The sequence below is a fragment of the Zwartia panacis genome, assembly GCF_030410395.1.
Lineage (GTDB): Bacteria > Pseudomonadota > Gammaproteobacteria > Burkholderiales > Burkholderiaceae_B > Zwartia > Zwartia panacis.
In genome coordinates this window covers 57,276-114,946 of record NZ_JAUHHF010000010.1, presented here as the reverse complement: position 1 = coordinate 114,946, position 57,671 = coordinate 57,276, and the positions used below count along the sequence as shown (strand labels likewise).

General features: G+C 48.6%; 52 protein-coding genes (2 of these 52 cut by a window edge). 27 read left to right on the top strand and 25 right to left on the bottom strand.

Annotated features, from left to right (window positions below; genetic code table 11):
- On the bottom strand, positions 1-771 hold the 5' portion of the coding sequence (locus tag QWY30_RS12905; protein ID WP_290241643.1) for a bestrophin-like domain. It extends 24 nt beyond the left edge of the window; 771 of the gene's 795 nt are visible here — the first part of the coding sequence; the start codon lies at positions 769-771; its stop codon lies beyond the left edge, outside the window.
- Between the two features lie 132 nt (positions 772-903).
- Here QWY30_RS12905 and QWY30_RS12900 point away from each other — a divergent pair, with 132 nt between their 5' ends.
- From QWY30_RS12900 to QWY30_RS12880, 5 genes are all read left to right on the top strand, one after another.
- Positions 904-1,308 (top strand): hypothetical protein, encoded by a 405-nt coding sequence (locus QWY30_RS12900; protein ID WP_290241641.1) that lies wholly within the window; start codon positions 904-906, stop codon positions 1,306-1,308.
- A 113-nt stretch (positions 1,309-1,421) separates the two neighbouring features.
- The gene (locus QWY30_RS12895) at positions 1,422-2,009 is read left to right on the top strand and encodes an LpxL/LpxP family acyltransferase (RefSeq protein WP_353958809.1); all 588 of its coding nucleotides are present in this window, start codon (positions 1,422-1,424) and stop codon (positions 2,007-2,009) included.
- A gap of 27 nt (positions 2,010-2,036) precedes the next feature.
- Positions 2,037-2,639: a MarC family protein gene (locus QWY30_RS12890; protein WP_290241638.1), complete on the top strand. Its 603-nt coding sequence runs from the start codon at positions 2,037-2,039 to the stop codon at positions 2,637-2,639.
- A gap of 198 nt (positions 2,640-2,837) precedes the next feature.
- A complete protein-coding gene (locus QWY30_RS12885) occupies positions 2,838-3,317 on the top strand; it encodes a hypothetical protein (protein WP_290241637.1) in 480 nt (159 codons plus the stop codon).
- Between the two features lie 36 nt (positions 3,318-3,353).
- Positions 3,354-4,424 carry a linear amide C-N hydrolase gene (locus QWY30_RS12880; protein ID WP_353958808.1) on the top strand — a complete coding sequence of 357 codons (1,071 nt, stop codon included), beginning with the start codon at positions 3,354-3,356 and terminating at the stop codon, positions 4,422-4,424.
- A gap of 16 nt (positions 4,425-4,440) precedes the next feature.
- Here QWY30_RS12880 and QWY30_RS12875 read toward each other — a convergent pair whose 3' ends face one another.
- A complete protein-coding gene (locus QWY30_RS12875; RefSeq protein ID WP_290241635.1) occupies positions 4,441-5,580 on the bottom strand; it encodes a hypothetical protein in 1,140 nt (379 codons plus the stop codon).
- Between the two features lie 91 nt (positions 5,581-5,671).
- On the opposite strand from QWY30_RS12875, the gene pap reads away from it, so the two are divergent.
- Both pap and QWY30_RS12865 read left to right on the top strand, forming a co-directional pair.
- Positions 5,672-7,147: a polyphosphate:AMP phosphotransferase gene (pap, locus tag QWY30_RS12870; RefSeq protein WP_353958807.1), complete on the top strand. Its 1,476-nt coding sequence runs from the start codon at positions 5,672-5,674 to the stop codon at positions 7,145-7,147.
- A 39-nt stretch (positions 7,148-7,186) separates the two neighbouring features.
- Complete coding sequence (locus QWY30_RS12865; protein ID WP_290241634.1) at positions 7,187-7,567, top strand: YkvA family protein; 381 nt, start codon at positions 7,187-7,189, stop codon at positions 7,565-7,567.
- Here QWY30_RS12865 and QWY30_RS12860 read toward each other — a convergent pair.
- On the bottom strand, positions 7,557-8,336 hold the full coding sequence (locus tag QWY30_RS12860; protein ID WP_290241633.1) for a hypothetical protein: 780 nt from the start codon (positions 8,334-8,336) through the stop codon (positions 7,557-7,559). The genes QWY30_RS12865 and QWY30_RS12860 overlap by 11 nt on opposite strands.
- A 177-nt stretch (positions 8,337-8,513) precedes the next feature.
- On the opposite strand from QWY30_RS12860, the gene QWY30_RS12855 reads away from it, so the two are divergent.
- The gene (locus tag QWY30_RS12855; protein WP_290241632.1) at positions 8,514-9,482 is read left to right on the top strand and encodes a Bug family tripartite tricarboxylate transporter substrate binding protein; all 969 of its coding nucleotides are present in this window, start codon (positions 8,514-8,516) and stop codon (positions 9,480-9,482) included.
- A 72-nt stretch (positions 9,483-9,554) separates the two neighbouring features.
- Here QWY30_RS12855 and QWY30_RS12850 read toward each other — a convergent pair whose 3' ends face one another.
- Positions 9,555-12,353, bottom strand: a complete 2,799-nt coding sequence (locus QWY30_RS12850) for an EAL domain-containing protein (protein ID WP_290241629.1) — start codon at positions 12,351-12,353, stop codon at positions 9,555-9,557.
- A 74-nt stretch (positions 12,354-12,427) separates the two neighbouring features.
- On the opposite strand from QWY30_RS12850, the gene QWY30_RS12845 reads away from it, so the two are divergent.
- The 4 genes from QWY30_RS12845 to wecB all read left to right on the top strand — a co-directional run bounded on the left by QWY30_RS12845 (position 12,428) and on the right by wecB (position 19,742).
- Positions 12,428-13,021 carry a response regulator gene (locus QWY30_RS12845; RefSeq protein WP_290241628.1) on the top strand — a complete coding sequence of 198 codons (594 nt, stop codon included), beginning with the start codon at positions 12,428-12,430 and terminating at the stop codon, positions 13,019-13,021.
- Positions 13,022-13,062: 41 nt separating this feature from the next.
- Positions 13,063-15,504, top strand: coding sequence for an MASE3 domain-containing protein (locus QWY30_RS12840; protein WP_290241627.1), 2,442 nt, complete (start codon positions 13,063-13,065; stop codon positions 15,502-15,504).
- A 71-nt stretch (positions 15,505-15,575) separates the two neighbouring features.
- On the top strand, positions 15,576-18,575 hold the full coding sequence (locus tag QWY30_RS12835; RefSeq protein WP_290241626.1) for an EAL domain-containing protein: 3,000 nt from the start codon (positions 15,576-15,578) through the stop codon (positions 18,573-18,575).
- A 3-nt stretch (positions 18,576-18,578) separates the two neighbouring features.
- Entirely contained in the window at positions 18,579-19,742 is a 1,164-nt protein-coding gene (gene wecB, locus QWY30_RS12830) for a non-hydrolyzing UDP-N-acetylglucosamine 2-epimerase (RefSeq protein ID WP_290241625.1), read from the top strand.
- On the opposite strand, the gene QWY30_RS12825 is transcribed toward wecB, so the two are convergent.
- From QWY30_RS12825 to QWY30_RS12815, 3 genes are all read right to left on the bottom strand, one after another.
- Positions 19,722-20,546: a DUF4434 domain-containing protein gene (locus QWY30_RS12825; protein WP_290241624.1), complete on the bottom strand. Its 825-nt coding sequence runs from the start codon at positions 20,544-20,546 to the stop codon at positions 19,722-19,724. The genes wecB and QWY30_RS12825 overlap by 21 nt on opposite strands.
- Before the next feature lie 68 nt (positions 20,547-20,614).
- Positions 20,615-23,464 (bottom strand): NfrA family protein, encoded by a 2,850-nt coding sequence (locus QWY30_RS12820; protein WP_290241623.1) that lies wholly within the window; start codon positions 23,462-23,464, stop codon positions 20,615-20,617.
- Between the two features lie 49 nt (positions 23,465-23,513).
- On the bottom strand, positions 23,514-25,748 hold the full coding sequence (locus QWY30_RS12815) for a glycosyl transferase family protein (RefSeq protein WP_290241622.1): 2,235 nt from the start codon (positions 25,746-25,748) through the stop codon (positions 23,514-23,516).
- A gap of 230 nt (positions 25,749-25,978) precedes the next feature.
- Between QWY30_RS12815 and QWY30_RS12810 the strand changes: the two genes are divergently transcribed.
- Complete coding sequence (locus QWY30_RS12810; RefSeq protein WP_290241621.1) at positions 25,979-26,911, top strand: BPSS1187 family protein; 933 nt, start codon at positions 25,979-25,981, stop codon at positions 26,909-26,911.
- Positions 26,912-26,913: 2 nt separating this feature from the next.
- Here the strand turns inward: QWY30_RS12810 and QWY30_RS12805 are convergent, their stop codons facing one another.
- Positions 26,914-27,447: a nucleoside deaminase gene (locus tag QWY30_RS12805; RefSeq protein ID WP_290241620.1), complete on the bottom strand. Its 534-nt coding sequence runs from the start codon at positions 27,445-27,447 to the stop codon at positions 26,914-26,916.
- A 48-nt stretch (positions 27,448-27,495) separates the two neighbouring features.
- Between QWY30_RS12805 and QWY30_RS12800 the strand changes: the two genes are divergently transcribed.
- The 6 genes from QWY30_RS12800 to QWY30_RS12775 all read left to right on the top strand — a co-directional run bounded on the left by QWY30_RS12800 (position 27,496) and on the right by QWY30_RS12775 (position 32,880).
- Complete coding sequence (locus QWY30_RS12800) at positions 27,496-27,984, top strand: DUF2165 family protein (RefSeq protein ID WP_290241619.1); 489 nt, start codon at positions 27,496-27,498, stop codon at positions 27,982-27,984.
- 6 nt (positions 27,985-27,990) lie between these two features.
- A complete protein-coding gene (locus tag QWY30_RS12795; protein ID WP_290241618.1) occupies positions 27,991-28,806 on the top strand; it encodes an ABC transporter ATP-binding protein in 816 nt (271 codons plus the stop codon).
- Positions 28,803-29,585 (top strand): ABC transporter permease, encoded by a 783-nt coding sequence (locus QWY30_RS12790; RefSeq protein WP_290241617.1) that lies wholly within the window; start codon positions 28,803-28,805, stop codon positions 29,583-29,585. Before QWY30_RS12795 ends, QWY30_RS12790 begins: the two co-directional genes overlap by 4 nt.
- A 21-nt stretch (positions 29,586-29,606) precedes the next feature.
- Positions 29,607-30,620 (top strand): ABC transporter substrate-binding protein, encoded by a 1,014-nt coding sequence (locus tag QWY30_RS12785; RefSeq protein ID WP_290241616.1) that lies wholly within the window; start codon positions 29,607-29,609, stop codon positions 30,618-30,620.
- Between the two features lie 23 nt (positions 30,621-30,643).
- Positions 30,644-31,510 (top strand): pirin family protein, encoded by an 867-nt coding sequence (locus QWY30_RS12780; protein WP_290241615.1) that lies wholly within the window; start codon positions 30,644-30,646, stop codon positions 31,508-31,510.
- Positions 31,511-31,923: 413 nt separating this feature from the next.
- Positions 31,924-32,880 carry a CapA family protein gene (locus tag QWY30_RS12775; RefSeq protein WP_290241614.1) on the top strand — a complete coding sequence of 319 codons (957 nt, stop codon included), beginning with the start codon at positions 31,924-31,926 and terminating at the stop codon, positions 32,878-32,880.
- On the opposite strand, the gene QWY30_RS12770 is transcribed toward QWY30_RS12775, so the two are convergent.
- From QWY30_RS12770 to QWY30_RS12760, 3 genes are read right to left on the bottom strand one after another with little or no spacing between them, the layout of a single operon-like run.
- Positions 32,867-34,963 (bottom strand): acetate--CoA ligase family protein, encoded by a 2,097-nt coding sequence (locus tag QWY30_RS12770; protein WP_290241613.1) that lies wholly within the window; start codon positions 34,961-34,963, stop codon positions 32,867-32,869. The two genes, QWY30_RS12775 and QWY30_RS12770, sit on opposite strands and share 14 nt — an antisense overlap.
- An 11-nt stretch (positions 34,964-34,974) precedes the next feature.
- Positions 34,975-35,766, bottom strand: a complete 792-nt coding sequence (locus tag QWY30_RS12765) for an enoyl-CoA hydratase/isomerase family protein (RefSeq protein WP_290241612.1) — start codon at positions 35,764-35,766, stop codon at positions 34,975-34,977.
- A 17-nt stretch (positions 35,767-35,783) separates the two neighbouring features.
- Positions 35,784-36,773 (bottom strand): tripartite tricarboxylate transporter substrate binding protein, encoded by a 990-nt coding sequence (locus tag QWY30_RS12760; protein ID WP_290241611.1) that lies wholly within the window; start codon positions 36,771-36,773, stop codon positions 35,784-35,786.
- A gap of 114 nt (positions 36,774-36,887) precedes the next feature.
- Between QWY30_RS12760 and QWY30_RS12755 the strand changes: the two genes are divergently transcribed.
- The 4 genes from QWY30_RS12755 to QWY30_RS12740 all read left to right on the top strand — a co-directional run bounded on the left by QWY30_RS12755 (position 36,888) and on the right by QWY30_RS12740 (position 40,330).
- Positions 36,888-37,661: an IclR family transcriptional regulator gene (locus QWY30_RS12755; RefSeq protein ID WP_290241610.1), complete on the top strand. Its 774-nt coding sequence runs from the start codon at positions 36,888-36,890 to the stop codon at positions 37,659-37,661.
- An 89-nt stretch (positions 37,662-37,750) separates the two neighbouring features.
- Positions 37,751-38,509, top strand: a complete 759-nt coding sequence (modA, locus tag QWY30_RS12750; RefSeq protein WP_290241609.1) for a molybdate ABC transporter substrate-binding protein — start codon at positions 37,751-37,753, stop codon at positions 38,507-38,509.
- Positions 38,510-38,513: 4 nt separating this feature from the next.
- Positions 38,514-39,179 (top strand): molybdate ABC transporter permease subunit, encoded by a 666-nt coding sequence (gene modB, locus QWY30_RS12745; protein ID WP_290241608.1) that lies wholly within the window; start codon positions 38,514-38,516, stop codon positions 39,177-39,179.
- On the top strand, positions 39,176-40,330 hold the full coding sequence (locus QWY30_RS12740; RefSeq protein WP_290241607.1) for an ABC transporter ATP-binding protein: 1,155 nt from the start codon (positions 39,176-39,178) through the stop codon (positions 40,328-40,330). The genes modB and QWY30_RS12740 overlap by 4 nt, the downstream gene beginning before the upstream one ends.
- 23 nt (positions 40,331-40,353) lie before the next feature.
- Here QWY30_RS12740 and QWY30_RS12735 read toward each other — a convergent pair whose 3' ends face one another.
- The 8 genes from QWY30_RS12735 to QWY30_RS12700 all read right to left on the bottom strand — a co-directional run bounded on the left by QWY30_RS12735 (position 40,354) and on the right by QWY30_RS12700 (position 48,418).
- Positions 40,354-41,742 carry a 3-oxoacid CoA-transferase gene (locus QWY30_RS12735; RefSeq protein WP_290241606.1) on the bottom strand — a complete coding sequence of 463 codons (1,389 nt, stop codon included), beginning with the start codon at positions 41,740-41,742 and terminating at the stop codon, positions 40,354-40,356.
- 45 nt (positions 41,743-41,787) lie between these two features.
- The gene (locus QWY30_RS12730; protein WP_290241605.1) at positions 41,788-42,744 is read right to left on the bottom strand and encodes a Bug family tripartite tricarboxylate transporter substrate binding protein; all 957 of its coding nucleotides are present in this window, start codon (positions 42,742-42,744) and stop codon (positions 41,788-41,790) included.
- A gap of 50 nt (positions 42,745-42,794) precedes the next feature.
- Complete coding sequence (locus tag QWY30_RS12725) at positions 42,795-43,694, bottom strand: MBL fold metallo-hydrolase (RefSeq protein ID WP_290241604.1); 900 nt, start codon at positions 43,692-43,694, stop codon at positions 42,795-42,797.
- A gap of 31 nt (positions 43,695-43,725) precedes the next feature.
- Positions 43,726-44,451 carry a DUF4286 family protein gene (locus tag QWY30_RS12720; protein ID WP_290241603.1) on the bottom strand — a complete coding sequence of 242 codons (726 nt, stop codon included), beginning with the start codon at positions 44,449-44,451 and terminating at the stop codon, positions 43,726-43,728.
- A 15-nt stretch (positions 44,452-44,466) separates the two neighbouring features.
- A complete protein-coding gene (locus QWY30_RS12715; protein ID WP_290241602.1) occupies positions 44,467-44,868 on the bottom strand; it encodes a Zn-ribbon domain-containing OB-fold protein in 402 nt (133 codons plus the stop codon).
- 4 nt (positions 44,869-44,872) lie between these two features.
- Positions 44,873-46,030: a thiolase family protein gene (locus QWY30_RS12710; protein WP_290241601.1), complete on the bottom strand. Its 1,158-nt coding sequence runs from the start codon at positions 46,028-46,030 to the stop codon at positions 44,873-44,875.
- Between the two features lie 136 nt (positions 46,031-46,166).
- Positions 46,167-47,435 carry a hypothetical protein gene (locus tag QWY30_RS12705; protein WP_290241600.1) on the bottom strand — a complete coding sequence of 423 codons (1,269 nt, stop codon included), beginning with the start codon at positions 47,433-47,435 and terminating at the stop codon, positions 46,167-46,169.
- Between the two features lie 11 nt (positions 47,436-47,446).
- Complete coding sequence (locus QWY30_RS12700; protein WP_290241599.1) at positions 47,447-48,418, bottom strand: Bug family tripartite tricarboxylate transporter substrate binding protein; 972 nt, start codon at positions 48,416-48,418, stop codon at positions 47,447-47,449.
- Between the two features lie 195 nt (positions 48,419-48,613).
- On the opposite strand from QWY30_RS12700, the gene QWY30_RS12695 reads away from it, so the two are divergent.
- Both QWY30_RS12695 and QWY30_RS12690 read left to right on the top strand, forming a co-directional pair.
- Positions 48,614-49,498: a LysR substrate-binding domain-containing protein gene (locus QWY30_RS12695; protein WP_290241598.1), complete on the top strand. Its 885-nt coding sequence runs from the start codon at positions 48,614-48,616 to the stop codon at positions 49,496-49,498.
- Between the two features lie 106 nt (positions 49,499-49,604).
- On the top strand, positions 49,605-51,329 hold the full coding sequence (locus QWY30_RS12690) for a thiamine pyrophosphate-dependent enzyme (protein ID WP_290241597.1): 1,725 nt from the start codon (positions 49,605-49,607) through the stop codon (positions 51,327-51,329).
- Between the two features lie 44 nt (positions 51,330-51,373).
- On the opposite strand, the gene QWY30_RS12685 is transcribed toward QWY30_RS12690, so the two are convergent.
- Positions 51,374-51,748 carry a RidA family protein gene (locus tag QWY30_RS12685; protein WP_290241596.1) on the bottom strand — a complete coding sequence of 125 codons (375 nt, stop codon included), beginning with the start codon at positions 51,746-51,748 and terminating at the stop codon, positions 51,374-51,376.
- A gap of 15 nt (positions 51,749-51,763) precedes the next feature.
- Positions 51,764-52,663 carry a LysR family transcriptional regulator gene (locus QWY30_RS12680; RefSeq protein ID WP_290241595.1) on the bottom strand — a complete coding sequence of 300 codons (900 nt, stop codon included), beginning with the start codon at positions 52,661-52,663 and terminating at the stop codon, positions 51,764-51,766.
- A gap of 116 nt (positions 52,664-52,779) precedes the next feature.
- On the opposite strand from QWY30_RS12680, the gene QWY30_RS12675 reads away from it, so the two are divergent.
- Positions 52,780-53,199, top strand: a complete 420-nt coding sequence (locus tag QWY30_RS12675; RefSeq protein WP_290241594.1) for a DoxX family protein — start codon at positions 52,780-52,782, stop codon at positions 53,197-53,199.
- A 30-nt stretch (positions 53,200-53,229) separates the two neighbouring features.
- Complete coding sequence (locus QWY30_RS12670; protein WP_290241593.1) at positions 53,230-54,015, top strand: DODA-type extradiol aromatic ring-opening family dioxygenase; 786 nt, start codon at positions 53,230-53,232, stop codon at positions 54,013-54,015.
- A gap of 25 nt (positions 54,016-54,040) precedes the next feature.
- Here the strand turns inward: QWY30_RS12670 and QWY30_RS12665 are convergent, their stop codons facing one another.
- From QWY30_RS12665 to QWY30_RS12650, 4 genes are all read right to left on the bottom strand, one after another.
- On the bottom strand, positions 54,041-55,012 hold the full coding sequence (locus tag QWY30_RS12665) for a tripartite tricarboxylate transporter substrate binding protein (RefSeq protein ID WP_290241592.1): 972 nt from the start codon (positions 55,010-55,012) through the stop codon (positions 54,041-54,043).
- A gap of 91 nt (positions 55,013-55,103) precedes the next feature.
- The gene (locus QWY30_RS12660; protein ID WP_290241591.1) at positions 55,104-56,075 is read right to left on the bottom strand and encodes a Bug family tripartite tricarboxylate transporter substrate binding protein; all 972 of its coding nucleotides are present in this window, start codon (positions 56,073-56,075) and stop codon (positions 55,104-55,106) included.
- 29 nt (positions 56,076-56,104) lie between these two features.
- A complete protein-coding gene (locus QWY30_RS12655) occupies positions 56,105-57,016 on the bottom strand; it encodes an amidohydrolase family protein (protein ID WP_290241590.1) in 912 nt (303 codons plus the stop codon).
- A gap of 17 nt (positions 57,017-57,033) precedes the next feature.
- Positions 57,034-57,671, bottom strand: partial view of an SDR family NAD(P)-dependent oxidoreductase gene (locus QWY30_RS12650; protein ID WP_290241589.1) — the 3' portion only. 160 nt of this gene lie beyond the right edge of the window; 638 of the gene's 798 nt are visible here — the last part of the coding sequence; its start codon lies off the right edge, out of view — the gene reads right to left on this strand; the stop codon is at positions 57,034-57,036.

Below are 57,671 nucleotides of genomic sequence, written 5' to 3'. Positions count from 1 at the left end.
GATCACATCAACCAGAGGTTGATTAGAAATACCATTACTGCCCCCGTAAGGTCGATCCAGAATAATATTGAGCGCCATGATGATGCACAACGTTACGATCTGAAGAGAGCAGTTAATCACCCGGATTTTGCCTGGCGTATAAAATGACAGCGCAGACAAAATAATCGTAAACAATAATCCAAGATGCATGACCATCCAAAATAATGGGGGTAGCAAGGACTGGCTATTTGAAATACGCGTCTCTCTGGATTCGGTCATTTGCGAAGAGGATTTCACGATATCTAAATACGCCGCAATCTCCGACTGAGCTTTACGATCAACGGCCAAAATGCAGCTGTCGAATTGAGTCAACAATTTTGATGTAACAGTACTACCATTCTGATATTGAAGCTGAGGCCACTCATCGTTCACGATTGATTGGGTGTAGCTCAGCAGATCCTTTCTGCAGGATTTGATCTTTTCCTCGCCAGAAGCGATCAGTAATTTATCCAGATTTCTAATTTGTGCAGCCTCGACACTCACCTGACTTTGATAAGAGTCGACGGTTTGATTTGTCAGCGCTAAAACGAAGGCTAATACGATGCCTGTCAGCGCCGCCGCGGACGCGATGCCTCCAGCAGCCATATTTTCATCGCGATCCTCCAATTTCCAATGCGGTGCATATTTTTGAAAAAGTCGATGAAACACCCATAATAAGAACAACGCTGGTATGGGGTATAGAAGAACGAATAGCCATTGCGGGAGCAAATCGATCAATGATAGAATTTTCACGAGATATTTCTCTTTAGCCTATATCAGGGTTTTGTCGAGCATTCTAACTCCAACAAACATAGCAGACATCTTGGTTATTAATCTTTCACTGATTCATATCCAATCTCGAGCTAAACCTTTCATGACACAAAAATGACTTCAAATCAAAACAACGTACCCACTAAGCCCGTTGGTTTTTTTAGTGTTGGCAAGGGTGATCTGAATATCAAGTTCTTTTTTACAATGCTGCGTAACTATATTGCCTCTGCCACATTAATGGGCGTGGGCGATATTTACATTCAGACAGAAGGTCTACATATTTTCGACAAAATTGTTGTCTATGAGTGGGTGAATAAACTTCTGGGTGGAAGCATCATGTTCACCGGCTTCATGCTGTGCATGATTAATGTCTACCAGAGTTATTTGGTTTTGAAGGAGATGAACTTTAATCGTGTCATTTCTTTCTTCGTAGTAGGCTATTTATCCATTGCTGGATTAATCGTGATCATTGGCGTAGAAAGACGATTGTTGCAAGCGCTTCAACTCGTACTGAAGTAACTTGATCTTCATGGTACTTGCCTGCAACTAAACTATGCGACCTTTGGGGGCCAGTTCATTCATCAATGCTAAATAAGCTGGGTCCTGCGTGCGTGACCGTCTAGTTCAGGCTTTTGGCCTGCTTGCCGTTGACCTTACTTCAAATCTTACTCGGCCCGCATGTAGGAAATTTCGAATCTCTTGGGGCTATTTACACTAGCAGGTTTCCTGCTACTGTATTGTTTCGTCCACCCAGGATGAAATGGTTACAAGACTGGATTATTAAAACGAGAGCCAGAAAAAATCTCACGATGGCGCCCGCCAATCACGTCGGTGTGAGAAGCTTACTCAAAGCACTCAAACGCGGACAGACAATCGGCATCTTGCCAGATCAAGTTCCAGTTCATGGTGAAGGCGTCTGGGTACCCTTTTTTGGTAAATCCGCCTACACCACTACTCTTGTGCAAAGATTGCAGAGCATCACAGGCGCACCCATCTATGTGGTGGCCGCTCAACGCAACGGTATCGGCAGAGGCTATACCGTCAGATATCAGGCGATGCGCAAACCCTTGTCAGATGATATTGAAATTGCTGCCGCTCAACTGAATCAGGCAATGGAAGACATGATCAAGCGAATGCCTACCCAATATCTTTGGGGCTACAACCGGTATCGGACTCCCCGCATTAAGCCTGGTACAAGTGACACTCAATCCAAAGGCTAGTCAGATAATGTCTGCTAGTATGGAGTCATGGAATATACGTTTACCTCTGCGTTGATACTCTTGTTACTGATCACTGACCCGATCGGAAACATTCCTATCTTTATTAATAGTTTGCGTAACGTTCCTGCGCACAGACGCGTTCGCATTATTTTGCGTGAAGTTTTTATCGCTTTCTGCTTGCTGTTCACATTCATGTTTTTAGGCAAGCAGTTTCTGGAGCTTGTTAACCTCAGCGATCTTTCATTACAAATTGCGGGCGCAGTCGTATTATTTTTAATCGCATTGCGCATGATATTTCCCTCCGCGCATAGCGAGACAGTTGCAGGATCTCCTGATGATGAACCCTTCATTGTTCCGCTGGCCATCCCCGCGCTAGCAGGTCCTTCAGCGATGGCAACAGTCATGCTTTTAGTCAGTCAGGCTCCGGATCGCAGACTCGATTGGATCATGGCACTGGTTGTGACCATGATTGTGTGTGCCATTGTTTTAGTTCTCGCTGATCGCATTCAACGTATACTCGGTGATCGGGTGGTGATGGCTGTTGAAAAATTAATGGGCTTGATCCTAGTGGCCATTGCTGTGGAAATGTTCTTGCGTGGAATCAAGACCTTTGTCACGCAAATCAGTTGATGTTCTTCGCTACAGTTTTAAATAACTGACACATTCCAGAATCACGGCTATTAATTTGCGTCAACGATGAGCCGAATGAAATTCCGCTCATCAATAACGACAAATAACGACATCTCGCCATTCAAATACATGTCATAAATTTTGTGACCTAGAATCTATGGTGTCACTGTTGACACATCGATTACTGAGAAACTCGTCATGAAAAAAAATACGTTTTATGCAGCTATTGCATGTTTAGCAATTGCGCTCGCTTCAACCGCTCAAGCCAAACAAACGTTCAGCATTGTCCAAAGCAAACCTGAAATCCAGCATATCGATATCGGTACCCCCGGTATGTCGATTGGTGACTTGCTTGCTTTTGAGGCGCCTTTCACAACAAAAGATGGAAAAAAGGGCAGAATGTACGGCATGATCACTCTCGTTTCACTTCCTACCGGCGCCCATGATCCATTCCTTGACAGAATCAGTACGATCGTTTTAGATTTCGGCGGCAGCGACTCCTTGGTCATCAATGGCAAGTCCGTATACGGTGAATATCACGGTGAAATGAAAGAAAATGCACCTCAAGTTCGCGCAATCACTGGCGGTACAGGCAAATTTATTGGTGCGAGAGGCCAGATTTCAACATCACGTCACGCCGCGGGGACTTATGAACATGTCATTGAGTTGCTTGATTAATCACTGACTATCCACCACTCACTGTTCGAGAAAATTATGGCCAAAGGCATGCACATCAAAATCTGGTTTGTTCTCATTTCATTCCTGGGCGCCTCGATCGCGCAAGCTTGCACCTCAATCGTCTTGAACAGTACTGATCGTGGTCGCGTGTATGCGCGTACCATGGAATTTGGTATCCCGTTGAAGTCGGCGGTCCTCATCACGCCAAGAGGTTATGCGTTTCAAGGAGTCGGTATTGATGGAGTGCCTGGATCCGGTAAGAACTGGACATCCAAATATGCAGTGATCGGAGCCAATGCTTTTAGTTTGCCTATATTTGTAGATGGCATGAACGAAGCGGGTCTTGCTGGAGGATTACTCAATGCCCCTAATACGGCGCAATATCAAAATCCTACTCAAGCGGAATCCGCTAACAGCATCGCCTCTCAGCAACTTCTTATCTATGCCCTCACTAACTTCGCCAGCATTGCCGAAGTCAAAGAGGCGCTTCCAAAAATGTTTGTCAACAGCTCCCCACTTAAAGAATGGGGTGGTGTAGCAAAGTCACGTATGACGCTGCATGACACATCAGGTGCAAGTCTGGTCGTTGAATATCTTGATGGCAAACTTGTCATGACAGACAATGTCATCGGGACCATGACAAATGATCCGGCGTTTTCATGGCACTTACAGAATATTGGTAATTATGCGAATTTGAGTGGCACTGATAAAAAGCCGATGACGTTCAATGGTCAAAAATTTATGGCTGCAAGTTCAGGCAACGGTCTGCATGGCCTGCCTGGTAGCTTTTTAAGTCCCGATCGTTTTATACGCGCATCGACTCTGGTCATGAACACACCGCCCGCGACAACAGATATCCAAGAGCGCAGAGCGTGGCACATCATGAATAACTTTGACATCCCCTTTGGCGCGATCCATCTTGATAGCTCAAGCGGCTATGGTGGTGGCGTAAATTCCTACGAGTACACGGAATGGACTGTTGTCGCGAATCTTAAAACAAAAACCTACAATATCCGTTCATTTGAAAATCCTGGGGTACTGACAATTGGTTTTACAGAGGCCGATATGAATAGTAAAAATCCAAGATCCATTCCACTGCTGAAATAATAAGAGCTGAAAAAATCTATCGTAAAAATAAATAAGGTAAAGATTTTTCAGCGGTAAACATACAGCGGGCATCATGTCCACAGGCAGGGACCATGATGGCCGCATGATTGCTTTGATAAGTTTCATTCACGAATCGTACATAAGCGAAACCGCGCGCCAAGCGTGTGGGCCCTTGAGCCATTGCTGCACAAGAACTGTCAAAGCCATACAGAGGCAAGATGTCTAGCTCGCCTAGCAGGAATGTGACCGGACGCGTGGCGAGATTCTTTTTTAAGACATCATTGGGCATAGAGGCCACAGCTCCAACCTTATTTTCAATACCGTATGGCCAGCTATTGAAGCTCGCACAACCTTTCGCGTCATTAAAGGTAGCAAATGGCGGCGGAGGCGGGCTAGGTGCCACAGGAACATAACCTGGCGCCAACGCGCTGATCGTTGCAGGAGTCGCAGACCTTGTTGGTCGCAACACATCAGTATAAGTATAGGAAGAAGGGTTGCTGACGATATAAGTCAACTGAATGTTTTTTTCATTTTTTAATTTCTCATGAATGTCATTAGCCATCTGATAGCGACTGACATATTGTCCGCCTGCAGAATGTCCGGCAATCACGATCGAGCGCAAGTTTGGAAAATTCTTTCGATCAGACAAGAGCGTCAGTATCGAGTCCATAAAATCAAAAGAATGAACTTTTTTCTCTGATGGGGTCGCTTGTTCCCCACCACTTCGCCAACTTTCCGGACCTAGGCATATCCAACCCACTTCATTGACGTCGAGTTTGTCACGACAATTTCTCCCCTCATTTGAAGCAAACCGAGGTGATAGTATTAATGTCTCTTTTAATGCATCAGATAAGAACCCTCCCGCAAGCGCATGCCGAAAATATCCGTCTGCATTGCGCCCCTGACCATGAATCACGATCACGGCGCGCTGTATGGCCTCCTGAGGCTCAGTTAAAGCATGCGTGCGGTACACCAGACCTCGTTGAGGGCCCTCTCCCATTGACACCCATTCGGTGCATCGCTTGTCGGCAGATAGACAAAGCTCAGCAGACTGGGCCTGTAAACCAATAAGAAACATGGTTAGCACAGCAAAAAATGAGCGAAAAAATATGGTCATGGCTGTATCAATATTATTTTGACAAGACTGATCGTACACGTGCATCTCACAAGTTTCTATCTTTTAGTACGAATATTGACTGAGATTGAATAGAATAAGATGGAGACGAGACTGTTTTCAAGGAAGCGATATGAGCAGCATGTTTGATGAAGCGGAAAAAGATCCTCAGCTATCCGATGAAGAATTTTCTCGCCTTGAGGAGCCCCTTCGTATTCATTTGCTGAACGAACAATATCGGCATCTGAAAATCAAAGACAGAGCGCTCATGATCGTTGTGGCCGGAATCGATGGTGCCGGAAAAGGTGAGACCGTCAATCTGCTCAATGAGTGGCTCGATCCAAGACACGTGAGAACGCTTGCTTTTGATGATCCGACCAAAGAAGAAAAATCATACCCCTTGGTGCGAAGATTTTGGCTGGGACTTCCTCCCAAGGGATCCGTGGGCATCATGTTTGGAGCTGGATACAAAGCCCTTTTAGATGAGGCTGCGAAAAAGGATTTAAATCCAGACAAGCTTGAGTCCCTCATTGTCGCCGTCAGAAAGTTTGAGGATACGCTTGTCGCTAACGACGTACAAATTATCAAACTTTGGTTTCATTTGTCACGTGATGCTCAACGGGCTCGCACCGCCCTACTTCTCGCGAACCCCTCCACAGCCTGGCAAGTGGGGAAGAAGGATGACAAAGTCTATAAACACTTTGATCGTGTCAGACAAGCAGCACAGCGTGTGATTGAAGCGACGGATGCCTCTCATGCTCCATGGACAATCATTCCGAGTGCGAACAAAAATATGCGTATATTCAGAACGGCTGAGGCTGTTCTGAATGCATTCACACAGCGTGCCATCAAGGTTCCACCCGCACACGATCCAGCCGCACCTCTCAAACGCACAAAATCCAGCCACCGTCTTGACAAGCTTGACTATGGCGCGAGTGTAAGCAAAGAGAATTACGAGCAGGAACTCATGCAGTGGCAGAACAGACTGGCCACCGCAGTCAGATCAAAAAAATTCAAGAAGAAATCTCTAGTGCTTGTATTCGAGGGACAAGATGCTGCTGGTAAGGGCGGGGCAATTAGACGCGTCACCCACGCGTTGGATGCACGACAATATCGGACAGTTTCTGTCGCCGCACCCAGACCCTTTGAAATGGATCGACCTTATCTCTGGCGCTTTTGGCGAAACGTTCCCGGACGCGGCCGAATCGCAATCTTTGATCGTTCCTGGTATGGACGTGTTTTGGTCGAACGCGTCGAGGGCTATGCCAAACGAGCAGCATGGCAGCGTGCGTATCAAGAAATTAATGAATTTGAGAAACAGCTCACGCATCGTGGTGCGATCGTACTGAAATTTTGGCTCGCCGTGACGCCTGATGAGCAATTAAAGCGATTTAGAGCACGAGAGCATTCGCCATACAAAAACTTTAAAATCACCCCTGAAGACTGGCGCAACAGACGCAAATGGCCCGCCTATGCAAAGGCTGCCGAAGAGATGTTCATGCAGACAGATATGCCCGAATCACCGTGGCATATCTTATCCGCGAACGACAAACGCCATGCACGGCTTGAGGTCATCAAATTGATCACGAAGGCTGTAGAGCAATCTTAGGCGCGAGATTGTTATCTGAAATTGAAGGCTATTTTAAAAATGAAAATTTTTAAAAAACTCAAAGCACTAGCCGTCTCGCTCAATCAAGATGTGCTGATGCTTTGGTTCGCCATCAAAAATCCGAATACACCTCTTGCACCAAAACTCATCAGTGGATTAGCGGTTGCATATGCCTTGAGTCCGATCGACCTGATTCCAGACTTTATTCCTGTCCTGGGTTATGTCGATGAGCTTATTATTTTGCCCGCCCTGATCTGGCTTGCGATCCGCTTCATACCCGAAGCGATCATCAAACAGTCGCGTGAAGATGCACAAAGATGGCGTATGCAAAGCAGTCAAAAACTTCTAGGCTACCTTGGTGCAGCCATCATCGTTTTAGTCTGGGTACTAATCGTAGTTTGGATCTCGATCAAAATCTGAATGTCGCGGCAATCGCTGCGCCAAACATATTCAAGTCGACTGTATTTTGATTCGGCTTGAATTGGTAGTAGACATTTTTAGCGACCAGAGAAACATCACCCCAATCGAAAGCGCGGCCAACACCCAGATAGGCCTGACTCGTAAAGCTTGATGACTGACCGGCTCCAACATCCACATAAAAGGGAACAAAGTACTTTGAGTTCTCAAAGTTATAACGACCCTTTACGCCAGCGATACCGGCAGCGAGCTGTAGATGACTGCTTTCGGATAAAGAAGGTCCCCCCTGAGCGAAGGAGATCGTCGTATTCGCGTTTTGCCACATGACTCTTGCGCCAATCAATCCATCGAGCTGAAGGGAGGGAGTGCTGTGGAGGTTATAGGTTGGTGCGAGCGTCAACATCGTCATCGTCAGATTGGTATTGGCATTCAAATCCGCACGACCTACGACACGAGAGGCTGTTTTACCCAAATCGCCGTACATACCGTCAAGATAAATACCAAAACGACCACTACGTGCCTCGGCCACCAACATTGCCGCCATGTTCAAATCTGATAAAACATTGCCAGGCGTCAGTTTGACTTGACCCAAGCTATTTCCATTGTGAGAAACGGAGCCTGTGATACCCATGCCCCAAACATAAGGCGTCACGCTGAATCGCCATGGATCAGTAGCTGCCACTGTTGACGCCACATTCGAAGGAGCAGGCTGTGCATAGGTAGTCGAAGTTATGAATAAGGCGCAGATTAAGGCTGCAAAGCGACACTTCATCTTGGGCTCCAGTGGGCAAATAGCATGACGTTGAAAATAGCAAGCTAAACAGCCGATAATCATACTAGATTTGACCAATATCGCGATCCGTCAGACATTTTTACTAGTACCATCGCAACCACAAAGCTTCTTTCGTTTAAGATCAAGCCAGACAAAAATTACCCAAGGAGACCCTGTATGAAGTCCATTATTCAAGCAAGTATTTTGAGCCTGTTCGCGCTCTCTGTCGCGCCGGTCGCGCAAGCCGCATGGCCCGACAAACCGATCAAACTCATCGTCCCAGCCGCTCCCGGCGGAACAACCGACATCACGGCCCGGCTACTCAGCGAAAAAATTGGTGCTGAACTCGGCACGACGGTGGTTGTGGAAAATCGCGCAGGTGCTGCCGGCATTATTGGTTCCCAGGCTCTCATTCAAGCACCTCCGGATGGTTACACCATTGGCTTTGGCAATATTGGACCAAATGGCATCAATTACAGCCTGTACAAAAAGCTGCCCTATAAACACACAGACTTCAGTCCTATCACCTTGGTGATTTCGGTACCAAACGTACTGGTTGTCAACAGCAAGTCACCTTACAAAACCGTGAAGGAACTCGTAGACGCCATCAAGAGCGACCCTAAAGGCAATTTCACCTTTGCCTCGTCGGGCACTGGACAGTCGCCCCATATGTCTGCAGAAATGTTTGCGCAGCGCACGGGGACGAACCTGACACACGTTCCATTCAAGGGCATGGGTCCTGCGGTTGCAGCCTTATTGGGTGGGCAGGTGACGTTTGCGATTGATAACTTGCCCAGCTCGATCGGCTTTATCCGCTCAGGTCAGTTTCGTGCGCTTGCAGTAACAGGCGCAGAGCGCTCACCACAACTGCCTGACGTCCCAACTATGGCCGAGGCAGGAATCAAAGACATGGTCGTCACTGCTTGGTTTGGTTTTGTTGCTCCTGCTGGCACACCACCGGACATTATCAACAAGATTCAACAAGCCACCAAAAAAGTATTGGAAACTCCAGAAATCCAAAAACGCTTTGCGGAAATGGGCGGAGTCCCTGGGGGCAATACTCCAGCGGAGTTTGGCGCTTTCATGGATAAAGAACGCGAAAGCTGGAGAAAAATCGTTGAGGCCGCCAAGCTTCAAATGGAATAATTTGTAGTCTTGTCACCATTATCATGCCCTGCATTGATCTCAATCAGGGCATTTTATTTTTCTACGATGACCTTAAACACTGATTTTCCCGAGTTGTCCCATCATTTTTTTGAATACATCTTCAGGGATCGGACCACTGAATAAGTACCCTTGGTAACTGTGACAACCGATGCCTGCTAAAACGTGTCTCTGCTCCTCTGTTTCGACACCTTCCGCGATCACACTCAAACCCATGCTTTCAGCCAGCGCGACAACCATCTTGGCAATCGCGTAGTCGTTCGGATCAATCAAAATATCCCTGACGAAACTCCGATCAATCTTAAGTTGATCCAATGGCAATAGTTTTAAATAAGCCAGCGCCGAATATCCTGTCCCAAAGTCATCGAGCGCGAATGAGACACCTAACGCTTTGAGGGTATTCATCTTGTCTTGCAAATCCGCCGCATTTGAAATCAGAATACTCTCTGTTAACTCCAGTTTCAGTTTGTCGGCACGCGCGCCTGTTCTTGCAAGCGTGAGTTTGACTTGCTCGACAAAATCGTCCTGATGGAACTGACGAACACTCACATTGACCGCAATGACCAAGTGAGACATTACAGGATCGTTTTCCCACCGTGCGATTTGCGCACACGCAGCCTCCAGCACCCATTGTCCGAGAGGAATGATGAGTCCGGTTTCCTCAGCGATCGGGATAAATACTGAAGGCGGAATGGCTCCGCTTTTAGGATCATTCCAACGCACCAAGGCTTCTGCCCCAATGACACTATTCACATCTGAAATCTGAGGTTGATAATGCAACTCAAGTTGATTGGATTCAATCGCCATGACCAGACTCTCCTCCATGGAGACTCTGGCATTGAGTGAGACTTGCATACCAGGTTCAAAAATTCTCAGAGTATTTCGTCCTGCAATCTTGGCATGATCCATGGCCAGATCTGCTCGTCTGAGTGGCTCTCGCGCATTTTCATGATCTACGCCAATGAATGTGATTCCGATACTCGCTGTTCGATGATGCTCCGAACCACTCAGTAAATATGGCTTGCGAAGAATGATTTGTATTTTTTGACACTCGGCGAGTACTTTGAGTTGTGCGCTATCTTTTTGCACACCGATATCATTCATGAGAATTGCAAACTCATCTCCACCGATACGTGCGAGCGTATCACCCGGGCGTGTGCATTCCTGCAGTCTTTTCGCCATCTCCTTTAAAAGCAAATCTCCCTCGTCGTGGCCCAGTGTATCGTTGATGGTTTTAAATCCATCGATATCAATCAAAACAAGCGCCCCAAGGTTCTTGTTGATCTGACTCGCTGTAATCGATCGCTGAAGTCTTTCAATAAACATGCGCCGGTTAGGCAAGCCGGTTAACGTATCAAAGAATGACAAATTGTGTATCAGCTCCAACGACATATTGCGCTCGGTGAGGTCTCGCGTTGTTGTCAGAATACAGGGGGCACCCTCCAGGACAATCAATTGGGCCAATACAACACCCGCCCATACTCGACCATCCTTGCTAATAAATTCGGCCTCCATTTCAGCGCACTCGCCACGCTCCTTGATCGCACGCACCAGTTTTTGACGCTCGTGCGGCCATTTCCACAAGTTGAGTTCCTCTGCGGTTCTGCCAACGATTTCTTGACGACTCCATCCTGATTTCAGGATGAAACCATCATTCACTTCTATGAAACGATGGTCATCGAGTCGCGTGATACTGAGTGCGTCAGGACTTGTCCTGAATGCGATCCTGAATCGCTCCTCGCTCTGCTGGAGGGTCTGGATTGCGCGCTCACGTGCATCCAGCATTTCATTTAATCTTGATGCGATTTGATGAATTTCTCTTGGTCCCGCTGGCTTGACTCTGGCTTGGATATCACCGGCTGTGACGCGTGCAAGTGTCTCTGAGACAGCCTCCACTGGACGTGTAATCAGTCTTGTGACTCGCAAAGTCACATATGTCAGGATGAGCAGCATCAAAAACAAGAAAAGTATTCTTCTCCATGCGAAATGGATGGTTGGATCCAAAAGTGTTTCAATATCTATTGATACAAAGAGACTCCAATCGGAGTTCTTGATGGGACCCAGACTGACGAAGCGCTCGCCTCCCTCATTGTCTGTCATTCTGAACGCGCCCTCTTTGATTGCCAAAGCCTTCGCCAAAGCTTCTTTGGTAATGGTCTTACCAATTTTGCCTGTCTGATTTTCAGAAATCGCAACGATTGTGCCTGCGTGATTCACGATGCTGCTGACCGTACCTTTGGGTGTGTTCAGGGCTGAAGCAAAGGGCTGAAATCTTTGCAAATCAATGATCAATCCAACAACACCTTTCAGCTCTCCGTTTTCATCCAAAATGGGATGAGCAAATGTTGAAATCCATTTCCCCGAGGTGCCCACTTGCTGTGGTTGTCCTAAGGTAAATTCCTTTGTCAGCCCGACCTGAGTGAAAAATTGCTGATGATCACCTGCCTCGTTTGCGATTTTTCGGAGTTCCATCGAGCTGCAAACAATCTTTCCGGCCTGATCCAAAATCACCAAATTTGCCGATGTGGGCTGCAAATCTCTTAGCTCTCCTAGTAACGTATCGCAGCGCCCTGCTTCTGAACTCCGCACGGCGGGGTGATTCGCTAGTTTTGCTAATAAAACCCGCGATTGTTCGATAAATTTATTGGTTTCAGCGATAGAAAATATCCGGATGACCTTGGCAGATTGAGTAATTTCCTCCATCTCGGCCTGATACTGTCTATAAGTCATATAAGTCAGGGCAACAGTGAGAAACACCAAATACACCGCGACCAGACACAGGAGAGCCGACCGAATGCGATAGCCCGCTGTGTTTTGCTTGAAGAGCCTGCGTGGTAATGTAAGAACAGACATTGAGCCAACTATTTGCTTTTAGCTGAAGATACAATAATAGCTCAAACCGATAAATTCGATTAAATCGATTATATATGTCCGAAAAACTAAAAAACAAAGACTACTTCACACCGAATGAAGTGGCGCAATGGATGATGGTTTCCCCAGTCACTGTTCGCGGTTGGGCGCAACGAGATCTATTGCAAGCCGAGGTCACCCCGGGAGGACACCGCCGCTTCCGGCGTGAAGAGGTCGAGCGCTTTGCAAGACAATGGAATCCGAACGGTAACAAAGGGCCATTGAGAGTACTCATCGTCGATGACGATCAGGGAGTGGTTGGTTTTCTGAAGGAACTGCTCGAGGGCCATCACCCGCCAATCACCGTTGAAACAGCCAATGATGGTTTTGACGCAGGTCGCAAAATCTACTCTTTCCAACCTGACGTTGTCCTGCTCGATCTCAAAATGCCTGGATTGAGCGGTACTGATGTCTGCAAAAAAATCAAAGATCATCCCGGGCACGCCAATATCAGAGTGATCGGGATGAGTGGATATCTGTCGCCAGAAAGCGAAGCAGAGCTCATCGCCGCCGGCGCAGAATGCTGTATGACCAAGCCAATCGATGTTGAGCGCTTGTTAGCGCAAATCGACTCGCGTACTTCTTCCGTAAATGTGAAAAGCGATGATTGACCGGGAGATATGAAAAAGCCTGGGTATCAAGGATGTCGAAAATGGATCACACTGGCTTAGATCGTGAGGAATCTTCAGCAAAAAATAGACCCTTGCGTTTTGTCAGCGGGCTCGCGGGTTTACTTTCAGTTTTAGCGATCTTAGCGATCATTTTGCCTCTTGATGATTGGCTGATACCGCGCACACACTATTTGCCGCTCCACACACTCATGGAGCTCGCTTCTATCTTTGCAGCCTTTCTGGTTTTCGCCACGATATGGCACACCCCATCAACAGAAGTACCAGGATCGCTGGTTTTGTTGGCCATCGCATTACTTGCAGCGGGCTGGCTTGATATTGGTCATACTTTATCGCTGACGGGGATGCCAGATTTTGTGACTCCGTCTTCTCCTGTCAAAAGTATGTGGTTCTGGCTCACGGCCAGATTGATGGTCGCGCTCAACCTGCTTGCCTATAGTTTTTTTCCAGATACTCAGCCTTACTCCACAAAAAAGAAATATCTCATTCTGTCTATATACAGTCTGATTAATATTATTATTTTTGCTGTGATCATATTTTATGAAGCACTCTTACCTAATACTTATGTGACAGGTAGTGGTGTAACACCTTTTAAAGTGTGGTTTGAGTATTTCATTGTGCTCATCCTCGCAATCTCGGCATGGCGGATTTATGTACTGGCAAAGCGTACAGATGACGAAACCACCGCACTATTATTCGGCGCGGCGTTTACCGCATTATTAAGTGAATTGATCCTGGCTGATTACGAAATCAGCAATGCAGGAGAAAATGTTGTTGCCCATCTATTCAAAATCATCGCTTATTTGCTTATTTACCGGGCACTCTTCGTAGGCTCCATCAGAAGACCGTATCAAAAACTAGCTGCGCAAACAAATGCCCTACTGTCGGCAAATGCAATTTTACGTACTCAGGCACTTGCTCTTGAATCAACGACAACGCCTGTCATGGTGACGGACCCACAAGGTTATCTCTCCTGGCGCAACCCGGCTTCAGCTGCACTGTGGTCCAGACTATCGTCAGAAAGTAAAGCTCAACTCAACATATTCGAGGCTCCACTGACACCCGATCCGCTTCAAGCGGCAGAAGTGAAACAAACATTGATGTCTGGACGGGCATGGAGCGGGCTTGTTCACATTCATGATTCGCATGGAAACCCGTTCATCATGGACCGGACCATCACTCCTCTGCGCAACGAGGCAGGACAAGTAGAAGGATATGTGTCTGTTTCTGAAAACAGAACGGAGAGTTTGCTTGCGCTTAACGCACAACGCACTCTTGAAAGACAGCTCCAGCATTCTCAAAAAATTCAAGCCTTGGGACAGTTAACAAGTGGTATCGCGCATGACTTTAATAATATTCTTTCATCGATTCTGGGCTATACCAACCTGGCCATTAGCCGCTTTGTCCCGGATAAGCAAAGCAAGTTGGCCTCTTATCTAAAAGAGGTCGTTCAGGCGAGTGAGCGCGCGCGGCAACTCATAGACAAAATGCTCGCATTTGCTCGAACTGAACGTCAAAACAGCACACACACAGCTCGTCCATCGGCCGTCATTGAAGAAGTGATTTCAATGCTGAGGCCCTCTTTTCCCTCCAGCATCCAAATACTGACAAATATCGAATGCGACCCCACTGTAAATATTGATGCGGGCGAACTCAATCAAGTGCTGGTCAATCTCGTGATCAACGCAAAAGATGCGATCTCAGACCAAGGGAAAATTTCAGTCCGACTACATGAAGTCAATTTAAATGTGAAAACTTGCGCAGCAGATCAAAGCGATATTCCAGCCGGCAAGTATGTTGCTCTGGATGTGATAGATACTGGACATGGAATTTCTCCTGAACATCTGCCACATCTTTTTGAACCATTTTTTACAACTAAAGAAGTCGGGAAAGGGACTGGGCTGGGCTTGGCAATGGTCCACGGAATGATCCGCCGCGCAAAAGGCTTCATTTTGGTTGAATCAAAACCCCAACAAGGCAGTTGCTTTCAACTCCTATTTCCTGGCGCATCTCCTTCGTCCATGTCACAAGTTGATTCGGTTGAAAGTTTGAAAGCACCCAATGGTGCAGGTCAGAAAATTTGGGTCGTTGACGATGAATCAGCGATTGTCGGTTACCTACATGAATTACTGACCTATTCTGGTTATGAGGTCAGAGGATTTACTGATCCCAACCAGGTTTTAAAAGCATTTCATACCGACTCGAATGATCTTGACCTGCTCATTTCCGATCAAACGATGCCAGGAATCAACGGCGACGAGCTTGCCAAAAAATTACGAGTTCTGCGTCCCAATCTACCGATTATTTTATGTAGTGGCAATGGACTTCCTTTAGATGTGCCTGCGCTCAAAACTGCTGGCATCCATCATGTTCTGGATAAACCTATGGATTCGGCCGCATTGTTAACTGCAATTGCATCTGAACTGGATAAAAAGCTGATTTCTCAGACATCATTGGACAGATAAAAACCGCAGGCGTAACATCAAACAAAGGAACTTACTTGACACTTTAACGGCATCTCAAAAAACTGATAAGAATGGCTCATCAAACAAACAGTGCCGATTTCAAAGGTTTCTCCATAGGCTTGACCGCTCTGCTGATGGGCTTGGCTATTGTGTGGATGTTGCCGGCCCCAGATGCGGCAAAAGGCCTTTCCAGCTATGTCCCGCTCCATTCGGTCATGGAGATCATCGCGATCGCTGTCGCTGCAATGGTATTTGGAATTTCCTGGGCAACGCATCCATTCAGGGCGAATGGTCGTGCGCTTGTGTTGGGAATAGGTTTTTTAGGTGTCGCCCTCCTCGATCTCTCCCATACGCTCTCGTACGCCGGGATGCCGGATCTAATTACGCCTAGCGGACCAGAGAAAGCCATCAACTTTTGGCTGGCTGCCAGACTGTTGGCTGGGCTGGCATTTATCTGGATCGCATTCTGGCCCTCGCACCTGGCAAACTGGGTAGGGGAAACATCGCGGTACTGGGCGCTCGCGATCATCCTACTGTTAGTCGCAATCGTGCACTACATAGTGATCGTCCATCCATCATCCATTCCTCGTACCTACATTGAGGGGCAAGGATTAACACCTTTCAAAGTAGGTGTTGAATATGTACTGATTGCGCTTTACATCACTGCTGGTTTTGGCTTTATAAAAAGGTGGCATAAAAAAAGGGAGATAAGTGACTCCTTGCTCGCCATGGCGTCATTCACGATGGCGATGAGTGAGTTTTTCTTCACTCTCTATGCCAATGTGACTGACATCTATAACGTCGCAGGACATATTTACAAAATTATCGCTTTCGCTTTCTTGTACCGCGCGTTATTTATTGAAACCATCAAACATCCCTACCAGTCACTCCAACAATCAGAAGAAAAAATAAGTTTCGATAATAAATTGAAAACCATGCTCCTGGAACTTCAGGAGCGAGAAGATCTCGAAAAAGAAAATGATTACTTGCAACGATCGTTGGCATATGCCAAATCCATGACGGATAGTTCAATTGCTTTTTTGTATACCGTTGAAAATGAGAAAAATTCTGTTCGTCTCCTTGCGTTCTCTGACAACACTAGAAACCTCGCTGAAATAGATGCAGAAAAGGACTTGCTTCCTTTGGAGGATGCTGGAGCATGGGCGGATGGCGTTCGTCAGGCCAAACCGATACTACTCAATGAAATTACTGACTCACAAACATGTATTGGTTTAAAACAGACGCAGGGTGTTGTAGAACGAATATTGACGGTCCCCGTTCTCGAGGGTAATCAGGTCAAAATCATCCTCGGTGTTGCCAACAAGGCAGAGCACTTTGTCGAGCAGGATAGCAAAGCCTTGCAGGTGATCGCTACCACGCTTTGGAGCATGCTTAAACAAGGACGAAAAGACGCAGTCATTAATCAATTGACAGAGGCGCTTGAACAAAGCCCCCACTCAATCGTCATGACCGACACCTCCGCGCGCATCCAGTATGTGAACAAGGCTTTCAGTGAGGCAAGCGGATATAACGCCGAGGAAGCAATCGGACAAAACCCCAAGATCCTGCAGTCTGGCGAAACCTCGCCTGTCCTATATGAAGCCTTGTGGAAACGTTTGACTGCAGGCGAATCTTGGCAAGGTGAATTTATTAACAAAAAGAAAAACGGACAAACTTTTATCGAGCTTGTATCAGTCTATCCAATCAAGGATCGCTTTGGTAAGTTGACCAATTATGTCGCGCACAAAATTGATGTCACACAGCATAAAGCAGCTGAAAAAAGAATCCGGGATCTTTCTGAATTTGATGCACTGACGGGACTACTGAATCGAAAATCTTTCCAAGAGAGACTTAATACGGCACTTGATCAAACTGCAGAAAAGAATGGATTGTTGTCACTATTATGGTTCAATCTGGATAATTTCAAAACGATCAATGAGTCACTTGGACACTCCGCCGGGGATGAGTTGCTCGTTGAAATGGCCAATCGTATCGTGCATGGGCTTGGAACGGATGCAACCATCGCTCGCCATGGTGGTGACACGTTTGTCGCAATCCTCCCCATCGAAAAACAATCCCTTGTTGCACTTAAAGCAAGAGAAGTTCTCAATCAGATCCAGGCTCCTTTTTTCATCGATGGGCAGCCTTTATCTTTAAGTGCCTCAGTCGGTATCGCACTGTATCCGGAGGATGCAAAAACATCGGATCATCTTGCTTCCGCAGCTGAAATCGCCATGTATCGGGCCAAACAAGACGGTCGTAACAGTTTGAGATTTTTCTCGCCAGACATGCAAGAGCATACCCAACGCTCGCTAGATCTGGCGGTCTCGTTAAAAGGCGCACAAAATCGCGGCGAGCTATTTTTAGTCTATCAACCTCAGCGTAGACTCTCTGATAGCCAAACGATTGGCGCCGAAGTCCTGCTGCGCTGGCGTCACCCCAAGTGGGGAGACGTCTCCCCTGCGGAGTTCATTCCGATTGCCGAGCAAACGGGATTAATTGTGGATATTGGACTCTGGGTGCTTGAGCAAGCGGCTCGACAGCTACATCAATGGGATTTGTTAGGATTACCTAAAATCTTTATCGCAGTGAATGTTTCAACAATTCAATTTGCACGGCCCGGATTTGTTGAGGAACTTATGAAGGTCATGTCTCGCGTTGGTGTACCGACCAACCGGATAGAAATTGAAATTACCGAAGCAGTCGCGCTCAAGAATGCGGAGCAAGCAGGAACCATTATTCAACGCCTGCATGCTGCGGGATTCGCTGTCGCCCTGGATGATTTCGGGACAGGTTATTCCTCATTAAGCTATTTGAAACGTTACGCAATTGACCGACTTAAAATTGATCAGTCCTTTGTAAAAGATCTCGTCACCAATCAGAATGATCAGGCGATCGTCAACGCCATCATTCATATGGCGCATAGTTTACAAATGACGACTATCGCAGAAGGCGTCGAAACCGAGGAACAAGCAAATCGGTTAAAGGAGCTTGGTTGCGATGAGATTCAAGGCTATTGGTTTAGCAGACCTCTAGTCAGTCAGGATTTCGCAGTTCATTTGCGTGGATAAAAAATGTTGAACCCAAAGAAAAATATTATTGTCGTGTTTGGCACACGCCCTGAAGCCATCAAAATGGCTCCTGTTGTCCATGCGTTGCAGTCTCGTCCAGAAATCGACACGATCGTTTGTGTGACCGCTCAGCACAGGCAAATGCTTGATCAAGTACTCACGCTTTTCAACATTGCGCCAGATATCGATCTTGATCTGATGCAAGCCAATCAGGACCTCGCAGACATTACGAGTCGCGCCCTGGTGGGGTTGAGAGATAGTTTTCGACAAACCAAACCCGATGCAATTTTGGTGCATGGCGATACGACCACTGCCTTGGCTGCTGCGATGACGGGTTTCTATCTTGGCATACCAGTCGGTCATGTCGAAGCAGGGCTCAGAACGCACAATATTCACTCCCCTTTTCCTGAAGAATTTAATCGTCAGGTCATCAGTAAAATTGCCTATTGGCACTTTGCACCGACGCTCAACAGTCAGGCGAACTTGCTTGCGGAAGGGGTGAATGCAGCCTCGATTCATGTCACGGGTAATACTGTCATCGATGCTCTGCACTGGACCCTTAAAAGAATAGCCAGTATCAAAGACGGTGACCGACAAGAGCAAAATTTGCTAACTCATTATTTACCATTTGACTGGCGCAATCACCGTTTTATCCTCATGACAGGTCATCGCCGAGAAAACTTCGGTACTGGATTTATTCAAATTTGTGATGCGGTACGTGTTCTGGCAAAGAAATATCCCTCCATACATCTGGTCTACCCCGTGCATTTAAATCCTAATGTCCGGGAGCCGGTCATGTCTCGTTTAGGAAACCTGCCGAATGTGCACTTGCTTGAACCGATGCAGTACGAGCCCTTCTCCTTACTGCTTAAACACTGTTATTTTGTTTTAACGGACAGCGGCGGAATTCAAGAAGAGGCTCCTAGCTTAGGCAAACCTGTTCTCGTCATGCGCGAAACGACTGAGAGACCCGAAGCGGTGGAAGCAGGCACAGTTGAATTAGTCGGAACCGATTCGGAACATATCGTTGCAGCGTGTAGTCGACTGATTGATGAGCCGAGCCACTACAAAAAGATGTCAGAAGCCCATAATCCTTATGGCGATGGACATGCCTCCCAACGCATTGCGGATATTATCGTGGGCTGGTCAATGACCAAAGTTGATTAAATAGCGCAACGAAAAAAATACAGTATCCCCCCCGCAGGGCGCTCTTTGAGCAAGTGCTTTAGATAATAAAGCGGGAGGTAAAGGCTCAGCTTTGAAGTTTGAGTCAGGGCCAACCTGACGAAAAATCTCATAAACCAACCCATTGATAGGCGTGCTGTTGCATAGGGCTAATGATTTCAAATACAAGGCCGTCTCTGCAGGTAATAATGTCTGACCTCCAACACCATCCTGGACCCATAGCCTCACACCAGAAGTCTGTTGGATTTGCTCCAGCATGGACTTGTATTCATTCACCTCTGAATGACCTTTAAAAAATGAAGTGATATAGGCTGGGAGAGATGTCAAGCGCTTGAGTTCTGACACATCGCGTTCAACTTGTGCAGCAAGGACACGTTGATCGGACTTAGCACGCCATCTGCGATCATCAATTTCTGTTGGCAAATACCATCCCGTAATACTATGGACAGGTAATATCTCCTTCCAATACCTGGCGAGTTGGATATTTTTTTCAGTATTTTTAAGGAAATATGCTTCTAGTAATTCAGTTGGCATATCGAGCGATGCGAATGAGTCTGGATCGGCATAAAGACCGATGACAAGTTTGAGATCCGCTGCAACAGCATCCTGCAGACGTTCTCTCAGCCATTTTTTTTCATTCCCGGCAGAAAACACATCACCGTACTGCGTCCACTGGATAATAACCGTATCAAAACCGCGCTTGCGTAACTCACTAAAGGCCGAAGGCCAGAACGCGTTGGATAATTTCATGTCGCGCTGCTGTGGCTGATAGATCATTCCGGTCATCGCCTGCACATGCAAGGTCAAGGCACCGAAAAGCATCACCCCTAATAACCATTGAATGATTCTGGATTTCACCAGCGTACCCCCATCGTCAATAAAGCTGCCACGCGATCATTCTGATAGGTCTTGATCGCTCCCTGCAACTCAAGTCCGACGTAATATTTATTGGCGTACGCACTATAGCGGGATTGATTCGCCCAAATATTCCAGCGCACGCCAACTCCGGCTCTGACGTCAGGCGTCTCTTCCCCGCTGATTTTAGTGGCGAGCAATCTTGCATAGGGTTCAATGGTCTGTCCCTGCTGTAACTTGTGGTGATAGCCGAATCGGTAATCAGCCGTCAATGCATAGGCTTGTGTACTGAGGTAATACGCTGAATCCAAGTATAAATTCTGTGAAAACCACCCGGGTCCCGCAGGATGCCAATCATCGCTATAAGCCCCGGAATTTAAAAATGACGCGCTCGCGCGAAGCATTGTGTTGGCAGGCGCACTCGTACCCTGATCTAGTGGAATTTGTTTTTCCGCTGCAAGATAAAAGACATAGTCTGAGAATGGTTTCCAGCGCAGCCCCACTCCCAGCATGGGTGCGTAAATCGGAAGGGCAGAATTGTTTGGACCGCTTCCGCCAAAAACTCTTCCATAAACGGATAATGTTTTGCCATTTTTAATGGCGGGATCTCCGAGACGGTAATCGAGCTCGATTTGTGAATAGCTTTTGAAAGCCTGACCCGGTACGGGAGACTGCACCGAGGCTGCTGGTGAAGTACTACTCATCCCATCGACACTCAGCGTCCAGCGCCTCGATAAATCCTCATGCATCCTTCTCAATGCATAAAGACTTTCAGCTCGAGACACCGTTTGCTCGTGTTCAGGATAGCGCATCAGGTGATCAACAGAGGCTTCGATGTATCGCTTTGCCTGGTCGTTCTCGCCTAAACGCTGATCGATGTAGGCAAGTTGCTCCGTCACTTTCATATCCTCGGGTCGCAACTTGAGCGCGTTTTCCATTTGCTTTTGCGCTGCAGGTAAATCCCCTTGGCTGTATTCCAAAAATCCAAGATCCGCTTGTGCGGCACCATCCTTAGGTTGCAAGGCAATTGCTGCTTTCAGTGATTCGATCGCACCACTCCGATCACCCGCTTGACGCTGCCAACCCGCTAATTCCACATAATTACTTTCAACTGGAGCCATTTCCAGCGATGTACGCATCGCTGTGATCGCCTCTGGCAGACTTTCAGCACTGGCGACCCGGGCCTTCAGCGCCCAGTACTCTGCTGATCGACTTCCATTGGCTCGCTCATACTGATCAAGCCACTCTGCCGCCAAGACCCTGTCATCTGCGGCCAGAGCCGTCACACTCGCTGCGAGCCAGTTTTCCGCTGTGAGAGATCCAGATAGAATCGCCTCTTTCCAGGCCTGTACGGCAAGTGCGTTATTTTTATTCTGGTACGCCGCATAAGCCAAAGCCCTTTCAGTCTCAGGCGTTGGATGTCTTTTCAACGCTTGTTCAAAAGCATATTCCGCGAGTCCGGAGCGCTGCTGTGACTGATAGCACTCACCCAGCATCACCCAGTCGGTCGCACTGTATTGCTCAGACAGGTCTCCGAGCACTTGCCTGACACCGCTGCAATCACCCACTTGCTTGAGCATAGAAGCTTGCATTCCACGTAATCGAGAGTTATCCAGAGGTGCTGACAATCGCGTCTGTTCGCTCGCATTCAATAAATGAGGCGTCTTTGAAGCAATCAGATCAAGTCGCGCGACAAACTTTTCGCGAAGCGATGAGGGCATCCCGTTAAAAGGATAGCGCGTCATGAGCAAATGCCAGGCAGCCGCATTGTCCCCCGACTCAACCAAACGATATGTCAATGCGTCAAGCAAAGGATCACCAGCCTGACCAAGCTGACCAACTGTTTCTTCCCAGTCTATGCCTGTCGGCAAGGCAGCCCCCGCCTCCAACCGTCGCTGTACTTCGGCCTCCAGGGTGTTTGCATTCTCCTTGTAACGTAATGTGTAATCCGTGAAAGGCTTTAAATTTTTACCCACTGTGGCACTGACCAATGACAACCACTCTCGTTCTTGCGCACTCGTTTCGATATGCCGTTTTTGATCCGCCAAGAATGCCTGCATGAGCGTCTTGTCATTAGCTCTTGAATCAGCGATCAGCATTCGAGTCACAAGCTGATGCCTTTCAACTGAAGAGGCAGACTCGAACGGATACGCTTTAATTAATACACGCAAGGCCTGATCCGCATCTCCTTGATTCAGCAACTCATAGCTCATCCCATCAACGTGGCTGACTTGGGCTAAATCATTGGCGCTCCACTGATCGATCAAATGATTTGCACTTGTCTGAGCACCAGACTTCGTCAACATCAGGACTGACAATCTTTGTTTGGCTTGATTATTCTGAGCGAATTTTGGTACGTAAGTCTGTAATAAATTCTCACTCGGTGTCGAAGCAACTGATAACAAATTCAGCCATACTGACTCTGCATAAGGTGAGTCTAGATCAGGGTGATTAGATTTCAGATATGCACGAAGTTGTTCAGGAGAGCCCTTCAATGACTCACCTTTTTTTAAGATCTCGTTCGCGATACGTTGTCCGTAGACATTTTTCATCTGCAATAACTTTGCCTCTCCTGGTGTGCGCGTGAGCTGAGCATCAATCATTTGAATTGCTTTAGCAGGATCGCCGGACATGGCATACGTCTCGGCCAAATAGCCCACCAAAACGAGACTGTTGGGTGCCAATACATTGGCACGCTGAAATTCCAGGAGTGCGGTATCAAATCGTTTTTGACTGAGCGCTCGAAATCCTGCGTCGACATGCGGAAAAACAGTAAATCGCTGGCGAGCTGTCAGTCCTTGAGACCAGTCAGTTTGAGATAAAGCATCGCTCGGGGCAAGGAGGGCCATCCATAAGATACCCAAAGATAAAAAATACCGGAATGGTTGCATCAAGCGCTTAGATCTCATGGGAATGCAATTGTTTATCTGCCGTCTCTATATGTTCAAACCGAGCGATGACATCCTCCATAGAAGGTTGGATCTGCGCTTGCACAGAGATCGCATAATCGAGTGTTTCTTGAGAAATGATGCCATGCTCAACAAGGTATTCACCTAATGGCAAAGTTGAACTGGCATGTTGTAACAAGACTGCCGAAAATGCAGCTGCGTCAATTCGTCCCAATGTTTGCAAGACTTCTCCCAACATGATTTGTCTCGAAACATAATATGTCCAAGCAGCATCTCGATTGCTTTGACTGATTCTGCCGAATGCGATTGCCGCATTCAATGTCTCTCTCGAGTCTGCCAGTCTATATCTTGCATAGCAATGCCGAAGACCCACGGTGACTTGTCCAATTTCAGCAATGACAAAGTCAACATCGAGCTTGAGTTTTCGGCGTAAAGCGGACAATGCAATTGGACTCAGTGCGGATTCAGTCGCAACAACAAGATGATTTCCCTCGCGTTGAATGGGTATCACCGCATAATGCAGCGCAATATCCAGAGGGATGACAGCGAGTAGTTCTGGAGCCAAACGATATGCATCGATACTGGCATGCCCGACCTGCGCCTGTTCAGCCAAACCCTTCGCCAGTTGCAGAGGGGTGATCTGACCGCTATGCACAAGCCAGGTACCCAGTCTCATCCCCTCAGGTTTAGTCAGAAGCGCCTCTTTGAGCTGAGGCTCTGTCAGACTGCCTTGGTTGACCAGAATGAGACCTATCATGCGACGCGCCCTGGAGATCTCACCAAGGGATGGAAAATCATGGGTTGTTTTATCCCAGGCAACACGCCTGGGATTTCCCTGTTGAATCACCTGCTTGATTGCTCGCCAGTTTGCTAAAAAATTGATGAAATTCCCGAGGAGCATTCTTGGTAAAGACAACAGACCTTGAAATAGTCCGTAATATTGAGAGACAAAAATCGTTCTTTGTACGATGCGATTTGCCATCAACAACACGTTTATCCATAATAAAGTGACCAGCAAAGCACTTTCCTCAAAGATTGAAAGAAAGCGATAAGCCTCGGGCCAAAATGATTCATAGAGCCAGACAAGCATGAGTTGAAAAAGAATTAAATTGGCCGCAAAACTGAAAAAGTTTGTCAATACTCCCTTTCGGTCTCGCCAAAGAAAATAATTTAATTTCCAGTCACGTGTCCAACCGTGCGTCACGTAGCCCTGAAAAACAATCCCGATAATCCATCGTGACTTCTGACGCACGGCAGTTTCGATTTTGTTAGGAAAAAATTCACGTACGCAAATAACATTCGACTCTCGAAAACTTTGCCCAAATATTTTGGTCTTTTGCCACACGCTTTTGGATTGTTCCGGCACTGGAAATCTGACAAAAATTTCCTCTAATCCATGTTCTTTGAGCCTGAACCCGATGTCATAGTCCTCCGTCAAGCTTTGTGTATCAAAGGCGATGCCGTCGCCATCGATGAGTAATGTCTCAATTGCTCTTCTACTGAAGCAGGTTCCGACCCCTGCGCTTGGAACCTGTCCGACAACAGCTTCCCTGATCGGCACATCTTTTGCGTGCAGCTCGGTAAACTCGTCGATGTAGTGCATACCAACGAAGTCATACCATTTTCTTTCAAATGGATAAACGGGAACCTGAATCAGATCCTTACGATCAACGAGGTAATTGAACAGTCTGAGCTCCATTGCAGAAACAACATCTTCCGCGTCATGGAGAATAAAGCCGGCAAATTTTAAATTCGCTCGTTTTTCAAATTGTGTAATGGCATCCAGCACATTATTGAGGCAATCTGCCTTACTTGTCGGACCGGGACGCGCGCACACGACTTTATGAACATTTGGAAAAAGCGCGCACACTTCATCCACATCACGCTGTGTCTCGGGATCATTTGGATAGGTTCCGACAAAGATATGGTAGTTTTCATAATCCAGCGTCCGGGCGGCGGCGTCCGCCATTGAGCCGATGACACCCGTTTCATGCCAAGCCGGAATCATGATTGCCAACGGCTTTTCAGGTACAGAAAGCAATAGGTCTTGATCTGCGCGAGGGTGCCGCTTATAGATCGTGAACTTGCGCCATACCCATCGAAACCAATAGACCAGGTCGATCACCAAATCGTCAAAACCACTCACTGTGATAAATATTGCGACGACTATGACGACGTATTTAAGAGCGAATAAATATAGTGATAAATAATCAACCCAGTACATATTGTGCCATCCGTCGTATTGATAATAGTTTAGACATAAAGGCACTTAAATTCTTATTTTACTCAATCAACTTGAATGGGATTTAAATCCTTATTTTCGAACCTCTTAAATACTCTCAATGGATACTGTGATTAAATTATTTTGGGTGAAAGCCTCAAACATGACATGATTTTCATACCAAATAAAAATAATATTTCTATTAGAAAAATACTACTCATTAGATCATTCAAATGAAATCATACCTTCGCACTCTTTTGGTCTGTTCGATCATTTTCTGCGCAACATTCGCCTGGGCGAATTCAGGGCCGTGTCAATCAAGCGAAGTATTTGAGGTTTACTGCATCAAACCCTCACTCACCGATGCCAGAATTCAGCGTTTCGATCATCCTCATTATGTATTACTCAAGCGGGATGAAATAAATAAACAACTACCACTGATGGTCTTTCTGCCGGGTACAAAAGGTCAGCCTCCTGGTCCGATTCATTTCCTCAGAACAGCCGCAACCCATGGCTACAGAGTGATTTCACTCGAATACAACGACGAGCCCTCCATTGCTGTCTATTGCCCGGAAAATGGCGGACCAGCCTGTTCCGCACGTATGCGTCATATGCGCATCTACGGCAATATCGTCATGGATCCAGCAATAGACAACTCCAGGCCCGAAGCGATTGTTGAACGCCTGTTTCACTTGCTGCAATACTTGCACCGTCTACATCCTGACCAAGGATGGTCCCGATATTTTGATCAGCACGGCATGGTCTGGGAAAAAATAGCATTATCCGGTCAATCACAAGGTGCCGGTATGGCAGCTTTTATTGGCAAACAAAAGCTTGTGAACCGAATCATTCTATTTTCTAGTCCCTGGGATTTTTATCGAGTCCAGGGGCGGGGTCGAGAACTGGCGCCTTGGCTTGAATGGTCCACGGTCACCCCATTGAATCGCTGGTTTGCAGGTTATAACGCGCACGAAAACACGCATGCTCTCCTGACTCGGGCGTATGAAATGCTCAGAATCCCCCCTGAACACATCAGGATCTTCAGACTACCACTTCCTGAAAACTATCATGGCCAGTCCGATAATCCCTTTCATGTACTAGGAATTTCTGATGTTCGATACCAACCGGAATGGATATTTTTCTTAACCGCCCCCATCAACAATTAAACTTATGCTTGATGTTCAGTGCGATGTCTATTCATAAATAGCGCGTCACATTCTTTTTCAAGCACTCCGCCGAGTAAGTCGGGTGGACTAAAGTCCGCAGCCTCAACGACTGACCGGGAAGAAATATTAATTTGCCTGATCCCGGACTGACTAATTGTCCGGATTGAACTCCCGTAAACAACACCCCCTATCCCCGCCCAAGTCAATGCGCTCATACACATCGGACAGGATTCACCCGTGGTGTACAAAATCAGATCTTTCCAGTTTTTATTACCAAATTTCTTGAGATAGTCATTCATACAGACAATCTCTCCATGAAAGGTCGGATTCACAGAAGAAGCATTGACCCCAGTTGCGACGATCTCTCCTGTCCTTGCAATTGTCATGACTGCGCCAAAGGGATAGACTGGATTTTGCAAAGCCGCAACGATAGCCGCCGTCATGGCCCTCTCATGATTCTTGATAGGGATGTTAGCGAGTATTCTTTGTTGGACTGGAGTTTGACTTCGGGCTGATGCAGCGATTCCTAGGCACATGCATGCTAGAGCTTTTCTTCGATTAATCAATTTGAAGCCTCATCAAAAATGAACATACTGCGCATTTGTAAAGTTCTAGTATGCATTCCACTCGCTCTGTTCGCGCTATTAACCGGTATCGATAATCTCATCGACTATGGGAGCAATTATTCCTTTGTTCGACATGTGCTTTCCATGGATACCGTATTTAGCAACAACACTTTAAAGTGGAGGGCAATCGATCAACCAATCATATGGCATTTCGCCTATGCCATGATTATTTCTGGTGAAATCCTCACGGGCGTCCTGTTGTCGATTGGTGCCATAGGTCTGGCAAGACGCATCCATAGTCGTGATCAATTCATTCGCGCAAAAAACTGGGTTTATCTTGGTTGCACAACCGGCTTTCTCGTCTGGTTCTTTGGTTTTCTGGTGATTGGTGGCGAATGGTTTAGCATGTGGCAGTCTGATAAGTGGAATGGCGCACAGGCTGCGTTTCGCTTTGTGGTTGTCATCATGCTCGTGATGATTTTCATTGCGATGCCCGAAGAAGAATAAACATCCATGACCTTTTCAACATCTGAAACCACTGACAAGATGACCCACCACAACGATCAAGTCGTTGTCATCAAACACGTCTCAAAGCAATACAAGACAGGTACGCTCGCCTTATCTGATGTCTCACTTTCAATGCAGAATGGAGAATTCGTCACGCTTCTGGGTCCCTCAGGATGCGGCAAAAGCACCATTCTCCGGTTAGTGGCAGGGCTCGAGCCCCCTTCCGCAGGGACAGTCAACGCACCCGCTGTATCACAAAGAAAACAGCATTCAACCGCTTTCGTATTTCAAGAACACACGCTCATGCCTTGGGCCAGTGTTTTCGATAATGTGTGGCTACCCCTAAGGCTTCAAGGGTATGGCAAGCGAGAGGTGCAGGTCAAAGTGATGTCCGCCCTGCGAAGTGTGGGTCTAGAGGAATTTGCGAACGCTTATCCCGCTCAACTCTCAGGTGGCATGAAAATGAGGGCTTCCATCGCGCGAGCGCTCATCACCGATCCCGAGCTGCTGCTGATGGATGAACCTTTCGCTGCGCTGGATGACATGACGCGTCAAAAGTTAAATGATGATCTTTTGCGCTGGCAACAGGAAAGATCTGTCGCTACTCTTTTTGTCACACATAATATTGCCGAGGCAGTGTTTTTGAGTCAGCGCGTGCTGGTCATGCAAGCACGTCCGGGAAAAATAATCGAAGAAATCAAGATCGATCAGCCCTACCCACGAACAGCCGAATTCAGAACGTCCCTGTCATTTCTGCACTATTGCCGGACGCTGTCTTCAGCACTCATGCGCACGGCTGCCTCTGAGGTACTGAGCGCATGAAGTTCCTGACGAATCGCCTCCCTCCCATCTTGACTCTTTTTCTGTGTCTCGCCGTATGGGAGTTCGGTGTACGCATCGCGAATATCCCCTCCTACACACTCCCGGCACCTTCTACGATTTTTACCACTCTGATCGCCAATGGATCTTCTCTTGCGGCGAGCTGGTGGTTCACGTTGAAAATCACCTTTGGCGCGCTTTTTCTGGCCTGTTTCGGCGGGATTCTCATTGCCTCCGTATTCGCGCTTTCTCCTTCCATGGAGCGCGCCTTTTTCCCTTTGGCCGTTGTGTTGCAGGTCACGCCGATTGTTGCGATCGCGCCCCTCATTCTCATTTACGTTGACAGCACAACCGCTGCACTACTGCTTTGCGCTTGGATCGTCGCGTTTTTCCCTATTCTCTCCAACACCGTGATTGGACTGCGAATGACTGATCCCAATCTCGTTGATCTTTTCCGTCTATATCGGGCAACACCTTGGCAGAGACTGAAACTGCTGCGTGCGCCCTCAGCACTCCCCTACTTTCTCGCAGGACTTAAAATTTCAGGAGGCTTGAGTCTGATTGGCGCAGTCACGGCCGAAATGGTTGCCGGCGCTGCAGGCAGAGAGACCGGATTAGCCTCCCGCATCCTGGAGGCAAGCTTTAGAACCGAAACACCAAAAATGTTTGCCGCACTCACTTTGTTGGTATTGACGGGTGTCATGATATTTATGTTGTTTACTATGATCTCGCGCTTCGCACTTGCAAATCGGGGTGACCCTAGCCCAGATCGCGAGCATTGAAACTATTCCCAGGAGATCACCTTGATTAGACGCTATCTTTTCCCTCTGGTCGCGCTGTTTTCTCTGTCTGGTCTCGTGCAGGCTCAACAAGCAGTCACTTTCGCGACAAACTGGAAAGCACAGGCTGCCCATGGCGGCTTTTATCAGGCCGTCGCAGATGGCACATACAAAAAGTTTGGTCTCGAGGTCACCATCCGTCAAGGCGGTCCACAAGTCAACAATCGACCTTTACTGCCTGCTCGCCGAATTGATTTTTTGATGACAGGCAATTTGCTCCACAGCTTTGATAACGTTAAAAATGGCATCCCGGTTGTGGTAGTCGCTGCAATGTTTCAAAAGGATCCACAGGCTTTAATGGCCCATCCGAATCAAGGCTATGAAAACTTTTCGGCACTCAGCAAAGCACCTATTGCATTGATCGCTAAAGACGGTCAGTTCACATGGTGGCAGTGGCTCAAGGTCGTCCATGGATTCAAAGACGAAGCGCTCCGACCTTATAACTACAATCTAGGTCCTTTTCTTTCACAACCCAAAGCGATCCAGCAGGGTTATTCTGTCGCTGAACCCATTTATATCGAGCAGCAAGGTCAATTCAAACCCGTCGTCCATCTCTTGGCTGATCACGGTTTTTCAACTTACAGTACCCTGATTGAAACTCGCACGGAAACAGTTAAAAATAACCCGGATCTCGTTCAGCGTTTCGTCGATGCATCCATTATTGGCTGGGTGAATTTCATGTACGGTGATCGCGCACAAGCCAATGCGCTCATGATGAAAGACAATCCGGAAATTACAGAAGCTGAAATCGAAGCTTCCGTCCTTTTGATGAAAGAACAGGGTATCGTGGACTCAGGCGAGGCCGTCTCAAAAGGGATTGGCGTCATGAATGCATCTCGTATCGCTGACTTTTATGACCAAATGGTCAAGGCTGGTCTGTATCGATCGGGCGAAGTTGATGTGTCAAAGGTCGCAACGACCCAATTTATTAACAAACAAGTCGGTCTGGATCTGAAGAAAACACTCACACAACGTTGAGTTCGATTGAATGGAATTCGAGTATGAAACAACTTAGCTTTATTAAACGCAGCAATGGAAGCCACTGGGTAGGCGATGGATTTCCGGTTCAAAATATCTTTTCCTACAACGATATTGCCGACAAGATCTCGCCATTTTTAATGATGGACCATGCCGGGCCTAGAATTTTTCCACCTACCCAGCAAAAACTTGGCGTTGGACAGCATCCTCACCGAGGATTCGAGACCGTGACGATTGTCTATCATGGAGGTGTTTCGCACCGAGATTCCTCAGGTGGAGGTGGCACGATTGGTCCTGGTGATGTTCAATGGATGACAGCCGCTTCAGGTTTAATCCACGAAGAGTTTCACAGCGAGGACTTTGCCCGGCAAGGCGGCCCTTTTGAAATGATTCAGCTCTGGGTCAATCTGCCTGCAAAAGACAAAATGACCAAACCTGGTTACCAAGGCATCACAACTGAGCAAATTCCAAATCTCACGTTGGCGGATGATGCGGGAATCGCCCGGATTATTGCTGGCTCTTATGCAGACGCCAAAGGCCCTGCCCACACATTTACGCCAATGAATGTCTGGGACATGCGGCTAAAGGCGGAACGCACCCTGACCCTGACTCTGCCCGCCGGGCACACCACAGCGCTCTATGTCTTGCATGGAAAAATCAAGGTCGGTGACCAGGTCGTCGGATCAGGCGAACTTGCCGTAATGGAGCGTGAGGGTATCGAACTCGCGGCTGAAGTGTTGGAAGATGCCGTTGTGCTTCTCCTGTCTGGCCAACCACTCAATGAACCAATCGTCGGTCATGGACCCTTTGTCATGAATACACGTGCTGAAATCATGCAAGCGATGCAGGACTATAACAACGGAAAATTCGGTCAGATCGTCGCGGGGTGATCGTCAAGATCGATATAACTTCTCTAAACAGGCATTGGCATGGGTCAAAAAATAATTTTACATAGATGGCTCGTGCTTTTGCTCTTTGCCTGGAGCTCTCACGTACTCGCCAATGAGATTGTATGTACATTCAATGTCAATGACATTGAACAGCAATTCGTGATCCATCCAGACAATGATATTTATCACTCATACAAGATCGATCTCCCAGGAGGATTTCGTTTCGCGGGTCAATATTTGTCTGACTTGAACAAATTCAAAGCCTACATTTATCACACGCCTAAAAGCAGATATGTATTGCTCACCTTGCAGGAGTTCAATCTCTCTTCTAAAAGTTGTCCAGAGAGCTTTGGTCGGCATCGCGTATATGACAGTTCAGATGAACGAGAACTTTATTTTCAATGTGAAAGAAAATGCGACAAATAACGCTTGGCTTGAAGTTGTTACTCAATGCCGCACTTTCTCTCCTGCTCTGCTCGGTCGCTACAGGTCAAAGTATCGCCAGACATGATCCAATCAAAATCGTCTTTGTCGGCGACATCATGCTGGACGATCTTCCAGGTCAATACATCCAAGATGGCAAAGACCCATTCGCATCATTTACCTCCTTATTCAAATCAGCTGATTTAACGATTGGCAACCTGGAGTGTGTCGTCGGCACAACCGGTACCAAAGAAGACAAGCCCTTTGTGTTGCGCGCGCATCCCCGTGTACTCCCGACGCTGAAAAAACATTTCAGTGCCTTGTCACTTGCGAATAATCATAGCGGTGACTATGGACCAGAAGCATTCTCTGCGATGCTGGATCTCCTGAATGAAGCAGGGATTCAATACTTTGGTGGAGGTAAAAACTTGCGGGCTGCGCATGAGCCCGTTATTTTTGATGTCAAAGGTCGACGTATCGCCATATTGGCTTACAACCTGTTTTTCCCGCGAAGTTTTGAAGCACTGGAAGATCGTCCCGGCAGTGCGTGGGGTGAAGACGATTATGTCCGCGCCGGGATCAAGCGTGCCCGGGAGTTTCATCGTGCAGATATCGTGATTACCTATCCCCACTGGGGCTGGGAAAATGAAAAGATGGCATCAGCTAATCAAGTCGCCCTTGCACACTTGATGATTGACAGCGGTGCTGATGCCGTCATTGGAGGACACCCCCATGTCACGCAAAATATTGAAACGTACAAAGGGAAAAAAATTTTTTATAGCCTTGGAAACTTTGTCTTTGATAGTTTTGACACCGAGGATACCAATACTGGATGGGCGGTGGAGATGACCATCCAACCTGACTCAAACATTTCCTGGAAAATATTTGAGGCGAAGTTGGATGGGCAAGGCATTCCCAGGAACAATGGGCAAATCAAGATCCCTTAGGCGTCAACACTACCACCGCGTCGGCGGCAACAGAGGATTGCCCACTTTCCATGACGAGCAACGGATTGATCTCGGCCTCAAGCAGCCGATCTCCCAGAGACGCAATCATCGTTGAAAAGCCCGCAATCGTCTTGATGACAGAATGAACATCGAGTTTGGGTTTGCCGCGGTAACCATCTAATAATGGCCAGGATTTCAGTTGTTTCAATAAGTCTAGCGCCAACTCATCTGACACTATCATGCCTGGTGGCAATAGACACAAGACGCTGTCGTTCATCAGCTCTGCTGTCAGGCCACCCATGCCTACCATCAGTGCGGTACCAAGAGGGTCTTTATGCATGCCAATAATCAGCTCCGCGGGTGCGCGCAGCATTGGCTGAATAATGAAATCTTTAGCTTCAATACCAGTATGCTGACGGACATCCATGACCATCTGCTCGAACGCCTGCGGCAGAGTTTCTGGTGTGAGACCAAGGCGGACTCCACCCACATCAGACTTATGCAAAATAGCCGAGGATAAAACCTTCAGCACAACAGCACCAGTGATTTTACGCGCGGCCGTCACAGCCTCTTGAGCATTGTGTACGACTTGGGTCTGAGCGCTTGGAATGCCGAACTGGCTAAATAACTGAGCAGCTTCGTATTCATTCAATGCACCCTCCTGATGTGCAATCAGATCAATCCCTTGGACGTTCGACACAGGTTTGAATTGAGGTAGAGACAACGTCGTTGCACGCATCGCTTTAAATGCAACGGCACAGGACTCAGGATTGAGAAATGCCGGGACTCCGCGTGTCTCCAGGACATGTACAACATTCGGCGCATGGGGACTGACATAGGCCAGAATGGGTTTGTCTGAATCTCCCAGACAATCGCGGATCGCATCAGCCACCAAATCAGGCATCGCCAAGCTCGATGAACCCACGACTACGACTAATGCATCATAGAGAGGGCTTGCCAACACCGCGCGGATGATGCCGCGCAGTAACACCGGATCGAGACCCGCAAGTGTGACATCGATCGGATTTCGGTCTAAAGCCGCTTCATCACCCTTTTGTAAATCGCGTAACTTTTGAGCTGTTGCGAAATCAGGCGCAGGCGTCTCAAAGCCGGCGACACCCAAACTATCAGCCACCAGAGTGCCCGCTCCACCTGTAGAGGTCAGGACTGCGATGCGATTTCCGTTTAATTTGCGAGTCGTCGTCAGCGCTGAACAGATGTCCAGCAAATCATTAAATTGTTCAGCGCGAATCACGCCGATTTGCTTAAATAACGCGTCATACATCCTGTCAGAGCCCGCCATCGCACCCGTATGGGAGATGGCAGCTCTTGCTCCAGCCTCTGAACGTCCAATCTTGTAAGCAACGACTGCCTTTCCGGCTAAACGTGCTATTTCGACAGCTTGACGAAAACGCTCGGGATGACGAATGGTTTCGACATAGAGAGCGATCACCTGTGTGGCAGGATCGTTCGCGAGATACTCCACAAAATCCGACAGCTCGAGATCGACTTCATTACTCGTTGAAATCAATTTTGAAAAACCTATCCCTCGCGCGGCGCCTCGGGACAATATCGATCCGAGTATGCCTCCGCTTTGAGAAACAAGACCGACACTTCCTGCTTCAAGACCACTCATTTCGAGCGCAGCGCTTGCCGATAAAATAATACGATCCGTTAGGTTTACCAGACCAATCGTGTTTGGCCCCAGAATTCTCATTTGACCCGTTGCCTGCATCAGCGCGGCCTGACGCGACGCTCCTTCATCTCCGGTTTCACCAAAACCACTCGCAAGCACGATGGCCGCAGCGGTGCCCCGCTGTGCAAGCTCACGCACTGCCTCATGCGCTCTGGCGGCTCCGAGTAAAACGATGGCAACATCAGGAGCATCAGGCAAATCCGCAATGCTTGCATAACAAGGGAGATCCCCAATTTTGTCCGCTTTCGGATTAACAGGATATACCTTGCCCGCAAATCCATACTTCATCAGATAGGTAATGGGTCGACCGGTGGTTTTCTTGGGGTCGGCTGAAGCACCAATCACAGCAACGCTGCGAGGCTGCATTAATCGTGAAATCGCATCCATGCTCTGACTCGTCATTTTTTGGCTGCCGCTGTACGTTCAAGAAAAGCCATGACAGCCTCGCGATGCTCACTGCTCGTATAACAAATACCTTGCGCCTGACTACCTTGTGCGAATACTTGTGTCGCACTCAATTCAAAGGTCTGGTTCAAAATGGTCTTACCTAAAGCAAGCGCAGTCGCAGAACCTTGACTCAGCGACTTGGCCCAGGCCTGTGCTTCTGACACCAGCGCTTCATCCGTACTCATTCGGTCGGCAATTCCTAGCGCGAGCGCTTCTTGCGCATCCACTTTTCTGCCGCTAAAGATCAAATCCTTGGCTTTGGGCAAGCCCACTCTGCGCGGCAAGAAGTACATCCCCCCTCCGTCCGGGATGAGTCCGCGATTGATATAGGACCACGTAAAGTTTGCGTTTGGACTCACCATCACAAAATCACAGGCCAGTGCCGTATCCGCACCCAGACCAGAGGCTGAACCATTGACTGCAGCAATAGTCGGTTTAGGCATCGTATAGAGCAAGGACTGCGTATGATGGACGCGTTGCTGTCTCGCCCAACCGTTAAATCCCACTTCGCCCTGTGGTGCTTTCATCCGCTTTTCCATACCGGCCACATCACCACCCGCGCAAAATCCTTTGCCTCGGCCTGTTAAGACCATGGCGCGGACGGTTCGGTCCGAAGCGATTCCCTCCAATACCTCGATGAACTCACTGCGCATCGCGTCACTCATCGCGTTGCGTTTTTCGGGACGATTCAGATAGACCGTCGCAATACCATCCGTTACGCTCAATTCAATTAGTTCACTCATTTCTCGCTCGCTATCATTTAATTTGGTTCGATTTTCGCGGCCTTGACGACTGCCGCCCAGCGTTTTTGCTCGGCACTGACGTATTCAGCCAGCTCTTTTGGGGTTCCTGCCGAGATGACGAGCCCCTCCCCTTCCACGCGTTTACGGAAAACTTCTGACTTGGCCGCTTTGGCTGTCGCGGCATTGAGTTTCTGCACAATATCGGGAGGTGTACCTGCCGGTACAAAGAATCCATACCAGCTTTCAGCTGCGTAACCAGGCACACCGGCTTCAGCGATGGAAGGCACTTCTGGGCGAACAGGCGAGCGCTCAGGTGTTGTGACACCCAAAGCACGTACCTTGCCGCTTTCGATCAAGGGCGCAACCGCAGTGGCTGTCGCAAACATCATATTGACCTGACCGCCCAGTAGATCATTCAAGGCGGGCCCTGCTCCTTTGTATGGAACGTGCGTCATATTGACGTCAGCCAACGTGTTGAAAAGCTCACCTGCCAGATGCGCGGAGGTCCCGACACCCTGGGATGCAAATGTCAGTTTGCCCGGATGCGCCTTGGCCGCTGCGACAAGCTCCTGAACACTCTTGTAAGGACTGCTTGCGGGTACCACCAAAATATTCGGTGAACGCCCGATCAGGATGACGGGATCAAATGCCTTGTCTGTATCAAAAGGCATTTTGATACGTAAACTAGGATTCACAGCATGCGCAAATGTCGCGATGAGGATGGTGTTGCCATCTGGCGGACTTTTCGCCACCGTGTCCGAACCGATGACTGTACCTGCACCGGGTTTATTTTCGACAATCACTGTCTGTCCAAGATCCTGGGACATTGCGACACCCAAAGTACGGGCAATCGTATCCGTCCCCCCACCTGGCGAAAACGGGACAACGATCCGGATCGGCCGATCTGCTGCGTTACTTTGCGCAGAGACAGGTAAAACCATACTTCCGAGAGGAGCAAGTATGGCCATTGAGACCAGCATCTTCATACGTTTTTTGAATGTGGACATCTGAGTTCTCTCCATCGAGTTCAAAGTCATGCGTTGGCAAGTTGAAAGTCTAGTCCTATCGCATTCTCTTTGCCCATGGCACAATTCCACCTAGTAGAATTGAACATCAACAATATGCCCAATACACCAAGCCGCACCGATCCGAATCGCTCCCTTCTTCGTGGCCTGGAAATATTGCGTGCATTCCGTCCGGGCAGTGACGTACTTGGTAATGCCGAAATCGCTGAACGCACCGGCCTGCCAAAATCGACCGTGAGCCGACTCACGGGCACGTTGCTTCAAGCTGGCTTTCTTTTTTACTCACCCAGGAAACAAGGATATAGCCTTGGAGTTGGGGTCTTAAGTCTCTCCCACGCTTTGCGCAGTGGCTCTGCACTGCTGCAGTCCGCACGCTCGCCCATGCTCGTTGAAGCAAGGCGCTTGCGCGTCAATATCGGACTCGCGCTCGCAGATCGGGATGAAATGGTTTATCTGGAAACATTGCGTTTCGCGGGCAACTCATCCCTGAGGCAAGTTGTCTCCGGCCAGAGAGTTCCGATGGCGCTCACCTCCCTGGGGCGAGCTTATCTGAGCACACTGACGCCCTCAGAAAAACGTCTACAGTTCGCGCATTTAAAGGTGCGGCACCCGCGAGATTGGTCGATACTTCGCCAACATATCAATGCGTCTATCAAGGAAGTCAACGATCATGGCTGGTGCGCTGCGAGCTGGCAACCCCAGGTCGTCGCTCTCGCCACGCCTATCGAGCTCGAGTCACAGCCCGTGCACGTCCTCAACATGAGTGTGCATACAAAAGACTCACAAAAAGATGTCACTCGACGCCTTTCCACTGAATTGATGCGTCTTAAAGGGAATCTGATGTCTTCATATCACCGCATGATAGGATAAGCAATCGCTCCATCAACATTCAAACAAAGCAAATCATCACACATCAGACTCACATGATGAGCCCAAATTCGATCTGCAACTTTTTTAAAATGGCTCTCGCTTCGCTGTGCATGGCGCTATTTGGAAATTTTTCTTCTGCACAGACGATGATCACTGTCGCCGCCGCCTCTGATTTGAAATTTGCGTTGGAGGAAGTTGCTACACAATTTGAAAAAAATACTGGTTTCAAACTGAGGCTTATTTTTGGATCTTCCGGCAATTTCTACTCTCAAATCCTTCAGGGAGCGCCGTTTCATATTTTCATGTCTGCTGACGAGAACCTGATTTTCAAACTTGCTGATTCTGCTCATACGACTGATCGCGGGAAACTATATGCTTTTGGCAGAATCGGGCTAATGACTCCGAAAGGTTCAATCATCGAGCTGGATCCTGAACTATCAGGGCTAAGAAAAGCAGTTGAAAATGGACAAATCAAGCGTTTTGCTCTTGCCAATCCAGCACATGCGCCCTACGGGATGCGAGCAAAGGAAGCCCTTGAGCGGGCGGGGCTCTGGGACCGACTCGAACCATTTCTTGTGTTCGGTGAAAATGTTTCACAAGCAGCCCAGTTTGCCATCTCTGGCTCAACACAAGGCGGCATCATTGCCTATTCTCTGGCAATCGCTCCACAAGTTGCACTGCGAGGAAACTTTGTTTTAATTCCAGACAGTTGGCATGCACCTCTCGCTCAACGTATGGTGATATTGCGTGGTGCCCCGGATGCCGCCAAGACTTTCTATGAGTATCTCTCGACGCCAGACGCACAATCCATCATGATGAAATATGGTTTCATCATGCCCAAGGAATAACTCGATGGATTGGCAAGCACTCGTCCTTTCATTCAAGCTGGCGTCAGTGACGCTTGCTGTGCTTTTACCTTTCGGTCTGTTGGTCGGTCGTTGGCTGGCAACAACCCAATTTTCAGGCAAGGCATTCGTCGAGGCAGTGATCGTACTGCCTCTAGTATTGCCCCCTACTGTACTTGGATACTATCTTCTGGTTTCTCTTGGCGCAGCCTCGCCACTCGGCATATTGGTTCAAAACCTATTCGGCATTCAATTAACCTTCAGCTTTACCGGACTTGTCATCGCTTCCATTATTTTCAATATCCCATTCATGGTGCAGCCGATTCAACGCGCCTTTGAGGCGATCCCCAACAATCTTGCGGAAGCTGCAATGGTCAGCGGACTGAGTAATTGGCAAACCTTTGTCAGAATTGAGCTGCCATTGGCGTGGCCTGGTCTGATGTCTGCGATGGTTTTAACCTTTGTGCATACACTCGGTGAATTTGGCGTGGTATTGATGATGGGAGGCAACATCCCTGGTGAGACTCAAACGATCGCCATTTCAATTTATGATCGCGTACAAGCGTTTGACCTCCAAGCGGCAGATCGCATGGCATTGTTGTTACTCATGCTTTCGATGTTCGCCGTGGCGGCGTCTTACTTCGCGGCAGCGAAACTGACGAGACGTCGATGAATCACTCCCTTTCATCAAAGGACTTACTGGTCCAGATTGATCAAACCAGACCGATCCCAATCCAGGGGGAACTCCGTTGTGAGGCCGGCAAAATGGTTGCGCTTGTCGGCCCCTCCGGTGCGGGAAAGACATCACTATTGAGAGCCATTGCTGGGTTATTACCTGTCACGAATGGGCTGATTCGAATCGCCGACGAAACATGGTTTGATAGCCATCAACATATCGATTTAAAAACTCTCCAAAGACATGTCGGCTTGGTTTTTCAAAATTATGCGCTGATGCCTCACCTAAGTGCGCTCGAGGATGTTGCATTATCACTGCTGCATCTGCCAAAACAGCAGAGACTCGAACAAGCCAAGGTGTGGTTGAAACAGGTTCATATCACTGAAGATCTGCTGCAACGAAAGCCCGCTCAGCTTTCAGGTGGCCAACAGCAGCGTGTCGCCCTTGCTCGCGCGCTCGCACGAGAACCCAAGGTTCTTTTGCTTGATGAGCCTTTTTCAGCAGTCGATCAGCTCAGCCGCCAAAGTTTGTATGAACTGCTTGCAGACCTGAGATCGGAACTCAACATTCCAATTGTTCTGGTCACGCACGATCTCAATGAGGCGCGTCTACTCGCGGATCAGATTGCCGTCATGGATTCCGGAAAAATTATCCAACAAGGCACGCCCCTGGATGTCTACCGATCACCCAGAAACGCTCGCGTCGCTGACCTCGTTGGTATTCGAAACCGTTTCTATGGTCGTTGGTTAGGGCCGGATCCATCGGCATCACAACCTGGGACAGGGCTGCTCCAATGGCTTTCAGTACCTGATGCCAATGAAGGTCCTGTGTTGAAAGTCCGCGATAAAGGTCGACTCAATACAGGTCAAGCTGTCACTTGGGTAATTCAGACCGATGGCTTAATCCTGCATCACGTTGGCACAGACAAGCGCGACTCAACCGAGCTCATGTACACCTTTCCTGTCCTCGTCTCTGACATTAAACATTTAGGCGACTCATCTATCGTGACCCTCAGCACGAAGACCTCTCCAAGCGTTCAAATTCGGATGACTTTGACAGGGCCACATCGCTCACATATCAGCCCAAGCGGAAACATGCAACTCCAGTTAGACAGCGACTGGGTTCACATCATGCCTCTTACACCCTAATGTGAGCGATTCTGTTTGATCAGTTAAATCATCACCTTCAAATCGGTCGCGACATCAAAGTCGATTTCACCGAATGACTTGACTTCATCAGGTGTAAAGCCAGGTGCGATCGCTTCCAGGACAAAACGTCCATCGACCCAGTGCAAAACAGCTAAATCTGTCACAAGCCAATCCACACAGCTTTTACCCGTGAGTGGATATTTGCAACGCCGCGGGAGTTTTGTCCGACCTTTGCTGTCTGCGTGCTCCATGACGATGATGAGTTCAACATCACCAGAGATGAGATCCATTGCGCCACCAATGCCGCCGCGCTTAGCGTCCGTGACGCTCCAGTTTGAAACACTGGCTTCGGCATCCACTTCGTAGGCGCCCAGTATCACTGTATCGATATGCCCACCGCGGGCCATCTCAAACGAAGTCACACTTTCAAAAAAAGAAGTGCCTGGAATCGCTTCAACAAACTGTCCGCCGGCATTGAATACATCAGGGTCGACGGCATCCCCCGTCACGATCCCTCCATAACCCAATACGCCATTTTCAGCATGCAACCATACGCCGCGACCTTCCAAGAAATTCGATACAAGTGTAGGAATTCCCACACCGAGATTCACATAGGAATTGTTTCGTACGATATTCGCAGCATTTTTGGCAATCCCGCTACGCGTCAAAGCGGGCTTACCGTTATAGAGACGCGCACTGTCGGCTGAACGCTTACCGGATCGCGACAGTGAGTTTATGTCGATGGGATCTGTGATCTTGACCACCCGATCAATAAATATCCCGGGCAGATGAATATGTTCTGGGGCTAACTCTCCAATCTCGAGGATTTCTTCGACTTCCACGATCGCCACGCGCGCAGCTTTGGCAAAGCTGGAATTGAAGTTCGCACTGCCTCCACGAAACTGAACGTTACCCGCACGATCCGCACGATAAGCGCTCAAAAACGCGAAATCGACTTGTATCGCATGCTCCAACAAGTAAGGTTGACCATTAAAGTAACGAATATCCTTACCCTCTTCGAGGTCCGTACCAATGCCTGTTGGCGTATAAAAAGCCGGGATCCCAGACCCACCTGCGCGACATCGCTCGACAAGTGTTCCTTGCGGGACAAGTTCAACCTCAAGCGTCCCTTCGGCGATGCGTCTTTCCGCCTCGGTTTCCATGCCTGCACGAATCGAAAACGATGTGATGATTTTTTTCACTTGATCATTTTCAACCAGCAGCTGTCCCTTTTCGCCAGGCGCTCCAAGAGAATTGCACACGACAGTCAAATCACGAACACCCTTGTCTCGCAACGCAAAAATCAGCGAGTTTGGAAAACGGTGAGCCAAGCCAAAACCTGAAATTGCGACGCTCGCGCCGTTTCCAATATCTTCGATTGCCTGCTGTACTGATGCAACTACCTTGTCCATGTCGATCTTTGTCAGAAGTTTGAATTATCGATTCATCAAAGAGATTTATTCGATTCGTAATTTCAAAATCTTATTCAGCTCAGTGAGTTCCGCCTTTTCCTGGATAATGGCCTCGCGGAATTGTTGAGGATTCAACAGCTTCAGATCTGAACCACCCGCCTCAATCCTCGCACGAACTTCAGGCTGCGAAAAATATTTATTCGCAGCTTGATAAAGAGTTTGCACAATAGCTTCCGGAGTCCCTGCTGGCGCCAGCAAACCATACCAAGACCCGGTGATATCTTTGATGCCAAGCTCTGTCAATGTCGGGACATCAGGTAAAGCTTTTGAACGATTCGCGGCCGTCAAACCAATCGCCCGCAAACGTCCTGACTGGATATGCGGAAGCATTGCTGACAAATTCAAAAATGAAACATCAACGTGTCCACCGAGCATATCGGTCATCACGGGAGTGGCTCCCTTGTAAGGGACGTGTGTGAGTTTGACTTTCGTTTCCAGTTGAAAGATTTCGCCAGCAAGATGCGTCGAACTTCCCGTTCCTGTAGAGGCATAGGTCATTGGCTTTGTTTTGGCCAGCTCGATAAATTCCTTGACGTTCTGCGCCTTGATGTGCGGCGCCACAACCATCACATTAGGCACATCAACAATCATCAGAATAGGACTGAATTCAGTGACACCATCGTAAGGTGATTTCGCACTAAATACGGGGAAGGCAGTCTGTGGCGCACCCGCTCCGACAAGCAACGTATATCCATCAGCAGGCGCTTTGGCGACAAAGGCTGTTCCGATCGAACCGCTCGCACCCGGTTTGGCCTCCACAACGAATGACTGCCCAAGATTTTGCGTCAACCCCATCGCGAGCTCTCTGGCAATTTGGTCTGCAGGCCCCCCGACTGGATAGGTGATGATGATCTTCACAGGTTTATTGGGGTACGGCTGTGCCATCGCCCCTTGTGCAGCGAGTACAAAAACTAAAGCCAAGCACCGCAAAATATTTTTCATTCTTTTGTCTCCTCTTGTAAGGTACAGGGCAACACGTTGAGGTCTATGTGCTATTCACCCCGGGCGTCTGGCTCAACGGGCTCGAAACGATAGCCCTTGACGCTGTCGCCCCGCACATAGCCGCAATGCGGCCAGCCGAAATGAACAGGCATGATCAAGGCGTTTCGCTCAGCTGCACGCTTGAGAAACAAAGCGCGTGTCGTACGCGCCTGCTCGGCATGGGCATCGATCCATGTATTGATGTGCGGCATGGCAATTTGTAACGGGCTATGCATGATATCGCCCGCAAAGATCGCTTCTTTGCCCTCTGAGCGGAGACGAAAGTGGAGTGAGCCTGGCGTATGTCCGGGCATGGCTTCAGCTTCGAGACAACCTGCCACCACATCCCCGTCACCGATCAGATCGATCAGACCCGCTTCGTACAAGGGCAGCACACTGTCCACGAAGGATCCGCTAATCACGCCCTTGTCACCTTTGAGATAGGCGGCATGGGCATTCTCGAAATCCACTTTAGGCATCAAATGTCGCGCATTGGGAAACATGGGAACCCATCGACCGTCATCCATCCGCGTCCCCCATCCCACATGATCAGGGTGAAAATGTGTGACGATGACATGGGTGACTGACTTGGGGTCTGCTCCCGCTGCAGCCAACCACAAGGGTGTCAATGTATTGAGCATATTCATGCGCTCGGATGCGCGCTTTTTATGATTGCCCACACCGAGATCAATCACAATCACTTTGTCATCGATATGCATCACCCAAAGCTGCATCGCGACGATAAAACGCTCGAGCCGAACGTTGTAGTGATGCGGTGCGAGCCACGACAAATGTGGCTTGATATCTTTTACATCCAATTCAGGAAAAACAAAATCTGCCGCGTGTGTGGGTCCACTGTACTCAAGAACGTTATAAATCTTGGCGCGTCCAACACTGCGTGAATAAATCATTTTTGTCCCCGTTCGTTTTTAATGTTTATGTTTAATCAACCTGCCTGTAGGTCAAGCGCCACTTTGTATCTCGCTTTTCCCATGATGGCGGACCCGATGAGAAAGAGTTTCCTGTGGGGTCTGCCGTCAATCTTGATTGCATGAAGGCCTGTGCACGCTGCTCATCAGCAATACCGTACATCGCGACATAGTTAGGCGAACCAGGAGCAGGGTGCATGAATTCACGCATACGTGCGTAGCGTGCGCCGCTGACAAAACCATATCCTGCCAACACTTCAGGAACGTGGATCTTGTTGTAAAAATCGTTAAATTGGGCAATTTCCGACGCATCAGATCCTGCGGCCTCACTCATCCCGACAAGATACATGTAAGGCGATGCGGAAACTTGAACAGTCGGCGGATTATTCAAAATATGGCGCCACATGAGTCGCCATTTTGTCTGGCGCTTTTGCCAGGCACTTGGTCCTTCGCTATATACCGGACGTCCACTAGCTGGCCCGTCATTTCGAGAGATATAGAGTAATGCTGCCTCTTCGCTCTCAATGTCATACGCCGCCAGAAAACGAGGGCCGCGAGGCCCACGAGGATCGTCTTGTGCGAGTTCGTAACGACGGCCACGCAAAAAACCTGGATTGCTTGCCAGGACCTCGGGCCGATGCACGTTGCTGTAAAAGCGATTGAAGTCAGCGACATCCGCAGCACTCGTGTCGGCGGGAATATCCATTCCCACCCAGTATGTAAACAATGCATCACTCATGACAGTTCCTTGCGCCTAGGCTAACTTGAACATTGGAATACCGGTACCATTTTCGCTTTGCTTAAAGGTCACCTGCACTTTCTGACCACAGCGAATCGTATCCAGATCGCAATCCACGATATTAGTCAGCATCGTAGGGCCTTCATCCAGGGTGACATAGGCGATCACATAAGGAACGGGTCCTGAGACGCGCGTGACGCTATAGCTATAGATGGTTCCCGAGCCCTTTGACTCTCTCCACTCTGTTTTGTCACTGAAGCAAAAAGGACAGAGTGCGCGTGGATAGTGGTGATACTGACCGCAATCATTGCAAAACTTCACCATCAACTTGCCCTGCGTGGCCGCTTCAAAAAAAGGCTCATCGCCGTAGTTGAATTTAGGATCAGAAATTTTTCTATCTTGATAGGGGGTGGCCATCGAATTATTCTCTTTCCATGATGAGTGTGGCACTGCCGTGACGCGTGCTAAGCGATCCGCCGGTTCCGTGTGCGAGGGCGAGGTCACAGTTCTTGACCTGTACGAGTGGATGCGCTTCGCCACGAAGTTGGCGGACAGCCTCGATAATCTTTGTGATGCCACCTCGATTGACAGGATGGTTGTTACACAACCCGCCACCGTCGGTGTTGAAGGGCAGCTTTCCGACTCCAGAGATCAGATTGCCGTCCATGACGAATTTGCCACCTTCGCCTTTTTTACAAAAGCCCAGATCTTCGAGTGTCATGATGACAGTGATCGTAAAGCTATCGTAAATGGAGGCATACTTGATGTCCTGGGGCGTCACACCTGCTTCTTCAAAAGCGATAGGCCCCGAACGCACGGCACCTGTGTAGGTGATATCGACCTTGCCGCCCATCTGCCCCTTCGGTGACTCACCTGCGCCAATGAGCTTGACCATCGGACGCTTGAGCCGCTTGGCGACTTCGGGACTGACAACAATGACCGCTCCACCACCATCGGTCACCACACAGCAATCCAAACGATGCAACGGATCCGAGATCATGGGTGACTTTAAAACGTCCTCGACTGTCACCACTTTTTTAAGATACGCATTTGGATTGTGCTGGGCATGATGCGAGGCTGCCACCTTGACCCAGGCAAGCTGTTCGCTCGTCGTGCCGAACTCGTACATATGCCGCATGGCGGCAAGCGCATACAAGTTAACCGTGACCGGTCCGTAGGGGATCTCAAATGGTGTGTCTGGAATACTTGCATCAAGCTCTCGCACGATCGTACCGGGTCGTCCAAATCCAGCGCAGGTGATCAGCGCAACGCTGCATTTACCTGCCGCGATCGCTTCTGCCGCATGCGCGACAAGGTAAAGATAGGACGAACCACCCGTATTCGTTGAGTCCGAGTGCCGTACAGTCAGCCCCATATAGTCGATCATATTGATGCCGCCTAGCCCGCCTGGGGCATCGGTCGAACAAAAATAACCATCAACATCATGGATTGTCAGTCCAGCATCCTCGAGAGCCCCTTTTGCACATTCCGCGTGCAGCTGGGCGAGTGATTTATTTTCTATTTTTCGTGCAGGGTGCTCGTAAATGCCACCGATGTAGGCTTTGCCGCGAATGCTCATGTGGTTGAAGTCTCATTATCATTTTTCGTTGAGACTTTTTATACCACGCGAGTATTTTTGCGTAAATCAAAATGAGCGAAGGTGTGTCTGTTACACAGCACACCTTCTTAGCAAACCCGTCGTTTATTTAAAGTACTTAGCGCGCAACAATGGAAGACACGTCAATTTCATACATCTGCCGCTGATGCTCATGAACCGAATCGATACAGACTTTTGTACCGTCCCGGTTCCATCTTGGGTGGAGATCGCAACGATTTTCCTTTTTCAACCCCGGATCGGCATAAAAACTACCTATGTCGATTTTTTTGTTTTCAATGACGTCAAACAGAAACAAAATCCGCTCGTGGGTCGAGTCATCCGGATAAGTGTCGCTCAATAACCAGCGCTTATTTGTAGGCGAAAAGCTCATATGTCCATTTTCGCTCAGAATATTTTTACCAATCACACTCACAGCACCCTCTTTGCTGTCGTGATAGAGATGGTAGTGAATAGACCCGCCGTGAGGCCCCCATACAACGATCCGCGCATCATCGCACCACAATGGATGTGAAATCTGATACTCGGACTTTTCATAATCGAAGGTGCCCACTGCATTGGGATCGAAGTTTTCAGCCAGCTGGGGCAAAGGATGATCCGAACACTCCAGCAATCGCATATCTGTCCCGTCGGGATTGATGGTGATCAATCGGTGCAGAAAACAAGTTTCGTCTTCGACCCTTTCAGTCCAGCGATGCAAGAACAAGATTCGCGAAGAAGCCGGATTGATTTCGATGTGACTGACCCAGTGAATCGCTTTTTGCATGGATTGGCGAGGCTCGAACTCACTCAGCGCCTTGTAGCTCACGAGTAAACGATATTCACCGGACAATAAGTCCATGTGATAGATGCCGTCGTCGGATGGACATTTTGGCACCTCAAACGGACCGCCCTTTTCGCTATATCCAATGGTTTCGTGCGTGATATACAACCTTCTGTAATCAACGCATAAACCATATTGACCATTTGGCGCCACCACATAAATGGGCAAGGGCAGATCCCGGTACACTCCAGTGTCAATATCGCGGATACGGCTGCCAAAACCAGGATACACACCATTGGAGTCCGCTTGACGGATGTTATAGATGATTTGGGTTTCAGAAAGCCCGTCTAACCATTGCAGCTGATTACCCATTTGCCAATTCCAGGCTAATGTGGTGTCAACAACATGAAAGCGATCACCTGCCTGGGTATCGAAAAATCCAACTTCAGCCTCAAGCTCTGGATGCAATCGAGCATCCATCATCGGCACCTGCAAAGCCAGCACTCGGCGATTACTTCGATCCCATGCAGTTTTGTTGTAATAACCAAAAAAATGATGGGCCGATCCGTCACCCAGACGACGGCAAGGGGGATATGCGTGCATCATGCTGCTCCTGATTAGTTGCCGGTCGTGATTTTCGCGGTCTCGATGACCTTGTCCCAGCGAGCGCGCTCTTTATCGATATACGCTTTCGCCTGCTCCGGTGTATTTCCAACAGGAGTCATTCCAAGCTTTTCCAGACCCTGGCGGAATTTGGGATCTGCATAGATCTTTTGTAAATCCTGATTGATTTTTAGAATGAGTGCGTCAGGCACATCTTTGCTTGCTGCCAAGGTGGTGAATGACATCACTTCGAGTCCGGGTAAGCCGGCCTCTTTGGCGGTAGGTACCTCGGGCAGCTGCGGCGAGCGCACATCTCCAGTCGTCGCCAGGGCCTTGAGCTTGCCGGCCTGGACGTTTGCGATCACGGTGGGGACATTTTCAAACAACAATTGAATCTGCCCGCCCATCAGATCATTCATGGCTGCAGAACTACCTTTGTATGGAATATGGATAATCGGTGCGCCCGATTCCATTTTGTAAAGTTCTCCGATCATATGCACTGACGAACCAATCCCGGCGGAACCAAAGTTGACGCTCTCAGGCTTGCCTTTCGCAAGCTTGGTCAAATCTTCCAGAGAGTTTGCGGCAAGACTGGGCGGCGCCACGACAACATGGGGCATTTGAGCCACGACCGTAATAGGCTTGAGGTCGATTCCTGGGTTGTACGGGAGTTTCGGGTAGACGCCATAGGTCGCATGCAAGCCGATTGAACCCAGCAACAAGGTATAACCATCAGCGCCCGAGTCAGCGACATATTTGCCTCCAATATGACCGCCAGCTCCAGCCTTGTTTTCTACGACGACGGGTTTCCCATACAGCTTGCCTAAATACTCGGCGATGAGTCGTCCTTGGATATCAGAGCTCCCACCCGCAGTGAAAGGCACGACGATTCTAAGTTGCTTGCTCGGATAATCCGCTTGCGCCTGAGCAGTTGCACCGAGAAAGGGCAGAACCATAGCAATCAAGGCCAAGCCCGAATTTTTCATCCATTTCGCACACATCGTCATATCAGAACCTTAAGTTTTTTTGATGAATTCTGACCCCTCTTCGCCTGGCGCCAGTTTCAATGAGTTTATGCACAGGGAACAATTCATAAAAATGCTATTTTTTCTGCTGACTATGCAGATTTGATATACATTGGATACTGCCTTTTCCCAACTGCTAATTGGACGCGAACCATTGTGAGCCGGCCTCTGAGTTTTCGACAAATTGCCGCTTTTCGAGCGGTCATGCTGACAGGCACGACAACGAGCGCCGCTCGCATGCTTCATACGACGCAACCTTCTGTAAGTCGACTCCTAGGACAAGTCCAGGCCGCAACGGGCCTGCGCCTTTTTGACATGCATCATGGTCGATTGCGTCCGACAACCGAAGCACACGAGTTGTTTGACACGATCCAAAGACACTTTTTAGGTTTGGAAAGTATTGAAACCAGGGTTGAAGCCATGCGCAGATCAGGCAGCGGCATTTTGCGTATCGCCTGCACGCCCGCGCTTGGATTGAGCGTGGTGCCGCGCGCGATGAGCCTGTTCTCCGTTAAATATCCGGATGTGCAGGTCAACCTTCAAACACTGGGAAGTCATTACCTCAGAGAAGGGTTGCTGCATGGTTTGTTTGATCTGGTTCTCAGCACAGTAGATTTGGATAGCCAGTCGTTTCAGTCTGAATGCATCCATCAAAGCTCTGCGGTTTGTGTGATGCATCCGGAGCACAAGCTTGTCGGCAAAAAAGCAATCAAACTTAAGGATTTAGAGGGCGTTCAACTACTCACTCTCGATACCGACGACGATCTTGCTATTTCATTACGCAACTTGATGACTAAAAATGACATCAAACCTGCGAGCCAATTTGAAACGACATACTCCGCCACCATTTGTGCGCTGGCCGCACAATCAAGAGGTATAGGCATCGTGAACGAATACATCGCAGGAGTATTCGCTGATCAAGTCGTCATTCGACCCTTTTTACCAAAACTCAAACTCGAAACTTTTCTTGCTTATCCTTCGCAGCGTGCGCCCTCACAACTCGCAGAATCTTTTGCAGCAATGATTAAAAAATCGTTTTAGCTTCATGCGAATTGAATCCATTTCTTTAACAAGTCTGATGAATCTGCTTTAAAACTGGCATACTGTATTTGTTATTCACAATTACCGTTCTGGTTGGGGTGCCGTCATGAGTAAAAACGCTGCGCAAGTCATCGTTGAGGTTCTGGAGTCGGCAGGTGTCCGCCACATCTATGGTGTGGTAGGCGACACACTTAACCATGTGACCGATGCGATCTCCAAGAGCAAAATCGAGTGGATCCACACCAGGCACGAAGAGGTGGGCGCCTTTGCCGCTGGCGCTGAATCCTACATGAGTGGTGTTCTTGCGGGTTGTGCCGGATCTTGTGGTCCCGGCAGCCTGCACTTGATTAATGGCGTCTACGAGGCCCACCGTAATCATGCACCACTCATCGTGATTGCCAGTCAGCTAGACACCATGAGTCTAGGTCTGGACATGCCGCAAGAAGTCGATTTTCAAAAGGTTTTTTCGGATTGCTCAGTCTTCTGCGAGCAAGTCTACAACGCCGAACAAGCGCGTCGCGTCGCGGTCCTGGCCTGCCAAGCAGCTATCAGTAAAAAAGGTCCCGCAGTCATTATTTTGCCAGTCGATATCAGCAGCACCGTGATCAAAGACAATGTGCCCTATTCCGTGCATTTCCCCAACCCAGTGCGTCGACCTTCGGACAGCGAACTTGCACAAACCGCAGCGATTCTCGCCGAAGGGAAAAAGATTGGGATTTACGCTGGCGCTGGCTGTCAAGGCGCGCACGACTTGCTGATTCAATTGGCAAAAAAATTAAAAGCACCAATCGCCCATACGTCTCGAGCCAAAGATTTTGTCGAGTACGACAACCCCTACAACGTTGGTATGACAGGTTTGCTCGGTGTGCACTCTGGCTTTCATATGATGACCGAGTGCGATACCTTGTTACTGCTGGGTGCTGATTTCGCCTGGGGTCAGTTTTATCCCAAACATGCCAAGATCGTTCAGATTGATCGCGACGGTTCTCGTCTGGGTCGCCGTCATCCCGTCACACTCGGCCTGGAGGGTGACGTGATTGCCTCGTTGGAGGCATTGCTTCCCATGGTGAAAGAACACACAGATGAAAGCTTCCTGAATGAGTGTCTCGAGCAACGCAAAAAAACCGAAGATACCCTACTGGCCGAAGAGCAGCCAGGTCGCGGCGATCTGATTCATCCCCAACACCTTGCCAGCCTTTTAAATAAGTATGCGGATGACGATGCATTATTTTCAGCAGACACGGGCACCGCGATGGTGTGGACACTCAGACACATCAAAACAAACGGTAAACGCCGCACCATGATCAGCCTGCGCCATGCGACCATGGCCAACGGAATGCCCATGGCTCTGGGATTGAAAAAAGCCTACCCTGATCGTCAAGTCATTTGCATGGCGGGAGACGGCGGACTCGCCATGCTGATGGGTGATCTGCTCACGATTCATCAGGAAAACCTACCCATCAAAATTGCTGTGCTCAATAATGGTGCCCTGAATTTTGTCGAGATGGAAATGAAAACCGAGGGCTTGCTGAATAACTATACAGATCTGAAAAATCCAAGTTTCGCGAAAATTGCCGAGGCGGTTGGATTGAAAGGATTTGAAGTCAAGCGCAGTGAAGACCTGGAACTAGCAGTACAAGACTTTTTGTCTCATCCCGGCCCTGCATTATTGGATGTGCACACGAATCGCTATGAACTTGTCATGCCGCCAACAGTCACCGCCCAAAACGTCGTGGGAATGGCGACCTATAGCGCAAAAGCTTTGTTAAGCGGCAGGATCAGCGATGTCAAAGACTTGATGAAAAACGCACTGCACGATCTGAAAAGATAGCGCCCGTCAGCAGTTGCGTTTTTCCCTGTTGAAACGCAACTGCATCAGGTCTTTTTCTCAACCACCAACTGGATTTCAACCATAAACCCATAATGCAGCTCCGGCACAGGAACGACTGCACGTGCGGGCTTATGGTCACCAAAAATATCCGCATAAATAGCATTGAACTCTGGCCAGTTCGATACGCCCACAATGTATGCCGTGCACTGAACCACGTCATTGAGCGTATTGTTTGTCGCTTTAAGAATATTCGCACAGTGTCTAAAGGAGGCGCGTACCTGACGTTCAAAACTGTCGGTTTCGCCTTCTGCGGGTTGACCTGGCAAGACACCAGAAACAAAGATCAAGCTGCCGGATTCAACAGCATGGCTGTAGTGACCTGCTGGTGCGGGTGTATGAGGAGACTGTATAAGTTTCATTTGATATTTAAAAATTTAAATTGATGGATGTAACCGTTCGGCCAGATACTCGACTAATAATCGCACTTTCGCCGACAAGTAACGTCGACTTGGATAGACAGCGAAAATCCCCAACTCTCCCGCTCGCCAATCAGGCATCAACTCGACCAATCGTCCCGCCTTGATATCCTCACCAATCAGAAAATCAGGCTGTAACACGATACCTTGATCCTGCAAGGCTGCAGCGCGGCATGTGTCTCCATTATTGGTTCGCATGACTGGGGCAATACGCACCGACACTTGCTGCTTCGCATCCGTTGAAGAAGTAAAAAACCACTGATCTCCAGAAGACAATAAACTGTACGCAAGGATGCGATGATGAACCAGATCACCCGGAATGTTTGGACCCGGATTCGCGCGCACATAGCCTGGCGAGGCGCACAAAACCATCCTGGTGCGACTCAAACGACGACTGACAAGTGTCGAAGACTCCAGTTTTCCAATACGGACAGCCATATCGTAGCCCTCTTCAACCAAGTCAACGACCCGATCTGACAACGTGACGTCCAAAGTCACCTCAGGATGCTCTTGCATAAAACCTGGCCACAGCGCAGCCAGGTGCGAGAGTCCATAGCTCACTGGAACATTCACACGCAATAAACCACGGGCTTGCGCGCTCCGATGACTCACGTCGTCCTCGGCCTCTTGCAGTTCGAACAATACGCTGCGGCAACGACCGACAAAAGTATCCCCTTCGGGAGTCAGCGAAAGTTTACGGGTCGTGCGGTGGAGCAATCGCACGCCCAAATTCTCTTCGAGCTCAGCGACCAGACGCGAGACCACCGCCTTGGAAATCTGCAAACGCTCGGCTGCACCAACAAAACTGCCGGCATCCACCACCGCCACAAAGGCACGCATTGCATCAAATTTATCCATTGTTTCTATTTTAAAGACAATTAATCATTTTTTACTATATTTATCTATTTAATAATCATCAATAGACTGTCATCTGTTTAGACATACCTCCTTTCATCAATTTCAATGGATTTTTTATGAACACCCCTCTCCAAAATGGTCTGACACTCCTGGGTCGTCTCGCGCTTGCGGCACTGTTTTTACCCGCCGGCTTATCAAAAATCAGTGGCTTTGAAGGCACAGTTGGCTACATCAACTCCGCAGGCCTTCCCCTGGCCTCCGTCGCAGCTGTGATTGCGATTTTGATTGAAGTCGGTGGTGGACTTGCCCTCATCACAGGTCTCTTTACCCGTCTGGCAGCCCTGGTGCTCGCAGGATTTACCGCCATTGCTTCCATGACCTTTCATGCTTACTGGGCAGTTCCTGCCGAGCAAGCATTCATGCAACAGCTGATGTTCTACAAAAACGTTGGAATTGTGGGGGGCTTGCTCGTCTTGGCCGCTCACGGCGCCGGCGCTTGGGCGCTTGGTGCAAAACGCAATCAGGCGACAGCTTAAATTCACGCACTCAAACAGCAGAAGACTTTTATGAACACGCCCCTCGCACCTGTGCTTTTCGTTTCGCATGGTTCACCAATGCTGGCGATCGAGCCCGGTGCAGTCGGCGCAAAGTTAGCTGAACTTGGTAATCACTGGGATGGCGTACGCGGAATCGTGGTGGTTTCGCCTCACTGGCAAACCAAGGGGCAAAAGATTGGTCATCATCCTCGACCAGAAACGATCCACGATTTCGGCGGGTTCCCCAGAGTGCTGTACACCCTAAACTATCCAGCAGCTGGCTCTCAGGATTTATCTTGGCGGGTTCAACGCTCGCTCGAGGCCGCAGGAATTCAAGCCGAGCTCGATGCAGAGCAAGGCCTGGATCACGGTGTTTGGGTTCCACTTTTACACTTGCGACCTCAAGCAGACATTCCGGTTATTCCAGTTTCCCTACCTGAAAACACAACACCTGAATCTGCGTTGGCATTGGGTCATGCACTGGCTTCACTCCGCGCAGAAGGCTTGGCCATTATCGGCTCAGGCAGCATGACGCATAACTTGTATGAGTTCCGGGGAGCTCAAAATGCGGCTCCAGAAACTTATGTCACTGAGTTTTCCGACTGGATTCGATCAGCCGTTCAAAAACGCGATCTCACAAAACTCCTGCATTATCGAGCACAAGCACCGCATGCGGTGAGAGCACATCCGACCGACGAGCACTTTTTACCACTCTTCGTGGCGTTCGGCGCAACTACGGATGTAGACTCTTTTCGAGTGCTTGAAACAGAAGTCCGCCATGGGATGTTATCGATGGAGTCTTATGTCTGGGGCTGAATTTGAATTGTTTTAAATGGGAAGCTTACTGAGGCGTGATGCCAATATCCTTGACAACTTTTCCCCAAATTTGAATTTCATTCGAAATTGATTCTCTAAATTCAGCAGCCGTCCCACCGGCGGGCTCTGCGCCATCAGCCTGTATCTTTTCACGCGCAGACGGTGTCTGAAGGATCTTGTTCACAACTGCGTTTAATTTGTCGACAACCTCGACAGGCATTCCTTTGGGACCGATCAGACCATACCAAAGGGTCGCTTCATAGTTGGGGAAACCGCTCTCAGCGATAGTGGGCACGTTCGGCAAGGCTTGAATACGATTGGGGGTGGTGACTGCCACGGCATTGATCTTTCCAGAACGCACGTGCGGTAATGCACTGGCTGTCGCAGCAAAATAAAGATCGACTTGATTCGCGATCAAATCCACCAAAGCGTTTCCACCTCCTTTGTATGGAATATGAGTCATCTTGATATCCGCTCGCTGATTAAATAACTCGTTCGCGAGATGAATCACACTCCCCTGACCTGAGGAAGCAAAGTTAATAGAACCGGGATTTTTTTTCGCTGCGGCAATCAACTCTGCCACCGTTTTGATCCCACTTTTGTTTGATGTGACGGCGAGCATCGGTCCCGCGCTCATTTTTACAATGGGCGTGATATCCCGCACGGGATCGAATTTGAGCTTGTAGAGACTGGGGTTGACGGTATAACTCGAAGAAATCAATGTCACTGTATAGCCGTCAGGTGCGGCGGCAAGGCCTGCTTCGACACCAATCAAACCGCCTGCGCCAGTCCGGTTTTCAACGACGACAGGCTGACCCAAAATATCGGCCATCTCTTTGGCCATATAGCGCGCCAACACATCAGCGCCACCACCGGGGACAAAAGTAACAATCATCCGGATTGGCTTGTCGGGATAGCTCGCGACAGCGGTCGAGCCAAACATCAAACCAAGTCCGATCAGACTACCTGAAATCAAAGTCGAAATTTTTTTAATCATCCATTGTCTCCGTGTATCTTGCTACATCGTCATTATTTATTTCATTGAATGTAGCATTAAGCACAACGGGTTCAAAGATGGCATCCAAATCCTAACGTTTAATCAGAATATTCGCCTCGCGCGCAACCTTGCCGACGACTGCGATTTCATCAGTAATGATTTTCTTGAACTCGTCTGGTGTATTGGGCTGCGTCTGGAAAGAAAGTTTTTCAAACTTGGCCAACACTGTTGGATCTTGAGTCGCCTTGTTCACTTCTCTGGATAAAGTCGAGACAATTTCTGGCGGTAAATTTGCTGGCCCCCAGAGTCCGTACCAAGATTTGATCTCAAATCCCGGCAATACGGTTTCGGAGACCGTGGGGACATCAGGCATGGTCCGCACACGCTCCTTGCTTGTAATGGCGAGAACTTTCATCCTCTTGCTTTCAATGAAAGGCGTTGCGCCGGGCAAGGGCGAAATCGCCGCGGTCACATGTCCGCCCATCACATCGGTCAGTTGAGGGCTTGCACCCTTGTAAGGGATGATCTCCATATTCAGCTTAAGCTCCCGAGTGAGGATCTCTTCTGAAAGGTGGCTCGTGGTGCCAAAGCCTGAAGTGGCCCAGGTATATTTATTTGGATTCGCTTGCGCTTGTGCGACCAACTCTTTCAGCGAATTGATCTTTTCATTTGCCGAAACAACGATTGCCAGGGGCACATAGCCCACCTGAGCAATCGGCGTGAAGTCCTTTTCAGCGTCATATGTCTTACCTTCCATCACAAGAGGCAAATACACTTGCGCGGAAGCATTAAACAAAAGGGTGTAACCATCAGGCTTAGCTTTAGCGACCTCAAGTGAGCCAATCAACCCAGAAGCACCCGGCTTATTTTCAATCACAATCGGCTGACCGAGCTGCTTTTGCAACTGATCGGCCACGATACGAGCGGTCGTATCGATTGATCCACCCGGCGTGTACGGGACAATCAATCGAATTGATCGTACAGGATATGTTTGTGCAATCACGGGTCCCGCTAGTGCTGAAGTCAATACAGCAACCATCGCGCTCAAAATTATTTTTTTCATAAATGTCTCTCGTTCACTCGTTTATTAGTCTATGAAACTTGACTGGAAAAGCGATAAAGTCTCTGCGGATTCAACACAAGTACTTGTTCTAAAAGTTTTGGATCCGGAGCCATGCGCGTCAACGCATCCACCAAGATACCGTCATCTGGAATATGCGTGTGATTTGGATGCGGCCAATCCGTCCCCCATACACACTGCTCTGGATAGCGTTCGACAAGACTTCGGGCAATGGCGATCCCGGATGCGTATGGATTTTCGATAAATGCTTGTGCGTCGATACGGTCTATACCACTTACCTTGACATTGAATAATTTATTTTCAAGTAAACGAAAGAGGACTTGAATATCTTCATGATCGTTTCCTTTCCTCGCATCGACTCGTCCCATATGATCAATCACGACAGGTACCTGACTTTTTGCAAGCAATGGTCCGAGATCGTGAATCAGTGAACTTTCGAAATGAACCTGCAGATGCATGCCCACCGCTTTTAACCGAGGCGTCATATCAATGACTTGCTGGATCGAGGCATCATTCAATAAATGACGCATAAAGTTGAATCGAACGCCTCTGAACCCCACATCCGCCAGTCTGTGCAGCTCCTTGTCAGTGACTGTTGCCGGTACGAGCGCTACACCGAGATAAGCTCCCTTTCCCGCGAGAATCGCATCCTCAACCACGCTATTGTCGAATCCGTGGATGACAGACTGCACAATCACGCACCTTTCGATACCCAACTGTTTATGCAAAGCAAAGAGTTTTTCTTTCGGTGCTTCGACTGGGGTGATCTTCCGATCGGTTGAATACGGAAATCGACCGGTAGGTCCAAACACATGCACATGACTATCACATGCAAATCTTGGCAATTTAATTCCAGGTGAGCTCGGCGACTCCAAGTATGTTCGAATCGGTATCTGCGCCTCTTGGTTGGTTGTTGCTGTCATTGTCTTCTCGCTATACATTAATCGCAACGTGCGGTCATCCCGCCATCGACAACAATTTCAGTTCCCGTAATGAATCGGGCATCGTCACTCGCAAGAAATAATGCCGCACTTGCCGAGTCACGTCCATCTCCCATGAAACCAAGCGGGATTCGTTTGAGTCTCTGCGCCAGCAATACATCTACATCGCCCCCCGAACGCTGTTTCGCGAGCCTGACCTCAACCATAGGCGTATGTAGTTGACCCGGCACAACAGTGTTCACCCGAATACCAGAACTCGCGTACTGGACAGCCATGACTTTTGACATTTGAATCACGCCAGCCTTGGATGCCGCGTAAGCAACCTGGGCGCTTCCAGTCCACCGCATACCCGATGTGGATGCCATATTGACAATCGCGCCACTGTTTTTAGCCATCATGATCGGCAGTACGAATTTTGATGTCAGAAATACGCTCTTAAGATTGACCGCCATCTGCCGGTCCCAAGACTCCTCCGTCATTTCTGTCGGTCCTCCCGCAGCCGATCCTCCAACGTTGTTGATTAATATATCAACCGTTCCGTATGTATCGATACATGCCTTCACCATGGCCTCGACGCTCGCCGCATTTGTCACATCGCATATATGCGTTTGAATTGACGGTGCGGCATGGCCAGCAC

What these genes read in the sequence shown, in the direction of transcription:
- QWY30_RS12675 (WP_290241594.1), top strand. Translation starts at nt 52,780, where the DNA reads ATGAACACCCCTCTCCAAAATGGTCTGACACTCCTGGGTCGTCTCGCG.
- QWY30_RS12855 (WP_290241632.1), top strand. Translation starts at nt 8,514, where the DNA reads ATGAAGTCCATTATTCAAGCAAGTATTTTGAGCCTGTTCGCGCTCTCT.
- QWY30_RS12770 (WP_290241613.1), bottom strand. Translation starts at nt 34,963, where the DNA reads ATGGATGCGATTTCACGATTAATGCAGCCTCGCAGCGTTGCTGTGATT.
- QWY30_RS12820 (WP_290241623.1), bottom strand. Translation starts at nt 23,464, where the DNA reads ATGGCCCTCCTTGCCCCGAGCGATGCTTTATCTCAAACTGACTGGTCT.
- QWY30_RS12825 (WP_290241624.1), bottom strand. Translation starts at nt 20,546, where the DNA reads ATGACCGGAATGATCTATCAGCCACAGCAGCGCGACATGAAATTATCC.
- QWY30_RS12795 (WP_290241618.1), top strand. Translation starts at nt 27,991, where the DNA reads ATGACCTTTTCAACATCTGAAACCACTGACAAGATGACCCACCACAAC.
- QWY30_RS12760 (WP_290241611.1), bottom strand. Translation starts at nt 36,773, where the DNA reads ATGTCCACATTCAAAAAACGTATGAAGATGCTGGTCTCAATGGCCATA.
- QWY30_RS12670 (WP_290241593.1), top strand. Translation starts at nt 53,230, where the DNA reads ATGAACACGCCCCTCGCACCTGTGCTTTTCGTTTCGCATGGTTCACCA.
- QWY30_RS12845 (WP_290241628.1), top strand. Translation starts at nt 12,428, where the DNA reads ATGTCCGAAAAACTAAAAAACAAAGACTACTTCACACCGAATGAAGTG.
- QWY30_RS12730 (WP_290241605.1), bottom strand. Translation starts at nt 42,744, where the DNA reads ATGAAAAATATTTTGCGGTGCTTGGCTTTAGTTTTTGTACTCGCTGCA.
- QWY30_RS12725 (WP_290241604.1), bottom strand. Translation starts at nt 43,694, where the DNA reads ATGATTTATTCACGCAGTGTTGGACGCGCCAAGATTTATAACGTTCTT.
- QWY30_RS12815 (WP_290241622.1), bottom strand. Translation starts at nt 25,748, where the DNA reads ATGTACTGGGTTGATTATTTATCACTATATTTATTCGCTCTTAAATAC.
- QWY30_RS12890 (WP_290241638.1), top strand. Translation starts at nt 2,037, where the DNA reads ATGGAATATACGTTTACCTCTGCGTTGATACTCTTGTTACTGATCACT.
- QWY30_RS12665 (WP_290241592.1), bottom strand. Translation starts at nt 55,012, where the DNA reads ATGATTAAAAAAATTTCGACTTTGATTTCAGGTAGTCTGATCGGACTT.
- QWY30_RS12780 (WP_290241615.1), top strand. Translation starts at nt 30,644, where the DNA reads ATGAAACAACTTAGCTTTATTAAACGCAGCAATGGAAGCCACTGGGTA.
- QWY30_RS12715 (WP_290241602.1), bottom strand. Translation starts at nt 44,868, where the DNA reads ATGGCCACCCCCTATCAAGATAGAAAAATTTCTGATCCTAAATTCAAC.
- QWY30_RS12735 (WP_290241606.1), bottom strand. Translation starts at nt 41,742, where the DNA reads ATGGACAAGGTAGTTGCATCAGTACAGCAGGCAATCGAAGATATTGGA.
- QWY30_RS12800 (WP_290241619.1), top strand. Translation starts at nt 27,496, where the DNA reads ATGAACATACTGCGCATTTGTAAAGTTCTAGTATGCATTCCACTCGCT.
- QWY30_RS12810 (WP_290241621.1), top strand. Translation starts at nt 25,979, where the DNA reads ATGAAATCATACCTTCGCACTCTTTTGGTCTGTTCGATCATTTTCTGC.
- QWY30_RS12700 (WP_290241599.1), bottom strand. Translation starts at nt 48,418, where the DNA reads ATGAAAAATTCGGGCTTGGCCTTGATTGCTATGGTTCTGCCCTTTCTC.
- QWY30_RS12880 (WP_353958808.1), top strand. Translation starts at nt 3,354, where the DNA reads ATGGCCAAAGGCATGCACATCAAAATCTGGTTTGTTCTCATTTCATTC.
- QWY30_RS12790 (WP_290241617.1), top strand. Translation starts at nt 28,803, where the DNA reads ATGAAGTTCCTGACGAATCGCCTCCCTCCCATCTTGACTCTTTTTCTG.
- QWY30_RS12765 (WP_290241612.1), bottom strand. Translation starts at nt 35,766, where the DNA reads ATGAGTGAACTAATTGAATTGAGCGTAACGGATGGTATTGCGACGGTC.
- QWY30_RS12660 (WP_290241591.1), bottom strand. Translation starts at nt 56,075, where the DNA reads ATGAAAAAAATAATTTTGAGCGCGATGGTTGCTGTATTGACTTCAGCA.
- QWY30_RS12775 (WP_290241614.1), top strand. Translation starts at nt 31,924, where the DNA reads ATGCGACAAATAACGCTTGGCTTGAAGTTGTTACTCAATGCCGCACTT.
- QWY30_RS12680 (WP_290241595.1), bottom strand. Translation starts at nt 52,663, where the DNA reads ATGGATAAATTTGATGCAATGCGTGCCTTTGTGGCGGTGGTGGATGCC.
- QWY30_RS12710 (WP_290241601.1), bottom strand. Translation starts at nt 46,030, where the DNA reads ATGAGCATTCGCGGCAAAGCCTACATCGGTGGCATTTACGAGCACCCT.
- wecB (WP_290241625.1), top strand. Translation starts at nt 18,579, where the DNA reads ATGTTGAACCCAAAGAAAAATATTATTGTCGTGTTTGGCACACGCCCT.
- QWY30_RS12655 (WP_290241590.1), bottom strand. Translation starts at nt 57,016, where the DNA reads ATGACAGCAACAACCAACCAAGAGGCGCAGATACCGATTCGAACATAC.
- QWY30_RS12720 (WP_290241603.1), bottom strand. Translation starts at nt 44,451, where the DNA reads ATGAGTGATGCATTGTTTACATACTGGGTGGGAATGGATATTCCCGCC.
- QWY30_RS12805 (WP_290241620.1), bottom strand. Translation starts at nt 27,447, where the DNA reads ATGTGCCTAGGAATCGCTGCATCAGCCCGAAGTCAAACTCCAGTCCAA.
- QWY30_RS12865 (WP_290241634.1), top strand. Translation starts at nt 7,187, where the DNA reads ATGAAAATTTTTAAAAAACTCAAAGCACTAGCCGTCTCGCTCAATCAA.
- modB (WP_290241608.1), top strand. Translation starts at nt 38,514, where the DNA reads ATGGATTGGCAAGCACTCGTCCTTTCATTCAAGCTGGCGTCAGTGACG.
- pap (WP_353958807.1), top strand. Translation starts at nt 5,672, where the DNA reads ATGAGCAGCATGTTTGATGAAGCGGAAAAAGATCCTCAGCTATCCGAT.
- QWY30_RS12740 (WP_290241607.1), top strand. Translation starts at nt 39,176, where the DNA reads ATGAATCACTCCCTTTCATCAAAGGACTTACTGGTCCAGATTGATCAA.
- QWY30_RS12900 (WP_290241641.1), top strand. Translation starts at nt 904, where the DNA reads ATGACTTCAAATCAAAACAACGTACCCACTAAGCCCGTTGGTTTTTTT.
- QWY30_RS12850 (WP_290241629.1), bottom strand. Translation starts at nt 12,353, where the DNA reads ATGTCTGTTCTTACATTACCACGCAGGCTCTTCAAGCAAAACACAGCG.
- QWY30_RS12755 (WP_290241610.1), top strand. Translation starts at nt 36,888, where the DNA reads ATGCCCAATACACCAAGCCGCACCGATCCGAATCGCTCCCTTCTTCGT.
- QWY30_RS12860 (WP_290241633.1), bottom strand. Translation starts at nt 8,336, where the DNA reads ATGAAGTGTCGCTTTGCAGCCTTAATCTGCGCCTTATTCATAACTTCG.
- QWY30_RS12685 (WP_290241596.1), bottom strand. Translation starts at nt 51,748, where the DNA reads ATGAAACTTATACAGTCTCCTCATACACCCGCACCAGCAGGTCACTAC.
- QWY30_RS12840 (WP_290241627.1), top strand. Translation starts at nt 13,063, where the DNA reads ATGGATCACACTGGCTTAGATCGTGAGGAATCTTCAGCAAAAAATAGA.
- QWY30_RS12835 (WP_290241626.1), top strand. Translation starts at nt 15,576, where the DNA reads ATGGCTCATCAAACAAACAGTGCCGATTTCAAAGGTTTCTCCATAGGC.
- QWY30_RS12690 (WP_290241597.1), top strand. Translation starts at nt 49,605, where the DNA reads ATGAGTAAAAACGCTGCGCAAGTCATCGTTGAGGTTCTGGAGTCGGCA.
- QWY30_RS12705 (WP_290241600.1), bottom strand. Translation starts at nt 47,435, where the DNA reads ATGATGCACGCATATCCCCCTTGCCGTCGTCTGGGTGACGGATCGGCC.
- QWY30_RS12885 (WP_290241637.1), top strand. Translation starts at nt 2,838, where the DNA reads ATGAAAAAAAATACGTTTTATGCAGCTATTGCATGTTTAGCAATTGCG.
- modA (WP_290241609.1), top strand. Translation starts at nt 37,751, where the DNA reads ATGGCTCTCGCTTCGCTGTGCATGGCGCTATTTGGAAATTTTTCTTCT.